Genomic DNA, 57,671 nt, shown 5'->3' with positions numbered 1-57,671 from the left:
GTATTCCTTGCTGAGCACCGGCTGCGCCTTATTTGACAGAGCGCCTGGAAACACTGGGCATCACGCGGAAGGAGGCGCCAGCAACGAATGATAGCGCCCTGCCGCCAAGGTTTGCATGGCAGGCAAGCGGCAATTTACCCACTCGCCAACGTAATAGAACTCAGGTGACCAGTTCAGAGTGGCCGAAACCATTCGAGTAATCGAGCACAGAGATCACTGTTGGCACTACGCGGAAAATGCGGACCTGCTCCGGGTTCGGCATTGGGCCGGGCATCGCGGCTTGCGGCGGATACTTCTCCGGCAACATCTTCAGAACCCTTTCCGCTTCGTCCCGATCCGTGACCAGCTAGGCATGCGCCGCCATTGAAAGTCCGGTGATTTCCATCACTTGTGGCGTATCATGGTCGATAGTGCCTGCGACAGGTAACGGACTGCTTGCCTCGAGACGTAAGGCATGTTGACATAAAGATGTCTTTATGTGTCTACTAGATGAGCATTCGTTACGAGGACAAAGAATGTCGGAAAGTCCGTCCTCACTGGACGATCTGTTTGGTCCGCCCGGCGAGAAGCGAGACGGGTCGGAAGTCCTGGCTACGCTTCAAGCTACTGCGTGCGAACGCATCCTGATCCTCGACGGTGCCATGGGCACCCAGATCCAGGGTCTCGGTTTCGACGAGGACCATTTCCGCGGCGACAGGTTCGTCGGTTGCGCCTGTCACCAAAAGGGCAACAACGATCTTTTGATCCTGAGCCAGCCCAAGGCGATCGAGGACATTCATTATCAGTACGCTATTGCCGGCGCGGACATCATCGAGACCAACACCTTCTCATCAACGTCCATAGTGCAGGCCGATTACGGGATGGAGAATACGGTCTACGACCTCAATCGCGACGGCGCTCGGCTTGTCCGCCGCGCTTTGATGCGGGCACAACAGGAAGACGGCAAGCGGCGGTTTGTCGCCGGCGCTCTCGGGCCGACCAACCGCACCGCCTCGATGTCGCCGGATGTCAACAATTCCGGTTACCGCGCCGTGACGTTCGACAAGTTGCGCAATGCCTATGGCGAGCAGCTGCGCGGGCTCATCGACGGCGGCGCCGACATCATCCTGATCGAGACCATCTTCGACACGCTGAACGCCAAGGCGGCGATCTTCGCCTGCAACGAGATCTTTGTCGAAAAGGGCGTGCATCTGCCGGTCATGATCTCCGGTACGATCACCGACCTGTCCGGCCGCACGCTCTCCGGTCAGACGCCGACGGCTTTCTGGCATTCGGTCCGTCACGCCAGCCCGTTCACGATCGGCCTCAATTGCGCGCTCGGCGCCAGCGCCATGCGCGCGCATCTGGATGAGCTTTCGGGCGTCGCCGGCACCTTTGTCTGCGCCTATCCGAATGCCGGCCTGCCCAATGAATTCGGCCGGTATGACGAGAGCCCGGAATTCATGGCTGAGCAGATCGAGGGTTTTGCACGCGACGGATTGGTCAATGTCGTCGGCGGTTGCTGCGGCTCGACGCCGGACCATATCCGCGCCATCGCGGCGGCAGTGAAGAAATATCCGCCGCGCGCCATCCCGAAGATCGAGCCGAAGATGCGCCTGTCGGGTCTCGAGCCGTTCACGCTGACCGACGAGATTCCGTTCGTCAATGTCGGAGAGCGCACCAATGTCACGGGCTCGGCCAGGTTCAGGAAGCTGATCACGGCGGGCGACTATGTCGCCGCGCTCGATGTCGCGCGCGACCAGGTCGCCAACGGCGCCCAGATCATCGACATCAACATGGACGAGGGCCTGATCGATTCGAAGAAGGCGATGGTCGAATATCTCAACTTGATCGCGGCCGAGCCGGACATTGCCCGCGTTCCCGTGATGATCGACAGTTCCAAGTGGGAGATCATCGAGGCCGGCCTGAAATGCGTCCAGGGCAAGCCGCTGGTCAACTCCATCTCCATGAAGGAAGGCGAGGAAGCGTTCCTGCATCATGCCAGGCTGGTGCGCGCCTATGGCGCTGCGCTGGTCGTCATGGCCTTCGACGAGGACGGCCAGGCCGACACCAGGGCGCGCAAGGTCGAGATCTGCACCCGCGCCTACAAGCTGTTGACCGAGCAGGCCGACTTCCCGCCCGAGGATATCGTCTTCGATCCGAACGTGTTCGCCATCGCCACCGGCATCGACGAACACAACAATTACGGTGTCGACTTCATCGACGCCGCGCGCGAGATCACCGCGACGCTTCCTCATGTCCATATTTCGGGCGGCGTGTCGAACCTCTCCTTTTCGTTCCGCGGCAACGAACCGGTGCGCGAGGCCATGCATGCCGTGTTCCTCTACCACGCCATCCAGGCGGGCATGGACATGGGCATCGTCAATGCCGGGCAGCTTGCCGTCTACGACACCATCGACCCGGAACTGCGCGAAGCCTGCGAGGATGTCGTCAACAACCGCGAGCCGAAGGGCGGCGGCACGGCGACCGAGCGCATGCTGGAACTCGCCGAACGCTTCAAGGGCACGGCGGGCAAGGAGGCGCAGGAATGCGTTCTCGCCTGGCGCGACTGGCCGGTCGAGCAGCGCATTTCGCACGCGCTGGTCAATGGCATCACCGAATTCATCGACGCGGACACGGACGAGGCGCGGCGCGTCGCCGAGCGGCCGCTGCATGTCATCGAAGGCCCGCTGATGGCGGGCATGAACGTCGTCGGCGACCTGTTCGGCGCCGGCAAGATGTTCCTGCCGCAAGTGGTGAAGTCGGCCCGTGTGATGAAGCAGGCGGTGGCCGGCCTGCTGCCCCACATGGAGGCCGAGAAGCTGGCGAACGCCGCCAGCGGGATCGACAATGGCGAGCGCCAGACCGCCGGCAAGATCCTGATGGCGACGGTAAAGGGCGATGTCCACGACATCGGCAAGAACATCGTCGGCGTGGTCCTCGCCTGCAACAATTATGAGATCATCGATCTTGGCGTCATGGTGCCTGCGGCGAAGATCCTGCAGACGGCGCGTGAGCTAAAGGTCGACGTCATCGGCCTATCCGGCCTGATCACGCCCTCGCTCGACGAGATGGCGCATATGGCGGCCGAGATGGAACGTGAAGGCTTCGACATTCCGCTGCTAATCGGCGGCGCGACGACCAGCCGCGTGCATACGGCGGTCAAGATCCATCCGCGCTATGCGAAAGGCCAGACGGTGTATGTCGCCGACGCCAGCCGCGCCGTCGGCGTGGTGTCGGCACTGCTGTCGAATGAGGCCAAGGCCGGCTATGTCGAGAACGTTCGTGCGGAGTACAAGAAGGTTGCAGACGCGCATGCGCGCAGCGAAGCCGACAAGCAGCGGCTGCCGCTCGCCAGCGCGCGGGCCAATGCCCACAAGATCGACTGGGCGGACTACGAGCCGCCAAAGCCGTCCTTCCTTGGCCTGAAGGTCTTCGAAGGCTGGGAGCTGGCCGAACTTTCGCGCTATATCGACTGGACGCCGTTCTTCCAGACCTGGGAGTTGAAGGGGCGGTACCCCAAGATACTCGAGGACGAGGCGCAAGGACCGGCGGCACGGCAATTGTTTGAAGATGCCCAGGCTATGCTGGCGAAGATCATCGCGGAAAAATGGTTCGCGCCCAAGGGCGTGATCGGCTTCTGGCCAGCCAATACCGCCGGCGACGATATCAGACTGTTCACGGATGAGGCCCGCTCGCACGAACTGGCGACATTCTTCACGCTGCGCCAGCAGCTGGCCAAGCGCGACCGCAAGGCCAATGTCGCACTGTCGGATTTCGTCGCGCCTGCGGACAGCGGCAAGGCCGACTATGTGGGCGGCTTCATAGTCACCGCGGGCATCGAGGAAGTGGTGATCGCCGAGCGCTTCGAGCGGGCGAATGACGACTATTCGTCGATCATGGTCAAGGCGCTGGCCGACCGTTTCGCCGAAGCCTTCGCCGAGCGCATGCACGAGAAGGTGCGCAAGGAGTTCTGGGGTTACGCGCCCGATGAGGACCTAGCCCCGGACGATCTGATCGGCGAGGCCTATCGCGGCATCCGCCCCGCGCCCGGCTATCCAGCGCAGCCCGACCACACCGAAAAGGCGACGCTGTTTCGCCTGCTCGACGGCGAGCGCAATGCCGGCGTGAGCCTGACCGAAAGCTTTGCCATGTGGCCGGGCTCCTCGGTGTCGGGGCTCTACCTTTCGCAGCCCGAAAGCTATTATTTTGGCGTCGCTAAGGTCGAGCGCGATCAGGTCGAGGACTATGCGCGGCGCAAGGCCATGCCCCTGGCCGAGGTCGAGCGCTGGCTTGGGCCAATCCTCAACTACGTGCCCGCGCGCTACGCCGAAGCGGCGGAGTAAGTCCGCATTACCAGCCTGTCGTTCTTGCCCTTGACCGATCTCGCATGTGGATCGGTCTGGGCGATCGATGATTTGATCAGGGTGCTTAGCACTACTTTGGCAGGTTTTTAGCGGCGCGGCGTTTTTGGTTTACAACCAGTGCTAGCGATTTTGCAGCTGGCAGAACTATTTTGGGCCGCTCGATGATTAAGTTTGGCACTCCTATCTATCGAGTGCCAACGCGTCTATATGAGGGCGTGGTCGCCTTCACGCCGGCCCCAAAAAGAGCCCTTCATGAAATTCCGGCCACTCCACGACCGCGTCGTTATCAGGTGTACGGAAAGCGACACCAAATCCAAAGGCGGCATCATCATTCCCGACAATGCCAAGGAAAAGCCGCAACAAGGCGCAGTGATCGCCGTCGGCCCAGCCGCGCGCGACGAAAACGGCGCGCTGGTCGGCTCGAGGTCGAGGCGGGCGACTTGATCCTGTTCGGCAAATGGTCGGGCACCGAGGTCAGGATCGACGGGGAGAACTTGCTGATCATGAAAGAAGCCGACATCATGGAGATCATCGACGAGAGCGCGGCCGTCAAGAACGCCGCCTGACATCACTTCCTTCGAACGAACTGGAGAAAATCATGTCCGCCAAGGAAATCAAATTCTCCACCGATGCTCGCGACCGGATGCTGCGCGGCGTCGAGCTTCTCAACAACGCCGTCAAGGTGACGCTAGGCCCCAAGGGCCGCAATGTCGTCATCGACAAGGCCTATGGCGCGCCACGCATCACCAAGGACGGCGTCGCCGTCGCCAAGGAAATCGAGCTCGCCGACAAGTTCGAGAACATGGGCGCGCAGATGGTGCGCGAAGTGGCCTCGAAGACCAACGACCTTGCCGGTGACGGCACAACCACCGCCACGGTTCTGGCCGCCTCGATTCTGCGCGAAGGCGCCAAGCTGGTTGCCGCCGGCATGAACCCGATGGACCTGAAGCGTGGCATCGACCAGGCCGTTACCGCCGTTGTCAAGGAAATCCAGGCGAGGTCCAAGAAGGTGAAATCCTCCGCCGAGATCGCGCAGGTCGGCACCATCGCCGCCAATGGCGATGCCACCGTCGGCGACATGATCGCCAAGGCGATGGACAAGGTCGGCAATGACGGGGTAATCACCGTCGAGGAAGCCAGGACCGCCGAGACCGAACTCGACGTCGTCGAGGGCATGCAGTTCGATCGTGGATATCTCTCGCCCTATTTCGTCACCAATGCCGAGAAGATGCGCGCCGAGCTGGAGGACTCCTACGTCCTCATCCATGAAAAGAAGCTCGGCAACCTGCAGGCATTGCTGCCGATCCTGGAAGCCGTCGTGCAGAGCGGCAAGCCGCTGCTGATCATCGCAGAGGATGTCGAGGGCGAGGCGCTGGCGACGCTTGTGGTCAACAAGCTGCGCGGCGGCCTCAAGGTCGTGGCCGTCAAGGCGCCGGGCTTCGGCGATCGCCGCAAGGCGATGCTGGAAGATATCGCGGTGCTCACCGCCGGCCAGACGATTTCCGAGGATCTCGGCATCAAACTGGAGAGCATTTCCATTGACATGCTCGGCTGCGCCAAGCGCGTGCTAATCGAGAAGGACACGACCACGATCGTGGACGGCGCCGGCACCAAGGCGACCATTCAGGCGCGCATACAGCAGATCAAAAGTCAGATCGAGGAAACCACTTCCGATTACGACAAGGAAAAGCTGCAGGAGCGACTGGCGAAGCTCGCCGGCGGAGTTGCGGTCATTCGCGTCGGCGGCGCCACCGAATCCGAAGTCAAGGAAAAGAAGGACCGCATCGACGATGCGCTGAATGCCACGCGCGCCGCCGTGGAAGAAGGCATCGTCGCAGGTGGTGGCGTGGCGCTGCTGCGCGCCAGGTCGGCGCTTGCCGGCTTGAATGGCGCCAATGCCGATGTGACGGCGGGTATCTCGATCGTGCTGAGCGCGCTGGAGGCGCCGGTCCGCCAGATCGCAGAAAATGCAGGCGTCGAAGGTTCGATCGTCGTCGGCAAGCTCTCCGAGGGCAAGGACTCCAATCAGGGCTTCGACGCCCAGAACGAGATTTATGTCGATATGATCAAGGCTGGCATCGTCGACCCGGCAAAGGTGGTGCGGACCGCACTCCAGGACGCCGGTTCGATCGCCGCCCTGTTGATCACGGCCGAGGCCATGATTGCCGACGTTCCGGCCAAGGATGCTGCGCCACCCCCCGGCGGTGGCATGGGGCATTGACCGACTCCCTGCCGGGAATGCGCTGCGATGCCATCGCGCGAGCGCGAAGCACTGAAGGTCGCCGACAATGAGCGGGTTTTGGCGGAAGCTGCGGCTGCCAAGGCTGAGGAAAGGGCGGAAGCCGAAGCCCGTCAGACAGAAATTGGCAATCGAGTCTCGCGCATCGTGGCCGACGAGGCGGCCCGCAAGGCCCGTCAGGCCTAATACTTCAACACCTGCGCCCGATCCCACGGGCGCGGCCATTGCCCTAGCAGATGATCGCAGGGTGGCGAAAAACGAACTGGTTATAATGAGCGCACATATCTATCCACCCGCTTCACCTGTTGGAGACAATGCCGGAGCGTTGTTGAAGAAGCTGGCGCAATACCGACAGCCGCGTCTAGGGCGTAGCGCCTTCGAACTGTTCATCACTCTTATCCCTTTCGCCATCTTCTGGACCGCTGCTTGTCTTTCGCTGACCAACAGCTTCTGGCCTGGGCTCATCGCGATCCTTCCTGCCAGCGGCTTCCTGCTTAGGCTGTTCATGATCCAGCACGATTGCGGCCACGGCTCGTTCTTCGCCCGCCGCGGACTCGATGACTGGACCGGCCGCCTGCTTGGGGTCCTGACTCTGACCCCATATGATTATTGGAGGCGTGCACACGCCGCCCATCATGCGTCCGCAGGCAATCTCGACGAACGCGGGGTCGGTGACATCACTACGCTGACGATTGCCGAATACCGGGCCCTTTCGCCGATAAGGCGCGTCGGTTACCGGCTGTACCGGCACCCGGTTGTGATGTTCGGGATCGGGCCAGCTTGGCTTTTTCTATTCAAGCAGCGCCTGCCGTTCGGGATGATGAACTCGGGTGCCCTGCCTTGGATTTCGACCATGGTGACGAATATTGCGATCGTCGCACTTGCTGCCTTGATGATATGGACCGTTGGTTTGGCTGCCTTTCTCCTAATCCATCTGCCGGTCGCGCTGCTGGCAGGTGCGGCTGGCGTTTGGCTCTTCTATGTACAGCACCAATTCGAGGAGACGCATTGGTCGGGGGGCGAGGATTGGCGTTTTCCCCAAGCGGCGCTGCATGGCGCCTCGCACTACGATCTTCCGCCGGTGCTGCGGTGGCTCACCGGCAATATCGGCATCCATCACGTGCATCATCTGTCCAGCCGGATTCCCTACTACCGGTTGCCGGAAGTGCTGCTCGACCATCCGCAACTCGCCTGCATTGGCCGTATCACCCTCTGGGACAGCCTCAAATGCGTCAGGCTCGTGCTTTGGGACGACCGGGGCCGGAGGCTCGTTTCATTCCACGACGCCGCTGGTAGGGGCGCTTGCCCCTGAACGGCGCACTGGCAAAGGACGTTGTCAGGCTTGGGGGATTTTCAATAGCTTCTGCTCGTGTGGAATGATCGCTGCCCGCGAGGCGTGCGACCGGCGTGAGCTTGCTATTGCCGGGCCGTTTGGTCGGCCGCTCATCATTTCAGATCCGACTGGCCGAATAGAGTCTGGCCAGACCGCATCGTTCGGGTGCATAGTCATTTCCAGGACTTCGCAGGCGGAATTGCCCGCAGCAATGATATGCCAGGTCCTGTCTCTTGTGCTGCATCCGTCCGCGATCCCGATGGGACCAGGCCACATGGAGGCGACCATGCTGGTAAAGGAAGCGATGACGGGGAAAGTGCGTTGGCACTCCCCCGATACACCGATACGGGAAGTCGCGCGTGTGATGCGCGATGAAGGTATCGGTTGCGTGCCGATCGGCGAGAACGATCGGCTCGTTGGCATGATCACGGATCGCGACATCACGTGCCGCGCCGTGGCCGCCGGCGAGAGCCTCGATAAGTTGACATGCCGCGCGGTGATGTCGCCCGGCATATTCTTCTGTTTCGAGGATCAGACCCTGGAACAGGCGCTTGGGCAAATGCAGGAGCGCCAGGTGCATCACCTTCCGGTGCTCAACCGGCAGAAACGGATGACGGGCCTCATCTCGTTGGGTGATGTCGCGCTGAAGGCCGAAAGTGCAATCCTCGCGCCGCTTGCCAAAATCGCCGCACGCGACGCTGAACGGCACCTCAGAGCCGCCTGAGATTCGGGTAGCTTTGCGAGGGATTGGCTGGGGCGGCATGCGTTAAATGGAAACGGGCATGCCGCCCCAAAATCCTTGTTATCGCATCCGTTTGCAAAAGCTCGGCTTCCGCGCTCTATCCGTGCGTAATGGTATCGTTCCTCATGGTCGTCACTGATAGTCTGTTGGATAAGCGCCGTTGATCCCGCATTCCAGAAAGTGTGAGGCCTGCCATAATGGTTCGCGATCTCCGCATGCAGTATCGGCCAGCCATGCCGCGGGCTGATGTGATGAAAGACGCCGGCGATCGTGCGGCGAACGCGGGAATTGAACCCTTCGACCGAATTGACGTGGACGGAGCTGCGAGGAACACCATGTTCGCTTGCCAGAAAATTTGCCTTGGCGCTTTGCTGCACCGGCGGCAGCCTGCCTCTCGATGACAGGGCATCCGACCGCCGCGGAGTTGGCACTGGGCAACGGGCAAAGCATTCATCTTCTCGCCCGCTTCGACGGGGTCGTCTACTACACGGTCGAGCAAGACGGCTACAATGTCGTCGCGACCTTGGCAACCGGGGCGGAAGGATGACCCATTCGGTTCAGTTCCACACTTCGTTCGGGCCAGCGCTTCGTCATCTCGGTGCCCCAAGCTGCCGGCGAGCCGTCTGTCGATTTGGAAATTATCCGGGATGGCGAAATGGTTCTCGTGGGCCCAATCACAGCCCCGGCGGAAGAAGTAACAACCGCAAGGGTGGCCGACCGGTGAGGGGCGTCGCCGCGTCCGGAATTGAGCTGATCCCTAATTCCGGACGCTGAGATCGTCACACTAGTCTTCCTATCGGCCGCGCCAGCCGTGCGAAAACCGCAAAATCAGGCGGCCTTGAGGTCTTTCAGCACCTTCTCGAAGGCGTCTGTGACCGGCTTGGACACGTCGGCCGCCGCCTTGGCAGTGAGATCCTGAAATTCCTTGGCCTGCTCCACACCCATTTCGATGCGCGTGCGCAGGAAGGTCGTCTGCAACTCAAAAACTTCTGGCAGCGACTTCGCACGGACCAGAGCCTCGACATGCGAGAAATCAGCTTCGGCATTGGCGCGCAATGCGGCGATCATCTTCAGCGACAGCTTGTTACCAACGGACTTCGCGGTTTCGGCGGTCGACTCGAGCGCCTTCCGGGCGTCTTCAGCGCCCGACTGGAATCTTGCAAGAGCTTCTTTCGACTGCTCGACGCCCTTTTCGGCGACTACGCGAAGTTGATCGGTGGCCTTGCCAGGGTCGGCTGTCGGAAATTCGGCGGTTTCGGTGGGTTTGTCGGCGGTCTTGGACATTTCCTTATCCCTTCCGGTTGACGATGTTGTCTCGCCCGCCCCCAGCACAGCGAGGCCAGTATGTGGCAGTATTACCTGCAGTGCAACATTTTGTTGCGGCGCACAATATTTATATTTGAAACTGTGCTAAGTGGACAGATCTCGCTATGACAATCGGCCTGGTCGGTGGTGCAAGCGCACTGGGGCCAGGCGCTATCGTGCATGGTGGCTATCGGGTTGAGCGCCGTCAAATTGACGGAGCCTCATTGAAGCGAACGTCAGGCTAGAGTCGATGATGTTGGGCCAACGACAAGCGCGACGAGGATCGGGACAGTCCCCTCGGGTGCGACAGCGCCGCCCAGCGCGAGCGAATTCGCCGCCGACATGGGTATCCAGACCCACTCGATGTGCATGGCCGCCGAGGGCATGGTCGCAGCCTATGAACACATCGTCGGGGAGAGCTGGAAGCCGTATGAACGGCAGGCCGAAAATCCCGGCCAGACCGTCAGCCGGCAGGCTGCCGACCTCCAGATGGCCGCACTCGGACGGCCGGTACGGGCGGGGCCTCGGCTCCGCCCATTCCTTTGCGATTCTTCGCAGGCCGAACCCGATGGGATGCCGGCCTTTTCTATGTTGCGGCTGACGCCACTGGCGGCTTGCTCTCGACCGCGAACGCCGGAATTGAAACCGCCAGACCGGCGGTGAAAACGAGGACCGCAACGATGGCACGTCTGTCGATCATCAGATTTCCCTTACAAGTCTGGAGAGCCCCACCTTCGGCCGGACTTCGCCCACTTGGTCTTTTCGTTAGCTGCAGGCTCGGTGCCGATGATGGCTACGCTACTATCGTCCGCGGCGAGGGCGCGCCACGCTCGCTATCGCTGCAGGTCTGCCGACCTCATTGGCATATGCCTCAATCGGATAAGGGCGTCCGATCAAATATCCCTGCAGCGCATCGCAGCCCTCTTCACTGAGAAAGTCCAACTGATCGATGGTCTCAACGCCCTCTGCAATGATATGCATCGACAGGCCTCGGCCCAGTCCCACGATCGCGCGAATGATGGCAGCAGATTGCGGGTTCTTCTGAATCATCCAGACAAAGGACTTGTCGATCTTGATCTTGTCGAAGGGAAAAGACTGAAGATAGGAAAGCGAAGAATAGCCTGTCCCGAAGTCGTCCAGGGCGATCTTCACGCCAAGCGATTTCAGCCGCCTGAGGATCGAACTTGCCCGTGAGAAGTCGTCGAACAGCACGCTCTCGGTTACTTCCAGCTCAAGCCGCTTTGGGTCGAGCCCCGTCTCCAGCAGAACCGAATGCACCAGGTCAGGAAGATTGCCCTGTCGAAACTGCACCGGAGACAGGTTGACGCCGACCTGGATCGGTTTCACCCACGAAGCCGCCTCTCGGCACGCCTCCCGCAGCACCCATTCGCCGACGGGTACGATCAGTCCGCTCTCTTCGGCAACCGGAATGAATTCGGCGGGTGGGATCGTCCCTCGTTGCTTGTGGGTCCATCGGATCAGAGCTTCGAAGCCGACGATTTCGCCGGACACGCTCGCCTGCGGCTGGTAGTGCAGGAACAACTGGCCACCTGCCAGCGCAGACCGCAAGTCTTGTTCGAGGGCACGGCGTTCGCGTAGCTTGCGATCCATGTCGGCCTCGAATATCCGGAAAACACCACGGCCGTCGGCCTTGGCGCGATCGAGCGCTGCTTGAGCATTGCTCAAAAGCGCTGTGACGTCAGTAGCATCATCAGGGAAGAAGGCGACACCGATGGTCAGTCCCACGCGCAGGGGGTGGCCTTCGACATCGAAAACGTCGGCGATCGTCGCCAGCAGGCGGTCGGCCAGATCTACGGCCGCCGCAGGATGCTGGCCCTCGCTGACGATTGTGGTGAACCCACTGCCGCCCGTCCGCGCGAGGAAGTGCTTGCCCGTGGCTGCAGCAAGGCGTTTCGCCACCTGGCCAAGTAGAGCGTCCGCGACACCCGGGCCATAGACGTCGTTGACTTCCTTGAACCCGTCGATGTCGATGCGCATGACTGCAAAAGACTCGCGTCCGGATGTCGCCCGCTCAAGCGTGAACTTGAGACGCTCGACGAGCGCCGCCCTGTTGGGAAGATCGGTCAATACGTCATGCGTGGCCATGTGGGCGATTTGCGCGGCATCTCGCTTGCGCTCTGTGATGTCCTCGGCGACGGCAAGCACGTATTTCGACTTGCCGTCGTGGCTCTCGACGGCCAGGCGTCGGGTTACGAGATCGCGCACGCCTTTGTGCCGTGTGGGGATCTTCTCTTCCGTAGCGCCGATCAGCTCCGCCCGAGGGATACCGAGCAGTTCCTCGCCCGCCCGGTTCATCAAGACGTAGCGGTGCTGCCCCGCCTCTTTCGCGAAGAGCATGACCGGAATGTTCTCGATGACCGTGTCCAGGAACTCCCTGGTGCGCCGAAGGTCGTCTTCCGCCCGCTTCCGCTCCGTCACGTCCATGATTGCGACCATGAAAGCCGCGCGGCCGTCATAGTCGATCGGCTTGGAATAGGCGAGGATGTCGATCAGGCTGCCGTCCGCCTTGATGTGACGCCAGCTGCGCCCGGTTTGGTACGAGCCCTGGCCAGTGCCGACGATCCGACGGAACGCCTCGATATCTTCGCGAGGCCTAATGTCGAGTATCGACTTGGAGAGGAATTGCTCTCGCGTGTAGCCATAATGCTCGATGGCGGCCTGGTTGACGTCCAGAAAGCGCAGGCTTCCCAGGTCGAATACCCACATCGGGAGCGGATTCTCCTCGAACAGGAGCTGCAGCGAGGCTTCGTGTTGCTTCAGCTTGGTAATGTCCGTAATACTGCCGACCACAAAACGGGCACCGGTCGGCAGCAACGCGCGCGCCTTGCGCGTCACAGGTGTGCGAATCTCACCGTGCGGCCCCTGGATGATCTCTTCGTTTTCGTTGATTTCGCCGGTGTCCAGCACCAACCGATCGATGCCCCGGAACACATCGGCTTGTTCCTTCGGGACGAAGTCATAGTCTGTCTTGCCGGCCAGCTCCTCGCAGGAATGCCCCATGAACTCGCACATGCTTCGGTTCAGCACGACGAAACGGGATTGGCTGTCCTTGGCGAATATCGGATGCGGGACCGCATCCAGCACCAGCCGCACGGCGTCGGCGTCGTCCCTGGAGAACGACTTGGCCAGCTGGTCGACCGAAAATTCTGAACGCGACATCCTGCATCTCGCGTTTTTTGAAGAGTCCAGCAAGATTTCTATATTCAGAACTCTTACTTGTTCGTAACGATCAAAGATAATTAGTTACCGCTAATGTATCGACCGGCGGTTGGCTGATCTGCTAACTTAGGCGGCCGCAAGTCCCATAAGACTTTCGGAAGCTTCTGCCCACGATCGATCGGTTTGATGCGCGGAAACAACGATGCCAAAAGATCCACAGCGGGCCCGTAAGATACAGGATTTCGTTGTCACCGACGTCCTTGAGGAGGCCGGATATTCCGATCGAAGAATTGTCATCACCTTGGTGGATGTCCAAGGGGGCAGCCTGCGGCTTCACTTAACTGCGGTGACCGGAGAACTGCTTTGCGAGCGCTTCGCCAACGCGCTGGAAGAAAGGTACGGCAAATAGGCAGCTTCGCCAATGAATCTCATTCTGGCGAAGTGTGACCGCCTTGCTCCTTGTTGAGCAGTCTCGCGATCCCCTGGGCCGAGACCGGCTTGCTGAAATGATAGCCCTGCATCTCGTCGCAATTGTTCTTGCGCAGGAACGCCACCTGGTCATCCGTCTCGACGCCTTCGGCGATCACCCTGAGATTGAGCTTCTGGCCAAGCGAGATCACGGCGCTGGCGACGGCCTGGTCGTTCTCGTCGGTAGCGAGATCGTTGATGAAGGATTTGTCGATCTTCAGCCGCGCCACCGGAAAGGTCTTCAGTGCGCTGAGGCTGGAATAGCCGGTGCCGAAATCGTCGATCGAGATCTGCACGCCGAGGCTCTGCAACGCGTTCATCATCGCCACCGCCGTGTCGACATTCTGCATGATCAGGCTTTCGGTCAGCTCAAGCTCGAGATATTTCGCCTCCAGGCCGCTGTCCGTCAGCGCGTCGATCACGTGGCTGATCAGGTTCTTTTCCTTGAACTGCCTTGCCGATACGTTCACGCACACCACCAGCGGCGGCAGGCCTGCGTCCTGCCAGGCCTTGTTCTGTCTGCAGGCTTCGTGCAGCACCCAGTCGCCAATCGGCACGATCAGGCCGGTCTCCTCGGCCATTGGGATAAACTTCATCGGTGCGATCAGTCCGTGGCTCGGATGGTTCCAGCGGATCAATGCCTCGGCAGCAAAGACGTTGCCGGAGCGAAGATCGACCTGCGGCTGGTAGAGCAGTGTGAACTCGGCGCGCGCCAGCGCGTTGCGCAACTCCTCCTGCAGCAGGAATTTCTCCTGGGCCGTCGCGTTGAATTCGGGCGCATAGAACTGAAAATTGTCGCGGCCAAGCTCCTTGGCGCGGTACATCGCGGCATCGGCATTGGCCAGCAACACATCGGCGGTCGCGCCGTCGTCAGGGTAATTGACAACGCCCATGCTGGCCGTTGCCCTGATGTGACGCTCACCCAGACAAACGGGCTCCGCGATCGCCGTCCGGAGCTTCTGCAAGGTCGCGCCAACCAGGTCGACATCCGGATCCTGGTCGAAGAGCACGACGACGAATTCATCGCCGCCCAGCCGCACGACGGTATCGGTCGCCCTGACGCATCTGACCATGCGGCTGGCGAGGGTCTTCAACAGCGCGTCTCCGGCATTGTGGCCGAGCGTATCGTTGACCAGCTTGAAATTGTCCAGATCGATGAACACCACGCTCACCCAGCGGTCGTAGCGCTGCGCATAGAGGATGGCCTGCGAGAGCCTGTCGCCGAGCAGGGCACGGTTGGGCAGCCCGGTCAGCGTGTCGTGGTTGGCCATGAAATGGATGCGGTCTTCGGCAAGCTTGCGCTCGATGGCGATGCCGGCGATGCGGGTGGTGAAATCGATGAGATTGCTCTCGGCCTTTGTCGGCTCGCGCACCGTCTTCGAATACATGGCAAAGACGCCGAGCACCACGCCGGTATGCGACAGGATCGGCGTCGACCAGCAGGAACGGTAGCCATAGGGCCTCACCAGATCGCGAAAATCCTCCCACAGCGGATCGCTCATGATGTCGGTGACGATGACCGGCTCGCGCCGGTAGGCGGCGGTGCCGCAGGAGCCGACCTTGGGACCGATGCGGGTGCCGTCGATGGCGTGAGTGTACTCCTTCGCCAGGCTGGGCGCCGCGCCGTGGTGCAGATGTCCGCCGGCCTTGTCGAGCAGCAGCACCGAGCCGACTATACCGGTCAGTTGCGACTCGATGAGGCGCATCAGACGTTCGAGCACCTCAGGAAGCGGGGCGCTTGTCGCGATCATCTCCAGGATATGCGCCTGTCCATCCCGCAGGTCGTCCGCTTGCTTGCGCGCCGTGATGTCGCGGGCGATGCCAACCAGGCCGAAGATTTCGTCCTCGGCGTTTCGCAGGGGGTACTTTCGTCGACGACAGCCATTTACCGGTGCCCGAAGCATCGACGATGAATTCCTCCTTGTCGACCATCGGCTGGCCGCTGCGCAGCAAGTCCTGCTCGCTGGCGCGGAACTGCCGGGCGAGTTCGGGCGCGTGCAGGTCGAAATCGTTGAGGCCGATCATCTCGCTCGCATCCCGCTTTCCATGGTCGGCGGCGAGCGCCTTGTTGACCACGACGAATCGGCTTTCGGTATCCTTGACCCACAGGTAGTCGGGAACCCAGTCGATCAGCGCCTGCAACGAAACGCGTTCGCTGACCATCACGCGGCTGGCGGCGAGTTCGGTGACGTCCTCATGTGTCGACACCCAGCCCCCGCCGGGAATCGGCTGACGGCCGACCTGGATGATGCGACCGTCCTTGAGTTCGGCGATCCAGGTCCTCGACCCGGTGCTGGAACTGATCGAGCGGGCGAAAGCCAGATAGGCCGGGCCGTCCATCGCGGATGTTCCCGCAGCGAGCAGGTGTTCGACGACGTCGGCAAGTGTAATGCCCGCCTGCAGCTTGTCAGGCGCGATGCCGTATATTTGGGCGTAGCGGCGGTTGCACAGGATCAGCCGCTCATCGACGTCGAAAAAGCAGATGCCTTGCGGGATGTTGTCGATTGCCATCTCGAAGCGTCGTGCCTGGGCTTCGAGCACAGCAATCGCGGCCCTGAGTTCGCGCTCTAGGGTTTCATAGGAGGCAACGGCCAGCTGCGACAGCGCGGCCAGATGGGTCTGACCGGCTGTCTCCACAGTGGCTATTGACGATTCCGCGACCAAGCAGCGTTCTCCAATTCGGCCTGCCGAACAAAACAATATGGCCGGGAATGAGCTAAGATCGTCGCCATGTTAATTGATGTCTACTAATTGTCCGTGAACGTCTTCCTTAGATTGGCCTAGATGTCATCTGGTTGCCCATTTGGTCGATCGGCGGCGGGAAATTGAAGCGATAGTCATCCATAAGACAAACGAATTGTGCTGCAGCAGTTCACCGATATCAGCGTTCGATCAGAAGGTCGACCGTGAGCCTTGCGCGGCGTCTGTTGCCATATGAGACGGACACTTTGCTTCGACACTTCGAGGATTGCGCCGAATTCTGCGAGAGATGGGACCAGTCCAGCTTTGACCCGGACTATTCGATCCTGCCGCTGACATACTTTGCACCGCTGGTAGAGGAGGTGTTCTCTTGCAAGAGCTATGATCCTGCGGTCATCGGGATCGGGAGGCGTGTTCCCATGTCGAATGGCCGGGTCGCGGCGGAGCGGTCAGCACTCTAGTATCTGCCGGCACGAATCGACCCAAGACGGCTAGCGCATGCCTCAACCACGCTCAAGAGTGCCTCATCTTCCAATAGCATCGCAAGCTACTCCGGCGTCAACGGTTCGAGCTATCTAAGCCCGCCATCAGAGGGAGCCGAAGGACGTCGAAGCAGTTCGCGTCGCGACTGGCTGGTCGATCGCTGGGCTTCTGCGGCCGAGCAATGATGTCGAAAACATACTGCTTGGCACTTCGGACGCTGTCTTCCAGCGATGCGCCGAGGGCAAGAGAGGCGGCGATGGCGCTGGCCAGCATGCAACCCGTTCCCCGCATCCCGTGCTGCAGGCGAGGCGCTTCGAACCAAACAGCCGAGCCATCCGGCTGAAGCAGCAGGTCGACGGCCTGGGGTCCCTGCGCATGTCCACCCTTGACGAGCACAGCGGTCCGAAGGGTCCTCGACAGTTCCTCGCCTTGAAGGCAGGCGCTTTTTTCGTCCGGCGCTGAAGCGGATCCGTTGAATGTTGCGAGCTCGATCAAGTTGGGCGTGACGAGCCGACAGACTGGCATCAGGTCGCTGCTCAGCGCGTCTATGGCATCTTCCTCCAGGAGCACCCGTCCCGAAGTTGAGGCCAGGACAGGATCGAGCACCACTGGCACTTGGCGATTGCTCGCCAAAACTAATCTGACCGCCTCGATCGCTGCCGCCGTCCCCAGCATGCCGATCTTGATCGCGGCGACCGGATTGGCAGCAAAGGCTGCATTCATCTGGGCGGCGATGAGCTCCGGCGCTAGCTGCTCGACGTGCTCGACAGCCGCGTGCGTCTGCACAGTGACGGCCGTGAGGGCGAGGCAACTGCGTAGTCCGAACGCCGAAACGGTCTCGACGTCGCGGGCTATTCCGGCGCCGCCGCTGGAATCGGAGCCTGCAACGATAAGCACATGCGGCGTCATCGCCATTGCGCCGTCGCCGCTAGCCATTCCAGCACGCGCGCCTCAGGGCGCGCGTTCCGGGTGATATCAGTCACGACCGCGGCGCTCTCAGCGCCCTGCGCGAAGACACCGGCAATGCGCTCGACGGTGAGCCCGCCGATGGCCACCAGCGGAAGCTCCCCGACGCGCCGCTTCCAGAGGGCGATGCGGTCCAGTCCCTGCGGTGCCCATTTCATCGCCTTGAGGATGGTCGGGTAAATCGGGCCGAGCGCGACATAGTCAGGCTCTGCTTCGAGCGCGGTTTCGAGTTCGGCGTCGTCGTGGGTGCTGAGGCCGAGCCTCAGGCCTGCCTTGCGGATCGCCTTCACATCGGCCTCGACCAGGTCTTCCTGGCCTAGATGGACGAAATCGCAATCCTCCTCGATCGAGAGGCGCCAATAGTCGTTGACGATGAGCTGGCAGCCGTGACGGTCACACACTGCCTTCGAAGCACGAATCTGTCGGCGCAGCGAAGCTTCGTCCTGGTCCTTGATGCGCAACTGCACCAGCTTCACCCCCAGCGGCACCAGACGCTCGATCCATGCGGCGGAATCGACGATCAGGTAGAACGGATCGAGTTTCATGAGAATGCCGCCATGCCGATGAGGGGGGTCGAGGGGACAGCCATGTCGCGCGGCTCGAGCAGGCCGGCGTAATGGCCCTGGCGGCCCGCCTCGACAGCCTTGCCGAAGGCAACGGCCATGGTGACGGGATCGCCTGCCTTGGCTATCGCTGTGTTGAGCAGCACTGCGTCGTAACCGAGCTCCATCACGGCCGCGGCATGGGACGGGCGGCCGATGCCGGCATCGACGATCAGCGGCACGCCGGGGAAATGGCCGCGCAGGCTTCGCAGCGCATCGAGGTTCTGCGGCCCGCGCGCCGAGCCGATCGGAGCGCACCAGGGCATCAAAAGCCGGCAGCCGACATCAAGCAGGCGTTCGGCTACGACGAGGTCGTCGGTCGTGTAGGGAAAGACCTCGAAGCCTTCCGAGGCAAGGATCCTTGCCGCTTCGACCAATCCGAAGACGTCGGGCTGCAGCGTATCGTGATTGCCGATCACTTCGAGCTTGATCCAATTTGTGCCGAATACCTCGCGCGCCATCCGCGCCGTCATTACCGCTTCGCTCACCGAATGGCAGCCGGCGGTGTTGGGCAGGACGCGAACGCCGAGCGACTGGACCAGAGACCAGAACTGACCGCCGGATTTGCCGCCGGAGGATTCGCGGCGCAGCGATACGGTGACGATCTGCGTGCCGGATGCCTTGACCGCCTCGGCCATGACTGCGGGCGAGGGATAAAGCGCTGTCCCAAGCAGAAGGCGGGACGAGAGTTTCTGTCCGTAGAGTTCGAGCATACGATCAGCCTCCCTTCATCGGCGACAGGATTTCGATGCGGTCGCCTTCGGTGAGCCGGCAGCGGTCGCGCTCCTTAGCCGGCACGACGTCGCCGTTCAGTGCGGTGGCGAGCCAGCCGCCCTGGAAGTCGAGTTCGCTGAGCAACGTGGCGAGCGTTTCGGCAGCGACGTCATGGCTCTGACCGTTAACGATGAGCTTCAAGAGCAACCTCCTTTGCGGCGGGATTTCCCAGGATGATGTCGGCTGCCTGCCGCGCCATGGCCGGCGCAAGTAGAAAGCCGTGGCGGTAGAGCCCATTGATGCGAATGTTCCTCCCGTCGCGCTCGACGCGCGGCAGGTTGTCGGCAAAGGCGGGGCGCACGCCCACGCCTGTTTCGACCAGCTCAGCTTCGCCGAAGGCTGGATGCAGGGCGCAGGCGGCGCTGAGCAGCTCCATGGCCGAGCGCGCGGTGATCGGGCCTTCGGCATCGCACTCGATCATCGTCGCGCCGACCATGAACAGGTTTTCGCCGCGCGGCACGACATAGACCGGGATGCGCGGATGAAGCAGGCGCACGGGCCGGGCCAGCGAGATCTCGCCTGTTCGCAAGATGAGCATCTCGCCGCGCACGCCGCGCAGTTCCGGTTGCATGTCGGCGATACCGGTGCAGTCAACCTCGACATCCGGGATGGCCGACACGGTGCTGCGGCCGAACTCGAGGCGAACGCCCATGCCGAGCAGCTGGTCGCCAAGTGCAAGCAAAGCCTTGCGCGGATCGAGGTGCGCTTCATCGGCAAAGAACAGCCCACGCGCGAACCGGCCAGCAAGGGCAGGTTCGAGCTCTGCGATATCGCCGGCGCCGAGCTGCGTGAAGCCACATGTGCGGCGGCCGAACTGGTGCAGTTCGCCAACGTCGCGAGCAGGCGCCACCACCAATGTGCCGCTACGCGAGACATGACCGGGCAATGCTGCGTCCCACCAGTCGGCCGCGCCCCGCCCGAGCGTCAGCACCGCCTCCTCGGCGCTTTCGCGCTCGCACCAGGGCGCGAGCATGCCGCCGGCCTGCCAGGAGGCACTGCCGGCGATCTCGATGCGCTTCTCGACCACGGTCACGTCGGTGCCGGGCGTCGCCAGCTCGTGCGCGAGCGTCAATCCGGCGACGCCAGCGCCGCGAATGAGCACCTTCATGGCTTGGGCGTGCTGCCCGGGGCGCCGTCGACGGGCATATAGAGGTCGCCGCCGTCACGGTACTTCGCCGCCATGGCCGCGAACCCTTCCTTCTGGGCTTCAGCACGGATGTCGTGCGAGATCCGCATGGAGCAGAATTTGGGGCCGCACATGGAACAGAAATGCGCCACCTTGTGCGCCTCCTTCGGCAGCGTCTTGTCGTGGAAGGCGCGCGCCGTCTCGGGATCGAGCGAGAGGTTGAACTGGTCCTCCCACCTGAACTCGAAGCGCGCCCGCGACAGCGCGTCGTCCCTGACCTTGGCGGCCGGATGGCCCTTGGCCAGATCGGCGGCGTGCGCGGCTATTTTGTAGGTGATGACGCCGGTCTTGACGTCGTCGCGATCAGGCAGGCCGAGATGTTCCTTCGGCGTGACGTAGCAAAGCATTGCGGTCCCCAACCAGCCGATCATCGCCGCTCCAATGCCAGAGGTAATGTGGTCGTAGCCGGGTGCGATGTCCGTCGTCAGCGGGCCGAGCGTATAGAACGGCGCTTCGCCGCAGACCGCGAGCTGCTTGTCCATGTTCTCCTTGATCTTGTGCATCGGCACGTGGCCGGGGCCTTCGATCATCACCTGACAGTCCTTGGCCCAGGCGATTTTGGTCAGCTCTCCAAGCGTTTCCAGTTCGGCGAACTGGGCTGCGTCATTGGCATCGGCGATCGAGCCGGGGCGAAGGCCGTCGCCGAGGGAGAAGGAGACGTCATAGGCTCTGGCGATGTCGCAGATGTCCTCGAAATGCTCGTAGAGGAAGCTCTCTTTGTGGTGGTGCAGGCACCACTTGGCCATGATCGAACCGCCGCGCGACACGATGCCGGTGACGCGGTCGACGGTCAGCGGGATGTAGGGCAGGCGCACGCCGGCATGGATGGTGAAATAGTCGACGCCCTGTTCGGCCTGTTCGATCAGCGTGTCGCGGTAGACCTCCCAGGTCAGATCCTCGGCGATGCCGCCGACCTTTTCGAGCGCCTGGTAAAGCGGCACCGTGCCGATCGGCACCGGCGCGTTGCGCACGATCCAGTCGCGGATGTTGTGGATGTTGCGGCCGGTCGAGAGGTCCATCACCGTGTCGGCGCCCCAGCGGATCGCCCAGACCATTTTTTCGACCTCTTCGGCCATCGACGATGTGACGGCGGAGTTGCCGATATTGGCGTTGATCTTGACCAGGAAATTGCGGCCGATGATCATCGGCTCGCTCTCGGGATGATTGATGTTGGCAGGAATGATTGCGCGTCCGCGAGCCACCTCGTCGCACACGAATTCCGGTGTGACGAAGTCGGGGATCGCGGCGCCGAAGGACTCGCCGTCGCGCTCAAGTTTGCCACGCAGGATCTCGCGGCCGAGGTTCTCGCGGATGGCGACGAACTCCATTTCGGGCGTGATGATGCCGGCGCGGGCATAGGCAAGCTGGGTAACGGCCTTGCCCTGCTTGGCCTTGAGCGGCCGGGTGCGAATGGGAAATTCCGGCGTCAGGCGCTCGCCGGTCGCAAAGCCGTTGTCTTCCGGCAGCACATGACGGCCGTCATAGGCTTCCACATCGCCGCGCGCCATAATCCATCGGTGGCGATGCCGGGCAAGGCCGTTCTCTATGTTCGTTTCGACGGTGGGATCGGTGTAAGGGCCGGAAGGATCGTAGACGATAACCGGCCGCTCGCCGGCTGTCGGATGGACGGAGATTTCGCGCATTGGCACCCTGATCTGCGGGTGCATGGCGCCGAGCTTATAGATTTTCCGCGAGGCGGGCAGCGGTCCCGTCGACACGGCGGGGGTCAAGGCATTCATTTGAGGCTCCTTTGCTCATTTGCATTGGAGACCCAGTTCTGTGCCGGAAGGATGAAAAGACGCTTTGGTCGACCTGGTCGAAACAGGTCCTCGGGCATGAACTGCCGCAAAGCGCTCGCACCGTCCCTACGCCAGTATGAACTGGATCAGGTTCAACGGGTCACTGCGCCGCAAAAGCCAGCAGTATCTCAGCCCCTTGCCGGGACTCCCCTGGTGAATGAGTCGAATTGAACGGGCTGTCGCCACTTTGTCAAGCGCATTTGGCCCGAGGCGGCGACCGGCGGTCGCTCAACTTGCGCCTGGAAATCGTCACGTAAGGGTCACGCGCCGGAGACCAGGGCAGGAATGGCCAAAGGCATATTCGCCTCGTCAAGAATGGAGAAACTGTATCGTCCACGTAAATCAAGCTCGACCGAGTAGCTCAGGCGGTCGCGTATGTGATTGCCCGGGTCGAAAGTGAGGATCCGCGGTTTCAGCAAGGTGATTTCGGTTTCGTCCAAATAGACGGAATTGCAGACGATAATCTGGTCGCCGGGCCGGCAGGTGCGGGCGGCGGCGCCGTTGAGGATGCAGCATCGCGAGCCGCGTTCGCCAAGAATGACATAGGTCGAAATTCGGGCGCCGGAATTCTTGTTCCAAATCTCCACGAATTCCATGGGCAGTATCCCTGCTGCCTCGCAGTGGTCGGGGTCCAGAGTTATCGATCCGTGGTAATTCAGGTTCGCTTCGGTGACGTGAATGCCATGAAGTTTGCCGGCTACTATCTTTCGCATGAGCCCTCTTTGTCCTTCTTATCTCTATCCGTCAGGTCGTCAGTGGAGCGTGGTCCGCTAGATTCCAACCACAAGCGCGCCGCCGCTTAAGCCGGCGCCCGCCGCCGCCAGAAGTATTGTTTCGCCAGACCGAAACGGCTCCGTCTGGTTGGCCAGCGACAGCGACAGAGGGATCGTCGCGGCGGAGGAATTGCCGTATTCAGCGATCGTCTTGACGACGGCCCGATCGGCAACGCCGAGGTTGCGCCCAACAGCATCAAAAATGCGGGCATTGGCCTGATGCGGCACGAACCGATCGATGTCCTGCGGCCGCATCCGAGCAGCAGTGAGCGCGTCCTGCGAGCAGGCAGTCATCATCTCCACTGCCTTGGCGAACACTTCGCGACCGTCGGTGATCGTCATCCGGGTCTGCTCTAGGTCGAGGTCGCCATGGAACGGGGTGTTGCTTCCGCCGGCGGGAATCTGGATCAGCCCGTAGCGCGAGCCTTCGGAATCCACCGAAGCACCGAGAATGCCTCGATCCGCGTCATCGCACGGACCGATCACAATGGCGCCGGCGGCATCGGCAAACAGGACGGCGCTGGCGCGCTCGGCCGGATTGATGCGGCGGCTGAGGATGTTGGCGGCAATGACAAGGGTGGATTTGCCGTGCAGGCGGGTGAAGCCATCGGCGAACATCAGCGCATAGATGAAGCCGGCGCAGGCGCCGGCCAGATCGACTGCGCCCGCCCGGCCGAGCCCGAGTCGATGCGCAACCAGCGGCGCGCTGGGCGGCAGAAGGTGATCCGGTGTCGAGGTGGCAAGCAAGAGCAGACCGACGTCGCCACGGTCGATGCCAGCATTCGCCAGCGCCATGTCGCCGGCATGCGTGGCAAGGCCTGACAGCGTGTCTTCGTCTGTTGCCCAGAAGCGTGACCGAATTCCGGTGCGCCGCTCGATCCAGCCGGGTTCGAGCCCGAGATTGTTCTCGATCTCGGCATTCGCCACCTTGCGTCCAGGCACATGGTGGCCAAATCCGAGAAGGCGCGACGACCTGCTCATGGTCTCGAACCGAAGCGTTCGCCGGCCTCCTCGACGGCGTCATAAAGCCCGTCGAGCTCGTCGCCGGTGACGCAGTAGGGCGGCAGAAGATAGACGACGTTGCCGAGCGGACGCACAAGTAGCCCCTTGTCGAGGAAGAACGCACGCAGCTTCGGCCCGATCTCGGCGAGATAGCCGGCGGAGCCGGTGCGCAAATCGAGTGCGGCGATCGTGCCGGTCGCCCGGCTGTCGGTGAAGAAGGGATTGTTGCCAAAGCGGCGAAGCCCGGCAGCCTGCTTCGCACTCAAGGCCGTGATCCGCTCGGCCAACGGCTCGTTCTGCCAGATCTCGACATTGGCGAGCGCGGCCGCGCAGGCAATCGGATTGGCGGTGTAGGAGCTTGAATGGAAAAAGGTCTTCTTGCGGTCCTCGGAATAATGAGCCTGGAAGATCGCATCGGTGGCGAGCGTGGCGGCCAGCGGGATCGCGCCGCCGGTCAGGCCCTTCGAGGTGCACAATATATCCGGAGAGATCGACGCCTGCTCGCAGGCGAACATCGTTCCCGTGCGTCCCCAGCCAGTCATCACCTCATCGGCGATGAGCAGCGTGCCGGAGGCCTCGGCGATCTTCCTCAGTTCGGTGAGAACCCAGGCCGGATACATCAGCATGCCGCCGGCGCCAAGCACCAGCGGCTCGACGATCAGCGCGGCGGCGCGCCGATCGCCGACGACTGCCTCGAACCGATCCAGTGTTTCCTGTTCCCGTCCAGCGGCCGGGAATGGGAGGGTGTCGACCTCGAACAGCAGCGGCTCGTAGGCGGCGTTGAAGACGCCGCGAGCGCCGACACTCATCGTGCCGATGGTATCGCCATGGTAACTGTGTTCCATGACGACGATCCGCGAACGCGGCGCGCCGATGTTGCGGAAATAGCCGAGCGCCATCTTCAGTGCGACTTCGACCGAGGTCGAGCCGCTGTCGGAATAGAACACCCAGTCGAGCCCGGACGGCGCGAGGCTGACCAGCGCCTCGGCCAGCCGTTCTGCCGGCTCATGGGTGAAGCCAGCGAAGATGATCTGGTCGAGGGTCGAGGCGGTCGTCTCGATCGCCTTCATGATGCGGGGATGGCGGTGGCCATGGGTGACGACCCACCATGAGGAAATGGCGTCCAGGATGCGCGTGCCGTCGGCCTTGTGGAGATAAGCGCCTTCGGTCAGGACGATTTCAGGCATCGCCGGCTCAAGCGCATGCTGCGTGAACGGATGCCAGACTTGAGACTGCGACATCATTCACCCCCGGTAATCAGCGCGAGGTCGAAGCTGGCGATCATCGCGTCGCTCAGCGTTGCGGATGTCAGCGGATCAAGGTGCGGCAGCCTGCCGAGCTGCCGCACATTGCCGAATTCCACGATTGTCTTTTGCGTATCGGCCATCTCATCACCGATGAAGGCGACGCCGATGAGCGGGATGGAGCGAGCCCGCAGCGCCTCGATCGATAGCAGCGTGTGGTTGATGGTGCCGAGCGCTGTTCGGGCGCACAGGATGACCGGCAGCCGCCATTGCTGGAATATGTCGATGAACCTTGTCTGCCGGTTGAGCGGCACCATCAACCCGCCAGCGCCTTCGATGACGAGTGGACCCGGCAAGGCTGGCAGCGAGAGCTTTGTCGCTTCGATCGCGACGCCGTCGATTTCGGCTGAACGATGCGGCGACAGCGGCCGCCTCAGGCGGTAGACTTCCGGCAGCACGCGCCCCGGCGGCAGACCGGCAAGCCGCTCGACGACCTCGCTGTCGGTCTCCTCCTCAAGGCCCGATTGCACCGGCTTCCAGTAGAAGCCGTCGAGAAGGCCGGCGAGCCCGGCCGAAAACACCGTCTTGCCGATGCCGGTGTCTGTTCCGGTGATGACGATGCTTTTGCTCATGCCGTGGCCAACACCTCGACGAGCGCCTCGACCATGGCGGAAATGTCGGCTTCGTCGACGTTGAGCGTCAGCGAAATGCGCAGGCGCGACGTTCCTTCCGGCACGGTCGGCGGGCGAATGCCGCGTATGTCGAAGCCTCGCGCCTGCAGTGCCGCCGCCACCGCCATGGTGCGCGTTACGTCGCCGATGACTGCGAGCCGCTGGGCACCACCCCACACCGCTCTGCCAACAGGCGGCCTGCGAAGGCAACGATTTCCTGCAGCCGGACACAGCGCACAGGCTCTTCGGGCAGCATGGTGAGCGCCTCGCGCACAGCCACGGCCATCAGGGGCGATGGCGCGGTGGCGTAGATGAATGGCCGGCAACGGTTGACGAGATAGTCGCATAGTGTTCCCGGCCCGGTCACGAGGGCGCCGGAGGCGCCAAGCGCCTTGCCGCATGTGTGGAGCGCGACGATGTTGTCGCGGCCCTCGAACGCCGCGGCGAGGCCACGGCCGCCGGGTCCGCAGACACCGGTGGCATGCGCCTCGTCGACGACGATGAATGCCTCATACCGATCGGCAAGCGCGACTAGGCTCTCCATCGGCGCGCGGTCGCCGTCCATACTGTAGAGGCTTTCGATCGCGATCCAGATCCGCCCCATGCCGCCTTCGGCACGCCAGCGCTTTGTTGCATCCTCGACAGCATCGACATCGTTGTGCGCGGCCAGCACGAACTCAGCGCGTCCGGCCCGTGCACCTTCATGCATGCTGGCATGCGCGAGCTGGTCAAGGATGAGCAGATCGCCTTTCTGCGGCAGCGCGGTCAGTAGGGCGAAGTTGGCGATATAGCCGCCGCCGAAGAACAGCGCGCGCTCGGCCCCGAAGAATGCCGCCGCATCCTCCTCCAGTTCCTCATGCTCCGGCGCGTTGCCGCGCAGCAACCGCGATCCTGTGGCACCAACCGGCGTGCCGCGGGCAATGGCCGCCGCAACAGCGTCGCCAAGCCTTTTGGAGGCGGCGAGACCGAGGTAATCGTTCGAAGAGAAGTCGAGCCCGGCGCGCGGCGACAGCGTCCGCAGCCGGTCCTTGCGCGCCAGTGCCTGCAAGGTCGCGTCATAGCGGGCAAGAGGTGCCTCGTTCATTGCGCATCGAGTTCCATCGGCTCGATGCCGAGACGCCGGAACAGAAGGATATCCTTGTCCTCGCCGGGATTGTCGGCCGTCAGCAGAGTGTCGCCGACGAAGATCGAATTGGCGCCGGCAAAAAAGCACAGCGCCTGCATCTCGTTGCTCATGGCGGTGCGACCGGCGGACAGACGGACGTGCGATTTCGGCATCATGATGCGTGCCAGCGCGATCACGCGCACGAATTCGATCGGCTCGATCGGCTTTTCTTCGGCAAGCGGTGTGCCGGCGATCGGGATCAGCATGTTGATCGGAACGCTTTGCGGATGTTCCGGCAGATTGGCCAGCGTCACCAGCATGTCGATCCGGTCCACCGTCTCTTCGCCCATGCCGACAATGCCGCCGCAGCAGACCTTGATGCCGGATTGGCGAACATGCTCGAGCGTATCGAGCCGCTCCGCGAAGCTGCGCGTGCTGATGATCTCGCTGTAATAGCGCTCCGACGTATCGATATTGTGGTTGTAGTAGTCGAGACCAGCCTGCTTCAAACGAGCGGCCTGCTCAAAGTCGAGCATGCCGAGGGTCATGCAGGTCTCCATGCCGAGCGCCTTGACGCCTTCGACCATGGCCACGACCGCCTCCATGTCGCGCGCCTTGGGATTTCGCCAAGCCGCACCCATGCAATAGCGGGTGGCGCCGGCGTCGCGCGCCTTGGTCGCCTCGGTGATGACGCGCTTGACCTCCATCAGTTTCGATGCCTTCAGGCCGGTTTCGTGATGCGCCGACTGGCTGCAATAGCCGCAGTCTTCCGGGCAGCCGCCTGTCTTGATGCTGAGAAGGCGGCTGAGTTGGACCTTGTTGGGATCGAAATTCTGGCGGTGAACGGTTTGCGCTTGAAACAGCAGGTCGTTGAAAGGCGCGTCATGGAGTCCCCGAGCCTCTTCCAGCGTCCACATCCGGCGGTCGTCGAAGGATTGAGTTTTAGGCATGGTCTTTTCCGAGGTCCCTGCGTGCATTCCACCCTGTTCCTTGTGTTGTGGTGATACGGGCGCCCTTGAAGCTGGCGAACTGTGTCGGGAAGAGACTACTGTCGATGGTTCAGGCCTGCCCATCAAGTTCACGGTAGTCGAGACCGATATCGAGGATCGGCGCGCTATGAGTCAACCAGCCGATGGAAATCAGGTCAACACCGGTCCCGGCGATGGCTGGTGCCGTCGTCGCGGTGATCCTGCCTGACGCCTCGGTGGTCGCCCGGCCGGCGACCATGGACACCGCCTGGCGTAACTCGTCAACCGACATGTTGTCGAGCAGGACAGCGTCGGGGCTAAGCGCCAAGGCCTCGTCCAACTGGGTCAGTGTATCGACCTCGACTTCGATCTTGACGAGATGGCCAACGCAGCTACGCGCCCGCTCAATCGCGGGGCGGATTCCGCCGGCGATGGCGATGTGATTGTCCTTGATCAGGATCGCATCGTCGAGGCCGAAGCGGTGATTGCAGCCGCCGCCAGCACGCACGGCGTATTTCTCGATCGTCCGCAATCCGGGCGTCGTCTTGCGCGTGCAGACGATCTTGGCGTTGTGACCGCGGACCGCCGCGACGATCGATGCCGTCGCCGTTGCAATACCGCTAAGGTGACAAAGGAAATTGAGCGCGGTCCGTTCCGCTGTAAGAATGGCTCGGGCAGGGCCGCTGACCGAGGCAATGACCTCGCCTTGCGCGATGTCGCTGCCATCCGCGCGACGCACCGTTATGTCGACATCCTGGTCAATCAGCCGGAAAGCCAGCATCGCCAGATCGAGCCCGGCGATGGTTCCTTTCTGGCGCGGCGAAAGCACGGTTGTAGCGTGGTGGTCCTTCGGCACGACCGCATCCGTGGTCAGGTCGCCGGCCCTACCGAGATCCTCGAGAAGAGCAGCTCGTACCAGCGGCTCGAGCATGATCGCGGGAAGTGGCGTGAGGATCATCAAAAGACGCTTTCCAGCATTGGGGAGGATGCAAGTTCGCGCACAGCAGCCAAGGCTGCGTCGAGGATGATTTCGGAGCGGCGGGCGATGGCTGCATGATCGGGAAAGTCCGTCCGGAAATGAGCGCCTCGGCTTTCCCGGCGCTGCAAGGCCGCGACTGCGATCATTAACCCGACAGCGGCCGGATCTGACGCCGCATCGTACCGTTGCGCCAATGGCAGCAGGGCGCGTGCCGCGCCTTTCAGGCCTTCACCATCGCGGGTGACACCGAGGGCACGAGACAGGTGAGGACGCAGAGGCGCCGGATCGGGCCCAGGCAACTCCCTCACGATCGCTCGCACGATGCGGCAGCTCTTGGAACCGGCAACGCTTTCGGCAACCCAGCGCGCGCAGACGACCGCCTCGGTCAACGAGTTGCTGGCCAGCCGGTTGGCGCCGTGCAGACCGGTCGAAGCGATTTCCCCGCAAGCCCAAAGCCCCGGAATTGAGGTGCGCCCGGCCAGGTCTACGGCAACACCACCCATGTGGTAATGCTGGGCCGGCCGGATCGGAATGAGGTCGTGCGCCGGGTCGATGCCAATGCTGCGGCAGGCCGCCGCGATCGCTGGAAAATGCCGCGCGAATGTCGCACCCGGCTTTTCACGCATGTCGAGGAAGGCGCGATGGCCGTCGCCAAGATGTCGCCAGACGGCGCGCGCGACGATGTCTCGCGGCGCCAGTTCCGCACCTTGCACGCAATCGAGAAAACGCCGGCCCGTCTCGTCGACGATTCGTGCGCCTTCGCCGCGAACCGCCTCGCTGATCAGCGGCATCGGACGACCGGGCCCGTCAAGCGCGGTCGGGTGGAACTGGATGAACTCCAGGTCGGCAAGCACAGCACCCGCGCGCGCTGCGAGCGCCAGGCCCTGTCCGCAACTGCCAGGCGGGTTTGTCGTGTCGTGGAACAGACCGCCGATCCCGCCGGTGGCTAGAACGACCCGTCCCGTGGCAAAGAACACCGGACCTGTCGAGCAACTCGCCAGCACGCCGGTGACCCTGCCATCCTCGACCCCAAGGCGGCGCGCTTCGATCCCCTCGAAGACTTCTATTGTTGGCGTGGAGCGCACGGCGGCGACAAGGGCGCGCATGACCTCGCGTCCGCTGCCGTCACCTCCGGCATGAACGATGCGCCGGCGACCATGAGCGGCTTCCAGCCCGAGGTGCAGCGCTCCGTCAGGTGCCCGATCGAAGCGAACTCCGAGACGTGCCAGTTCTTCGATCGCGGCGGGCGCGGCGTACAGGATGCGCCTCGCGGCTTCCGGATCGCAAAGGCCGTCGCCGGCGGCGAGCGTGTCGGCAAGGTGCAGTGCCGGCTCATCATCGTCGCCCAGGCTGGCGGCAAGCCCGCCTTGCGCCCACGCGCTCGAAGCATCAGCCCCGAGGGGCGATCGCGACAGAAGAACCACCGGCTCGGGCGCAAGATGCAGTGCCACCATCAGCCCGGCTATGCCGCCGCCGATGATGACCGGCCGGTCGGCGAGATTGCGGACGTCCATGCTCATACCGCCAGCATCCGCTCGACGGCCAGACGCGCACGCCCGGCAATCTCGGGTTCGATGGTCACGACATGGCGGTTCTGCTCCAGCGCCTGACGGATATTGGCGAGCGTTATCCGCTTCATATGCGGGCACAAATTGCAGGGCCGGATGAACTCGACCTCGGGATGATCGACCGCGACATTGTCGCTCATCGAGCATTCTGTCATCAGCACGACGCGGGGCGGCTTTTGCCTTCCAACATAATCGGACATGGCAGCGGTCGAGCCGGAAAAATCAGCTTCGGCCACCACGTCGGGCGGACATTCGGGATGCGCCAGCACCGTCACGCCTGGATGATCCTCGCGCAACTGGCGGATATCGTCGGGCGTGAAGCGCTCATGCACCTCGCAATGACCTTTCCAGGCGATGATCTCCACGTCGGTCTGGGCGGCAATGTTCCGCGCCAGATACTCGTCCGGCAGCATGATCACCTTGGGAACACCGAGGGACTCGACAACGGCCTTCGCGTTGCCCGAGGTGCAGCAGATGTCCGATTCTGCCTTTACCTTGGCCGACGTGTTGACATAGGTGACGACTGGCACGTCCGGATAGCTTTGCCGAAGCAGGCGGATGTCCTCGGCGGTGATCGAGTCCGCCAGCGAACAGCCCGCCCGCAGGTCGGGGATGAGCACCGTCTTTTGCGGATTGAGCAGCTTGGCCGTCTCGGCCATGAAATGCACGCCGGCGAGCACGATGACATCGGCTTCGGTCGACATCGCCTTACGGGCAAGCGCCAGGCTGTCGCCGACGATGTCGGCGACACAGTGGAAGATTTCCGGCGTCTGATAATTATGCGCCAGGACGACGGCATTTCGCTGCCGTTTCAGGTCAAGAATGGCGTCGACATCGTCGGCGAACACCGGCCATTCGATGGCCGGAATGACGCGCCGCACGCGGTCATAGAGAGCGGAACTTCGTGCCTGCATATGAGCGATCGCGATCCCATATATGCTCGAAATGAGTATATATCCAGGATATACTTATATGGAGTATAAAGAGAGTCAAGCACGCGAAACGGGCAATTTCGTCCCGGCCACGGCGCGCTCGGCCAGGACGTCATGACGGAAGCGAAAGAGTTTGGCGGGGCGTCCGCGCATGTCGGCGGTCATCGTCCCGGTCTCTTCGACCAGTTCCTGCTGCTCGATCAGCCGCCGGAAATTTGGCTTGTGCACGAGCCGGCCGGCTAGTGCCTCGACGCTGCGCTGGAGCTGAAGCAGTGTGAATACCGGCGGCATCAATTCAAAGACGACGGGACGATACTTGATCTTGGCGCGCAACCTGGCGATGCCAGTTGCCAGGATGCGCCGGTGATCTCCCGCCATGGCCGGGCCGATCAGCGTGAGGTCCTTGGCCCGGCTGCGATGCGCCTCCTCAACAAGGGCCGCTTCATAGAGCAGTTCATAACGTTGCAGCACCAGCTCCTCATTCCAGCCATGGCCATCGAGGCCGAAGGCAATCGCGGTTCGCTGCTGGCGCTCACTGCGCATCGAGGTGTTGTCCGCGGCTTTCGCCCAGGCGTTCAGTCCGGGAACGATCACGCCAGGTAATGCAGGCGGAACGCCGTCGCGATGATCTTCCCAGGGAAAATAGTTGTACCAGTTGCGCCATGTCGCCTCGTCGGCGGGCGCTGCCTGCTCCTCGCGGGCCAGAGCGAGGTAACTGATCGAAATCACCCGCTGCGCTTCGTCGCCTGCTCGGTCTCGATCGGCAAAGGTGTAAAGCTGTTCTATGTAGCCCAAAGGATGGCGCGTCTGCTGCTCGACCCAGTCCCTGAGGCCGGATTGCAGCGAACGATGCCCAAGCTCGAATGGACCAGAGGGTAGGGCTTTACCGTTTTCGACGGTCATGACGCGCGGCTGACCGGTCGTTACCGCCACCAGCACCGCAATCAGCTCTGCGGTAATGGAATGTCGCTGATCGGCTTTCGGGGGCTGCTTCAAGATGTTTTCCGTTCTACTCGCCGACCGTCGGGCAAGGTAACCGCAACGCGTCTCAGAATCTCTCCGCTATTTCGGCAGGTCTTTTCACGTCCCAACACGACGAACCGCTGCGATGACGCTTTTCCTATTCCCTATCCTTCTTCGGACATTGTTTATTCGTTCCCGATTCCTGATTCGAGAGCAATGATGCCGGCGACCAAAAATATTGTGGGGTCGGATACTCGCTGCTTTCACGGTCGTGCTCAGGACCACCTGGGGAGCGACACAATGGATGGCGTGTTCATTGGACGCGATTCTGATGCATGCGTCCAGCGTCGGCCAATGGCCGGCGCCAAAAGAGAAAATGCAGCGTATAAGGCGTAGCCTCCTGACGACCGGAACAGGGACCTTGCCAGGAGGGAGCCGAAGCAAATTCGCGGCCCCGAGATCGGTCAGCAAAGGTGGTCTAAGGAGGTTAGTCTAGCGCCGCCAACGGCGGGAAGCGGGGCTGTCCACATCCGACGAGGGGACCGTATGAAACGCCGTATTCGGCGTGTTCCTCCGCGCAATAAAATTTGGCGCTTAGAAGCCCGTACAGCGCGATTCTCGGATCACTGTGGATCCGAGATCGCCAGAAAATGCCACCATCCGCTCGGGAAAGAAGCAGCCGGACCTCCGCCAAGACGTCGGAAAAGAGTTGCCGCCGCTTTGACGGCGGCGCCCGACAATATATTTATTTCAATGCCTTACGGAAGTTCCATAAGATAGATCACAAGGCTCGAGGCCGACCCGCTGATTCGGAGCGCTAGAGAATACCACGTCTGACCGAAAGCTGAATGGCGCAAGATCACATGCGTCAGACATGGAGAATCCGTAATGTTTTCTTTCTATGAAGATATGACAGCCAAGGCATTGCTTGTGGCTGACGCGGTGCGGGAACTCGGCACCGAACACTGTGAGACCGGAAGCGCTGCCGATCGTATCGGACGCGAGATGCAGGACGCGGCGGCGCGGTTGATGGACATCGGCACGCAGTTGCGAACTTCTGCACTCACCCCCTAAAGGTAGTTGCGGCTGTCGGTCTATCGATGAGTTCAGCTTATACTTTGGGCTTGCCCAAGCCTGAGAAGTTCCCAATCGCTGGGCATTTGGCCAAACCGGTTGAGTTGATAGATTTGAGCGTTGTGGAAATACGTCTCGAATCCGATGCCGCGATACGTAATGCAGTAAATCAAAAACTTTTCCGGGGTTTCGGGCTCGCCCTCGAACAACACCGGCCTGATGTTGCCCCCCTTTTTCGGCCTTGCGTCCTTGACGAGAGTCTGGATCGTGTAGTCTGTGTGGATGGGGTCATTCGGGTAGATGATATTCCCGTCTTTAAGGTGCTTCTTGCGCTGAAAAATCTCGTCGAGAAATACTTTGATTGCGGAGGTTCTAGCGTATGAGAAATCGGCCTGAATGATCTTCGTATGCTCAGCCATATCGATTGCCGGCCTCTCCCCTATGTCTTCGATCGTGGCTCTGACCTCAAGGACAACTTGGGAACGCGTAAGCCCATGCTCATCAAATTTCCCGTTCGGAACGCAATCGAATTTAATCCAAGGCCTCTTATCCTCGCGAGCCAGATCATTGGAGACAATGGCGGCATGAAGAGTATTGCGGACGAGGATCACGCCAAAGACGGCGGCTATAAGCGAAAACAGGCCGAGAGCAGAACTGATAATGAGAAGAGAAAGGGTCCAGGTAGCCACTTCCCGCTGGGCTTGCAGATCTTCTTCAGCGCGCTGAGGTTCGCGTGCGGTCTCTACGGCATTGTTAAAGCATGCGATAATTTCTTGTGGGCGGTAAGGACAGAACAGCGGCGCTCGAATTCTGTTTTGGCCTCTGTATATGCTTGGTTGGTGGCATACTCTTCGTACACGCTATTGTAATTCAGTCGATATCCCAGCCAGACTGAGGACGGGATTATAATGACTATGCCGACGGCCACCGTAATCCATATGGCTGCGCTGTTGTACCAGTCGCGAAAAGACTTAAGCATCTAGTCGCCCCCAATTTTCCCCGTGGACAACTATCACGTACAACGCGCGTTACGGCAACAGGAGACGCAAAGATCGACGAGATAGGTCTGCGCTCAACCGACGCTGACCGCGACATTCATTGCGAACCCGTCGCGGGTAGCCGTGAGATCGCACGCCAAAGCATGCTATCGTCTTCCCCCTTACCTGACTCGATACGAGGGTAAACCGGGCGCGGGATGGACGATCACCAAGAGGCAAGGAAGTCTTACGGCTCCGATCGTGCACAGCTTGTTTATGGGCTGAGGCCGGACGGCACCTTGGCGCACATCAGCGAGGTTCAGCGCGGCATTGCTTGCGGCTGCAATTGCCCTGCCTGTGGCGGTCGGTTGGTGGCCCGGAAGGGTGATGAAAACGTGCCGCACTTCGGCCACGACGATGGCGAAGCCTGCGGCGGCGGTCCTGAAACGGTTCTGCACCTACTCGCCAAGGAAGTGTTCCAAACCAACCCGACGATGCTCCTGCCGGAACGTCTTGGGCTCGCTAAGGGGAACGTCGTGATGAAGCCGGGTCAGCAGGTGACGACGCAATTCCTTCGAACCGAGTTCACCGACCCGAAGACGATCATCCCGGACCTCTATGTTCGGGCGCTAGGCTATGACCTTTTTGTTGAAGTCGCGGTCACTCATGCGAGCGACGAAGGCAAGATTCAGCGTCTTCGGGAACACGGCGTCATGGCCGTCGAAATCGACCTGTCAAAGTTGCCCCGAGACTCGATACGCGAGCAGATCACGGATGCGGTGCTTCAATCTGCGCCACGGTGTTGGCTCTATCATCCCGATATCGATAGAGCGCTGGCGAAGAGCCGCGCCGACGAAGAGAAATGGCAGGCTGCACAGGAAAAGCGGTTCGCCGACTTTCAGGCTAGGCATGAGAACCGGGTTGGCGAACTTGCGCGCGCCTATGTCGACGCGTCGAGACAATTGGCCGGAAAGAAGATTGTCGTTCCGCGTGATGCTGAACTTCAAGCGGTCGGACTGGCCCCACATGTCGGCATCAAGGTGGCAGGGTATGCCTGCTTCACTGTCCCGCCCGCAGTTTGGCAGGCCGTCATTTTAACAGAGGTCTTCCACGACAAGTGCCTTGGTGACGAGATACCAAAGGCGGTGCCGATCACCAAGCATCTGGAAAAGCGTAATCTTATACGGCCACTTTTCCGGCGCGTGTCGCGCGAGGTGGCGGACGATACGGCTTTAGCCGAACCGCGCTTCGCTCCAGCATGGAAAGCGATAGACAGTTACTTGCAGCATTTGCTCGGCAAGGAGGTGTTGGCTCACCAAGGCTATGGCGTGATGCTGGAGAAGCATCTAGCCGACAAGTGGACGGCTCGCACGCTAGCCCTGAAACAGAGAACCGCTGCCATGCATGCGGCCGTGCAGAAAGTCGATTGGATTTTGGCCGAGCTTCCCGACAGAGAGCGCGGGAACATGACCGGCGAGTCGTGGCTTGATTCCGTCCACACCGAGTCCGGCATGACATACCGGGCTGCGATCCGGTCCGACATCGAAGCGCCGAAGATCACTTCCGAGATTGATGCCGTTTTCGCCATGCTCAGAGGAAACGGCCGACTTCCATATGCGACCGCTGGACTGCCTGTTGAGGGGGCAATCGAGCGCCGCAAGGCTCAGATAGCAAAACAAGCCCGAGACCTACGTGAGAAACAGATTCAGGAAGCCAACCGACTTCGGCAATCACGTCGGGACCGGCTTTGCGTTGACGCTGAAACGGAACTGACTGGCCCTGATCTTGGGGCGTTCCTGAACACGAAACGCGACGAACTAAACGCCATGACGCCGTTGGAAGCGGCAGAGGATAGTGAGCCAGGGCTGACCAAGGCCCGCGACCAACTTTCCGCCTTGGTCAGGCAGCGCCGGGAGCAGGCGGAGGCCGATGCCGAGCGCAAGCTATATCAGGAGAAAATCATTGCTGACGCCAAGCAGGCTTTGTCAGCGAAGGATGTCGAAACTTTCCTGAACGGCCGGGATGACGACTTAGGCCGGACAACGCCGCTCTTGTACGTCAGGGATGACCCCACCTATCGGAAGGCACAAGGCAAGCTTGCTGAATGGCAGAGGGGGTTCGGCGGGCCGTTTTGACCGTATACCACCGCAAAATCATGGTCGGGAGCAGTCCGCCCCTTGTTTATGCGCCTGTGGTCATTGACCGGCGCTAGGATTGGGCCGCCCCTTCGTGCTCACTTTTGTGCTCACTTAGTCGTCGTAAACTGCCGTAAAGCGGCGTAAACTAGCGTCAGCGGCGTGACCTGTATCACGCCGCTTTTCAGGGTACACCGTATTGATTTCATTGAAGAATTTGGTGGTAGCGGGAGACCGCTACTTCCCCAAACCCACTATCGAGGAAGCGATCTTTTCCTATCGGCGACGGTCAAAGTAAACGTCGCAAAGTGCTAATCTTCTTAAGGACGGAAGGAACCCTAACGCTTATGCGGGAAAGCTCCTCATTCTAAGTTGAGTTTTTGTAGGATCGAAGATCTAATATCTGGCGGTAGAAGAGCAGGTGTTGGGGGCTGCGTAGAATGAACACCCGCCTATGTCGTATTCCGGTTTTGATCGCGCTCTGGATGGCGACAATTTCGATTGCCACCGCCCAGGATTTCAAGGCGCCAAAGGGCGAGCATTGGGTGGCGGTAGCGAGCGCTCAAGACATTAACAACGCAATTGGCATAGCGCGATTCTTCGGTCGTGACGCGCGGGCGGTGCGAACAAGAAATGGATGGTTCGCCGTCGTTCTTGAACCGCGAAAGGGCACGATCCAGGAGATCAGAAAGAATCAGGCGTGGCCGCAACTCCCCGGTGATGCATTCCTTGCGGATGGAAAATTCATCACCGAAATTGTGTGGGCGCCGCGAGATGCGGTTCTTGCCCAAACCACGTTGACAAGTGAACGACCGGCGGTGGTGACCTCGGGCCAGTTGACGGTGGTAGCCCAGCGCAGGATGGATCACGATGGATGGACAGCGCACCTGATCGGCCAGATCGACGGCAGGCCGGCCTTTGACCTAAGCCGTACGTTCGAGACGGCCGCGGACTATCCCTCCACGCTCCAACTCGTCCATTTGAACAAGGACAATAAGTTCCCCGATGTGGTGTTCGACGCAAACACCGGGGGAGCTCATTGCTGCGTACAAACGATGGCGGTCACGCCGGATCCGGCTGGCCACTGGGCGGTCGTCGATTTGGAAACGCTCGACGCCGGAGGTCCTGGCTTCGAAGATGTCGATGGCGATGGGGTCGCTGAAATCGTTCATGGCGACAATGGGTTCCTGTACCTCTTCGCACCGTACGTGGAATCGTTTCAGCCAATACTCATCAAGAAGCTGGTTGGCGGTAGCCTCCGAGACGTTTCGCTGGAAACTGGGTCGCGCCCGCGATTGATTCAAGACACCAGGGGTCTGGAGTTTATGGCGAAGCTGGATTCGTCGCTCTGGAACAAGAACGGCTTTCTGGCTGCCTGGGTAGCCGACAAGATTAGAATAGACGAAGGAGTCGACGCATGGAACAAAATGCTCCAGGCATACCAGCGTGACACGGACTTCGGAGTGAGCAAGTGCGAGATCGGTGAGCCGATCACCAAGTGTCCGTTGGACAAACAGCGAATGCTTCCGTTTCCTGAAGGTCTATCGCAACATCTCCAAGAAGCTGCGTACACACATGCCTATGTAGAAAACACCCCCGCGCCAGCTCCGGCTAGTGCCCCAAGCACGCCTAGTCCGCCACAGGGCGGCGAAACGGCGGCGACCGGAACCTCGGGGACGGGTTTCTTTGTTTCAGGCGACCAACTGTTGACCAACGCCCATGTAGTCAAAGGGTGTGACGACGTCGATACTTCCATCGGTGGGATACGATCCCCCGGAAAGGTCATGGCGAGGGACCCAATCAATGATCTGGCCGTAGTGAAGGTGAACACCGCCGGCGCGGCAGTCGCACAATTGAGGGGAGGCGCCAGACTGGGTGAAGACATAGCCGTGTTCGGCTTCCCTCTCAGGGGCATTTTGGCAAGCTCTGGCAACTTTACCAGGGGCACGATTACGGCCTTGGCCGGATTGGGCGATGACTCCCGATATTTCCAAATCTCGGCTCCGGTTCAGCCCGGCAATAGCGGAGGCCCCCTTGTTGACCGAAACGGCAACGTTGTTGGGATAGTGGTGTCGAAGATCGATGCGCTAAAGCTTGCTTCGATCACGGATGACATCGCCCAGAACGTGAATTTCGCCGTCAAGGCTTCGATTGTTGAGAGTTTCCTCCAGGCAAGTGGAGTCCAATTATCCTCGGATCCCGCTCACCAAGAACTGGCTCCGGAGGATTTGGCTGCAAAGGCCCAAGCCATTTCCGTTCCGATCGAATGCCGGCCTTCGATGCAGTGATCGAAGCGAGTTGATCACTGGAAGCGTGTCCGCTAATGGCAGCGCCCGCCGAACATGCTGGTGAAAACGACAGTCATTGCCCAACCATCTTGAGTGTGCTGGGCGCGCACCCCGCGGTGCCCTGCCGAAACCGGATTCCGGCCGACGGCAAACTCTCAAAACCCACCGGGCCTAGCAGAAGAGATCACTCCTGTCCCCGCAACTCGTCATGTGCCATGCGGGGCACGTTGGCGCGGTAGGAGGCGCGCAGCCAGTAGACGACGCTCCGGCTCATTGCTTCTATCAGCGCGATCAGATTGCCACTGTAAGCAGCCTAAATCCCGGCGTTCGGCCGGAAGGGGGGCGAAGCACCTTTTTCGTTGCGCTTCGCCATTTGGCGGCTTTGCAAGCTCGACATCCCGACCTCAGCGTCTCGGCGATCTCACGATCGTCAGACGTATGTGTTTTTGAGAAGTTCCCAGAGGTTAAGCGTGATCAAGCGGTGACGGTCGTGTCTGTGTCGGATGCGGGACTATCTGCTGGCTCCTCCAGAATGGCAACTCTGCCTGCCCGCTTACTAGCCGGTACCTAGCTCGCGATGCCATCCTCACCGAAGCAACTGTGACGTACACAGCTATGATAAGCGCGACCTCCAAAAAGATCGGGACCAGTATCAAACCGTCTCCTAGAGGTCCCGGCTCCTCAAAATCTTCAATCGGATTGGTGTGTATCCAAATAAATATGAGCGAGAATACCGAAAGAACTACTAGCAAGAGCGCGACCGCATGAGATAAATACTTGCGCCGCTTTGATTTGTATTTCATTGCCGATGCGGCCGTTGGCGCAATTAAATTAACGGCCAAGCAGGCAAAAAACCCGTAATTTAGGAGATACGGAGGTAGGCTAAACATACGCGTGACTGCCATCACACACCCGCTTCGACTACCTTATCCGCCAACGGCACCGTTGCTGCCCGCGTCGCGAGCGGCACTATCGGCCGGCGCCGACGGCTTGGCAACACCCGCGTCCGTGACAAACCGTTCCAGCTAAAGAACGGTTTGGAAGAACCAGTGCGGGTCTATTTGGCCCGAGCTGCGGGTCCCCGCAACCACTTTCATCATAAATCAATAACCGTCCCGGTCTAACCGAGGCGATTTTTTGCGTTTGAGAGGAACGCCGATGGGCGTCCACTTTGTCTGGGGGTTCCTGGAAACTTTTCGAGCTTTCTGGGTCGCGCCTCAGCCCGAAGATTGGGAGATTCGGGCTTTAGGAGAAATTTGACGAGCGACCGCGCAGCCCTGATCGTAAACGATCAGCACGAAAGCGCCCTAAACTTCCATGTGCTGAAGGGCGACAGAAGCCACGTTCAATTAGGGTTTCAGGCGCGGACTTGGCGAACAATTAATGGCCGTGCGCATATTTCTGCCAGATGATCGTCGGCCGACGCTTTTTTATTGCCTATGCGACCCTGACCGCAGTAGCTGCCTTGATGGTTGCAGGGTCGCCGCTAACGATCCTTGTCGGCATTCTGACCCTTGGCCTCGGAGTACTGATCCAATGCAGCCGAGCGAGCCCTGCTCTCGGAAGAAAGTCCTGGCTGTTCTGCGGTTCCGATCGCGGCGGACAGCGCGCTGCCGTTCTCTACAGCCTGATCGTCAGCGCCAAGTTGAATGACGTCGACCTCAGGCCTGGCTCGCCGATATCCTGGCGCGCATCGCAGCCCACCCAGCACAGCGGATCGATGATTTGCTGCCGTGGAATTGGAGATCCGCAAAACTGCGGACCCAACCAGCGGCGGCCTGATCATGCAGCGCAATAAGGTGCATCACGTCTTCACCGTCGAACGTGTCGCCAGGGACCTCGGCGTCAGCGAAGCGCTCATCCAGGACCTGACCCTCGGTCTCGAGCCCGAGGACGGCGTCATCTGGGTGTGCGGCGCCAACGATGACGACGGGATCTTGGCCTTCACCGATGAAGGCATCGAGGAAGTCAAACTCCTCCTCGAAGAATATCATCGCGTCTCCCCATCGAAAGCTTGACCCCAGCACCGCGGTGCTCAGGTGCTCATGGCCGCCGGATACGCACGCCTGCGGTCTTCACCGGATGGGTACGAAAAGACAGCTTTGCGCCTTAATCACGGACGTTCAGGAAAAATTTGCCTGCACCCAGAAGCGAACGTTCGCGCTCGTTTCGACGAACAACAGCAACGCACCCCCAAAGCTGCCATTAACTTGGTCCGGGCGTTGAAAGCTGACTACCGTTCATCGGAAATGCTCTCGATCACTTGCCCGCGGTGGTTTCCAATTTTCACGGAATCACGTTCACCAGGCGCGCGCAGACTCAAAGCTCATGGAAGACTCCTGTAAAGCCGCGCACACCGGAATCAGCTAAGGCTAAGCATAGCCGTTGTCTCGCGATACCAATGCCGTTTGGCGCGCCGGCCAGAGATCAGCTTGTTGGGAACAGGTCTGCGCAGCCGGTGCGGTTGTGCGGCGCTGAGTCTCATTCGTCGCCCGGCGATTTGCGGACGACCACGCGCCGGAGCTTCGAGCCGCGCACCTTGTTGAATCGGACCGCGAACTGCCGCTCGGCAAAGACGATCAACCGATCGTCGCCGCCGATCGCCTCGATGATCCGAAGCGGATCCTCCCAGCCGCATAGCGGCGCCGGATCGCCGAATTCGATGGCATATTCCATCGTCTTGAGCGAGCGGGCTTCTCGGAACTGCGCCACCGCGGCTTCCACCTGCCGCCAGTGCCTCCAGCTGTGGTAGAGCTCGCGGCGGACTTCATTGTCTGTTTCGGCTTCGATCAGCGGTAACAGCCCGTGGGACTGGCCTGCGGTCCAACCCAGTGCCGAACAGAGCGCCACGCGCTCTGCCGCACTCGCACCGTCGAACTTCTTCAGCAGCAACGGCCAGGCGCGATCGCGTGCCCGGCGCAGTTCGACGCAGATAGCGCGATAGGTCTGGGTAGGTTGGCCGACACGAAACTCTTCGCCGAGGGTCGCGATCATCGCGTAGAACGCGCTGTCCTCCAGTCTGCGGACGCTTTCGGCCAGATGCTGGCGGCGCCGGGGATGATCGTTCCACGACTGGACGAACGCCTGTGTTGCGAGCGGCCTGTCCACCTTCGCAAGCAGCTTGATGGCGTCGGGCTGCGCGTTGACGAACGTCGCCGGCGCTGCGAACGCTTGGTCGAGCAGAACGTCCATCGCGCGTGGCCGGTCATGGTCGAGGACCACGTCGAGGAAGCGATCTCCAGAAAACCAGGTGCCGTGCATCATGCGGAAGCCGGCGCGCCACAGTTCTGGCGATGCGCCACCCTGACTGAGGCGAATTGCCAGCGCCTGGCTGTCGTGCGACTTCCACGATTTTGCAGTCTCGAGCGGCGCGAGATAGGCGTCTAAGGCGGTCCGGGCGGCCTCGGAGCGGTCATTGAGCAGCACGTTGAGACAGGTCGTGCTCGCGTCGCCGCTCTCGGCGGCCTGTATCTCTTCCAACGCGCGCGCCACCATTGCCTCGGCCGGGTCGCCGATTTCGATCGCGACCTGCATTGCCCGCGCCGTAACCGCGTTGCCGGGTGCGCTGGTCTCGAAGCAGGCGAGAACCGCCGCTTCGTCGCCCTTCGCGGCGAACTCCGGAATCAAACGGAGGCCGAGCATGATAGACCTCTGGTCGTCGCTCAGGAGCAACGCCAACAGGCGGGGGCGCCAAGTCGCCGGATCGATCGCTAGTAGCATGCGCCAGAGATCGAGCAGGGCGTCGTCGTTCCCATCGGGAGTAACCCCGACTTCCACGAGTTTCTCGAGCCGCGCGACCACCGTATCGGTGGGACAAAAGATGCTGCTAGTGATCCCGCTATGCGCCCTGCCGAGGTCTTCGGGCGATAGGGCATGAATCACTAGCCGCTCATACTCAGCGCCGCCGATTCGCCGCAATAATCGACGGACCGCGACATCGTCATCGTCATGCGTACCGTCGAAATGCGCAATCGCCCGCTTGGCGATCGCGGCGGAAAGCGCCGTGTTGCGGCGCGCTTCGAACAGGGAATCGTGGACGGGGTCGAGCGTCAGGCTGCCGAGTACCGTCAGCAGGTCGCGGCGCGGATCGCGCCCTTGCTTGGGCGTCGGTACCTCGATCAGCGCTTCGAGCCTGTCGAGCAGCAAGACGATCGTGTCTGGGTCGATGCGGCCCTCGATACCATGCCAGAGCGACGCGAGCTTTCCGCCGCTCGGGTCGCCGGCGATGAGCCAATCACGAAGCGCTGCGGCGGTGCGGCCAGGATCGTGATCGAGCAGCCGATCGAGCCAATAGCGGCTATAGGGCAACGATGGCTGTGGCGGCTTCTGCTCGATCGCGCGCAGCGCGGCGTCCACATCGATCTCGGCCAATGCCTCCATTGCGTAGGATGCGCTTCGATCGCCCGCTTTTATCTTCCGCTCGAGCATTTCCCGATCGCTCGCATCGCCGAAGCGGGCGAGACATTCCATCACCACGGCCTGGCGATCGTCGGGGATGATCTGCAGCATCTTCTCGCGCACTTGGTGCCAGATCGGCGAGCCCACCGCGGTTTCGAGCGACTTCAGCAGAAGGGCGGCCAGCCGCAGTTCCTCCTGACCGTCTTCCGCTTCGATCAGACGGCCGAGCCAGGCGGGGTCGGCGCGGACGAGCAGCTTGAGCGCGGCTTCCATCCGCTCGAACAGATCATAGTCGAAGCGCTTGGCCTCGCGATCGCGGTTGAGATCACAATAGTTTTGCCAGAGGTCGTCGCGTTGGGCAGTGAGAGGCCAGCGGGCTCCCAGCGAAATCGCGATCGAGCGGCCGGCTTTGTCACCGCTCCACAATCGCGCAAGCAGCGGCTCTCGTGCTTCGGACACCAGGGGCAGTGCAAGAAACGCTTCGGTCAGATAGGTTTTGATGGGAACGTCGCCAGTGGTCACTCGGGCGGCGCGCTCCTCGAGCACGCCAACGATCCGGCTGCCGGCGGTCGGCAGCAACTCGGCATAGAGCGTATGGGCGCCCGTTCGGTACTCACTTTCGAACTGTTCGACAAAATCGACGGCGTCCTTTGTGCGGCCGCTCAGCCCCGAGATCAGCCACACCACGTCCATGAGCAGAAAGCCCAGGCCGGAGAGCTTCGTCTTGTCGGCATCGTCGCGCTTGTCGAGCGCGCTGACCTCGCCGGCGAGGGTCGCGGCATCGATGACGCCATTCTCGAAATCGCCGGCAAGTGCTATGGCGATTGCCCAAGTTAGCAAGCGATCATGCGCGAACGACCAACGATCGCCAACATTGCTGAGCCATCCCGCCGCGATCAGCAGGTCGAGCTCTGTCTCAGAAAAGCCGAGAGCCACGATTTCGTCGTCGGTGAGCGCACTGCGGCGTTTTGCGACGAGGCTCTTCGCCAAAGCCTTTAGCCGCGTGCCGGCGAGCTTACCGGCCCGATGCTTGGCGCGGTCCCAAAAATCCTCGAGCACGCGATACTCGGTTTGCGGATCCCAATGTTCGAGCTCGAGCGCCAGCGTGGCGTAGATGCCGCACAGCACAGGCAAACGCAGCATGCGGCGGATCTCGCGAGGCACATGTCCGGCCGACACGCCGCGCTTGTCGAGCGCCTCGAACAACTGGGTTGGGCTGAACTCGCCCACCCGATGGATCGGCACCTGAGCGAACTCCTCAAGGCGAGCTTCTTGCGCCACTGGAAACTCGGCGACGAGGGGCAGGCCGGGGCCTAGACCACCAGCAAGACGAATGGATTCGAGGACCGCAGCGTCCCGGCAGCCTTCCCACAAAATCGGGATCGTCGCGTCGGGCGCATCCTGCATCCGCCGCCAGGTCTGGCCGAGCACCGACGCTTCGAGCGGCTGCTCCAGCGCTAGGGCACCGGCGCCGATCGTCAGGCGGAGCTGCCGTTCCAGCTCCTCGCGATCGGCTGCACGGATGAGGACGGTTGGCTTCCCCGACTCGGCAAGCGCGGCGGCGAGCCGGTACAACACCCATGACTTGCCGCACCCGGAATTGCCCGAGACGAGCGTCAGCGGATCGGTCGGCGCCATGAGGATCGGCGCGCGGATGTCGAACACCGGATCGAACTTGCGCGCAGTCAGTGCACCCGCGAGCGCGGTTGCGAGCCGCGCGCTGGCGGCGTCGCTATGACCCGCATGGGCGCCGGGCAACCCGAGACGGGACAAGAGATTGTCTACCGAGATACGGGCGTCGTTCCGGCGAGCCTTGTCCGCTAGATGGCCGACCAGCGTATCCAGCACCTGCTCGCCTTTTTCGGCGTAAGGCACGCGCTTGTTGAGGAAGCGGATCGCCTCAGCGCGCGCCTGCTCGGCGTCCATCCGCGGGGCGACCGTAAAGCGGCTGATGAAGGTCGAGAAGCTAATATCGAATGCAGCGAGTTCGGCGCCTGATGCCGCGTAGATCTCGCGCAACCGCGCTAGCGCGCCCTTCACATGTTCGTTGATCGCGATCTTCTTGCGCGCGGTAGCATCGCCGCTCGCGTAAGCCTTCAGCGATTGGATCAGCGCGAGCGTCGGCTTGCTGACGCCGTTAGTCGTGTTCAGCGTGTATTCCGCGGCTTCGCGGTCCAGATGCGCGCGGTACAGGTCGGGCAGAACCTTGCCACCGACGTCGCTGATCGAAACGGACTTGGCGCGGTGCTTGAACTGAATGACCTTGCGCGCGGCGGCTTCGAGGCTGAGGTCGCCGCCGGCCGATGGTTCGAGGATGGCGATGATAGTGTTGGGGTCGGTTTTCGCGCCGATGGAGCCGAATTGTGCGCGAACGAGCTGACCGATCGACGCCAAGATCTGATGCACGAAGCCATAGATGGCGGCAGCGCCACCCACACTGGACCCGCCGGCGCCGACGGCGGGAAAGTTGCGCCCTGATTCGGGATTTTCGCCCATGCTGTGAGTTTTAGAGCAATACCAGACACATCGGAAAGCCCCCTACGCCATGCTGGATGAACCAGCCATAACAGCGTGATTCAAACGAAACGGCCTCCCGGCAAAATCCGGGACGGGAGACCATCGGCGACCGTGCAGGCTCATCATTGATACGTCTCTTGGTGAATTAGCCACGACGCCGCTGTTGATAATGCTGAAAGCGGCGATCGAGGACCCTGGAGTCAATTCCGTTTCAACATAGAGTGCACCTCGTCCTCAATTCGCCGCGTTGATACCCCTTTGTACTGTGTTGAGCGCGTATTCCTTGGCTTGTTCAACTTGCTCGGTCGTATACCAGGACTTTGCTGGGGCGGCACGACGGACAAAACACTTCCTCGTCTCGGACGATATCTCGCCAGTCGTCGCCGTGAATCTTGAACGAAAACATACATTCCGTGGCAGGGCATTCCCTGTCGTAATACCCCCCGGCGTCCGACTCGATGGGGACGCTTACCGCGGTCGTCTTCGAAAGGCGCTCAATTTCACGCTGCAAATTTTCAAACTTGGGTTTCCTCCAAGCTTGAACATAGCATGAACAACAAACTTGGAAGATTGGGACCCGCGTAGCCGACGGCACGCCTCGCCGGGGGCGCTCCGCCCCGCGTCGGTAGATGGCCAATCGCGAGAGCCGCTCGGCCTGGAAGGACTTCTTCGTGGCGCTGAAGGGGCGCGGCCTCAGGGGGGGCGAACTGGTCGTGTCCGACGACCATGCCGGCCTGGTCGCGGCGGCCAGCGCAGCTCCTGCAGGCAGTCGTCGGCATGCTTCCTCGGCAGATGATCGAGCGCGTTCCTGAGGAAGTGCACGTAGCAGCGCTGCCAGGCCGCCTCCGGGATCACCTCGCCGATCGGCTGACGCGGCAGGCAAAGAAGGTCAGTGTGCACTCGATGGTCTCTTCCACCCCAGGCCGTCAGCCACCACAAGCACCTGAGGTCCACCAACATGCTGGAGCGCCTCAACGAAGAGATCAGGCGCCGCACCTATGTCGTGCGCATCTTCCCCAACGCCGAAAGCCTGCGCCTGGTCAGGGCGTTCGCCGTCGAAACCAACGAGAACTGGATGGAGGCTGACCGCTACATCAATATGGACGACCTGCGCGAGCACAAGAAGCTCGCCCTACGCCAAGCCGCTTGACCAGTTTCATGGCCGCCCCTTTTTGCAGAACTTGACGCACACAACCCCCGCGTCCCGCCTCCGGCGGCGCTATGCTGACGCTCCTTAGGGCGACCAGGCGGCTAGCTTGCATGAAAGGATCAATGACCCTGACACGCCCAATTTGCATGGGTTTCGAGACGCTTTGCGAAGTTCGTTCCTCGGCCTCAAACCGAATTTCGTCAGCTCTATGTAGCCCCACGAGGCTGTCGAACCTGAGCGCTCTTGCAGCCTCATGCTCGGATTGAAAGCTTGTAGGATGAGAGCCGATCCACGACTCGGCCACCGAACTCGGCACACATCTTCAACATTGGTTGATTGGAATCATCCACAAGCATTAGGACATCCCTATATCCGTGCTCTTTTATCGCCGATAACGCTGCCTCTATCAGATATCTGCCAATTCTGAGATCTCGCCAACCGGCCTTTACAATAACCAGTTCAACCGTAGCGGTACGCCCCCTTACCGTTTCGCGGTCGACCACCTGGATGAATGCAACCGCATCATCATCCGCAGTGATCACGAAGGAGCACAGTGGGAGCATGTCGGGATCGGAAAACTCCCCGATGATAAATGAACTAGAGATATCTCCCGTCGGGAGGCACACAGGCACATCCTTAAACCCGCTACGATATAAGCCACATAGCGATTCTACGAGTGCGGGGCGCACAAGCGCTTTTTGGAAATCGACAGCAACCAGATCGCTTCGGAAAGAACGCTCGACGGATTCATATAGGGTCATAGGTATACTGATAAATTGTTCAGACAAACATTTACAAAATCCGATCCTCTCAATATCTGCGCTTTTTATTTTGTCTGAGTCAGCCAATTCTATGAACAATTCGTCCAACCCCATAACTTTAGCCTTGTCGATAGCATGCTCTGCCAGGCGGTTAAAGTTATCGGGATTGGTTGATCCGTAAAATCGCAGATACTGAGATTTGGCGTTCATCGCCAATGGTGTCATTGAGATCAGATAGCCGAAGAATCTGCCATCCTCGTCCTTAAAAAAATAATGCTGCGATGAAGATCCAACCAAAGCGGATCTTACAATACGCCTCGTAAAATAATCTGCGTCATCGGTCGGAGGCGTTGTGTTTTGAAGATCACGAAGGAATTCGCCTGCCGACGAGGTATCTTTTGCGCTAAATATATGTGCAGCCTGCGGGGTCACGTTCACTCCGAGAGAAAAGGGTAGCTCATTGCTATAGCGCCTCAATAGGCGATGCCGGGCGCTACTATGAAAGTGCGGGTATTAATTGCTGCACATGAAGCATTCCTTCTTACTCACATTATCTGCGCGTCAGGTTCCGCCAACCGGCGCCAGAGGTCCTGTGAACGCCGCGCAACCAGCGAAAATTTATTATCGATCTTTTCAAGGACTTCCGATTGCCGAGTCTTATCATACTTCAACGACAGATAGGCCAGTTCCCTCCAAGAGGCGATGAGCGCATCTAGGTCATCCCGGCACGACTTTTGATACCCGCCGGTCAACAAAGCGCGCCTTACGTGGAGAAGGCTCGGAACTACAAAATACGTATTAATGTGACCGAATAGCCTTTTACCCGCAGCAACGCCGGTTTTGTCCACCAAGTCAAACCGCTCCATGCATGACGCATGAAATAGAGGTATAGCATCTCGGTACATCATCTCGTTCATTACCGCCTGAGCTTGCCGAGACACCTCACGGCCAATATCTCCTGAAAATCTGATTGGCTGTTCTGCTTTGACCCCATACAGAGTACCCAATTCCGGTGCCATCTCTCGCCCGCTGGCATAGTCGAACAGGGCCCTATCCAAGCTCGCACTTGGTATATAAGTGTGGCAGCAGACGGGATATCGATCCACGATCAAAGGATCGAAAATAGCAAAGCAGTCTCCTTCCGAGACATATTCCTTTATAACAAACGCATGTATATAGCTCTCGCGGGTGTTATATACGGAGGAGTGATTCAAATGACTGGAATTTACCCAGGCTACCAGCGGCCCAATATCATTCAATAACTCCTTAATGTAGCTGGCTCCCAGCGCCTCTGAAGCATGCCGCCGTACCAATTCACCATCAAACCGGCTTAACGACTCTTCGCACGACAATATGACGTCGAAGACTAATTCTGGAAATCCGTATTCATCGTAGCCACTCTTAAGCAAAAAACCAGAGCCATAGAGCAAAAGCTCGAACTCACGATATTCAAAGTCCGTCAAACGATTTAGAATATACGCTACGCCGTTTGAGAAGCAGCTCACCGCATCTGTGCGCACGAAATCGACTTTGCTCATCGGCCGAACCCTCGGGTAACCCGCTTCATTGCTGGTTTTCACCACTAATGCTCAGCGATCGCGCTCAATTTGATCGAATTGCCCGTTGGATCGAAAAGGCGGCGAAACGTAAAGGAGAAAGGGCTATCGGAGTTATCTACCAGATGCTCAAGGCGACGGGCTCCTTCACTCCAGGTCGGCCACTCGGTACACCACCACATGGCATAACCGGGGAACGTCATGGGGCTAAACCAAGCTGCCTTGCGTCTGATTGCACGGAGATGCAAACCGGCGTAGACAAAGCTATGCAAAGCCTTGATATCTCGCCAAACAGACAGGGCAGACGCTTCGAAGACAGAGTCAATCCCCCTTCCTCCGACATAATAGTGAGGAACCGTGAATGGACCCCATCTCCCCCAATCGCGCTCGAAGAATGAAAGATCTGTCCTTTCGTCGACGGGAAACGCACTCGCCACATGTCCTTCGGTCTTCGCCGCCTGGGCGTACACCGCAGGCGTGATAGCTACGAAACCTCGCATTGGCTCCGAGCGCATATGGTCGACAGTCTGAGCGAAATTGACCGTGGCAAGATACTGCATCGTAGCTCTCAACAGTTACATGGAACGAAAGATTGAAACGGAATTGCTGCCGCCAAACCCAAATGAGTTATTTTGTACATAGACTGGATTGTTGCCGCGAGCCGTCAATTCACCGGGAGCATTGATGTTATATTCCAGTTCTGAGTTCGTGATATTGTTTGGTGGCAATTTTCTATATTTGGCTGAAAGACAGGATGACACTGTTCCGAGCGCGCCCGCCACTCCCATCAGGTGGCCTACGGTTCCCTTAATTGCGGAGATTGCGCTGTTGGAATAGCTGCTCTCGAAAATCGAAGCCTCTACCTGATCATTGGCGCGACTACCGGTCCCGTGCGCAAATATGAAGTCAACCTCTTCCCGCGGTACGGGGGATTTCGCAAACAATTTGGCCAGACATTCTTCGATGCCCTTCTGGGATGGGTTGGTGGCGTGATGAGCGTCATTGGAACTCGCGGTTGCGACGAGTTTTGCATATGGGCTTGCTTCGACAACATGCTCGCCCTGGAGCACCGCGATTGCTGCCCCTTCCGATATTGTAATAAATCGGCGATCCTTTGAAAATGGCCGACACCGCTCAGAGCCTAATACCCCCAATGCGCTGAAACCGGCGAAGATCCTTTCCGAAAATGCGTCAGCCGCACCAACGATGGCGGTATCAATCACGCCGCGCCTTATCAACCTGTCGGCGAACTCCAAGGCCGCATTGCCTGATGCGCAGGTGTTGTGGACCACAAAGCGAAGAACGGACTGACCGCACAGCTTTTCAATTTGATTACAAAGATCGATCGAGGGAAATGTCTGATAGCGATCGGTTGCCACAACGCGTTCCATCATCGCGATAGAATCAAAGGGACGAGAATTGGGCTCAAGATTCCCGACGATAATAGCAATACGCTGAGTAGCACCGCTTCCGGGCGTGAGGCCTGCATCATCAGTCGCGCGAAGCGCAGCGTACAGACCATACAGAGATGCGATTTCGATTTCGGGTGGCAACAAACCTCTGCAGCGTAAAACCTCAGCCATGTATCTCGTATCCTCGATGGAGATCTGGCCAACGATGCATGGCTTCGCCGAGACGGAATACGCGCCCGATCGGAGACTAAAACGGTCAGACCGGCTGCAAATAGCTTGCCAATAGCCATCTAGCGTACAAGATACCGGGGTAACGACGCCCAACCCTGTCACAAAAGTTTCCATGCGATTCCCAGTCAGGTTAGCCGACGGAAGTAACGCCCTTCCACGCGACCATTAATTGTTAGATACACGGGCGCGCTTTCGACGCTATTCACAATCATCTCGATGAACTGATGCTCGGTCTCGCAGATGATCCCGTCGGCTGGTATGTCCATCCGTTGCTGACCTGGAATGGCCAAGCTTAGCTCAGCCCCTACAGCCCGTTCCACACGTAGGTATGTCAAAACGGTGTCCCCAGAGGACGACGTAGCTCCATGTTCCCAAAAAACATGGGCCGTAGCTGAATGGTGCTCATCCAGAAACAACCCTGCGGCGAGCAGAGCAACATGGAGTGTCTGATCGCCTCCATTTATGGTGAGATTGCCACCTCTTGCGCTATGAGCAATATTGACAGAGGTGGCGGCAGCACTGGTGGTTGCCTGAGAAAAGTGTATGGCCGACGGAGTTCGATGAGGCGAACGACACTCGCGTTCAAACTCGTCCAGTGCCTCCGTGTTCCCCAACTGCGATGCAACAACTATATAATCGGAATAACTAATTGCCGCATACGACGCGAGATAAAGGCAAGCGCGCGTAAAGTTATCTCTAAATGTATCACCCTTCCTGCTTACTCGCTCGTAGTAATCCTTAGGAAGGCTTATTCGATCACCGGAAGTAAATCTGGTAGAAAGATCCTTTGACAAAGTGAGGCAAATGGGAAACATAAGATAAGATTCCCTCAGCGTCCGGCAAGCGCTCTCTGTATTACGTCAAAAAGTTCTTGGACAGTCGTCACCTCGACCATCTCCGCCTCATCAAACACGACGTCAAAGTGCTTTTCGATTAAGACGACTAGATCAATGCGCGCCAGCGAGTCTATGCCGAGATCCTCGGCTATGTTTGATCCACCTGCGACCACAACGTCATCATCTAGTTCGCCGATTCGACGAATATAACCGGCTACCGGTGTTGTAATATCCAGTATTGAATAGTCCGACATGCATCAACTCCGAATGCTGTTAGGCAAGGCCGCCATGAATCTCGAGATGGCAACCGGTTACATATGATGAATTCTGGAGCACTGAAACACAGAATGAACCAATCTCATCAGATGTGGCGATACGCTTCGAGTCGATGAGAGTTGCTATCCGGGCTCGCTTTGACTGATCGAGATTTCTAATCAAACCTCCGTCTATAAACCCCGGCATGATGGTATATGCTCGCACCCCTGACTTGGCGTATTCCTTGGAGACGCCCATCGCGAGAGCGTTTAGCGCTGCCTTGGAGGAAGCATAGGCAGACGTCCCGATATTGCTTCGAGTCGCGAGTCCGGATGATATATACTGGAAAATACCGGACCCACTTCTCAAAAAGTGTGGTAGTAAAAGTCTCGTAAGCCGGAGCGCACCAAAATAATTTACATCAAACACTTCTTTCCAGCGTTGTATATCTGCCTGGCCGACCAATTGAGGATGATCAATTGCGCTGCAATAGATCATCGCGTCCACACCGCCTAGTGCATCGTATGCAGCGGCGACCGCGGTTGCGGCGCTTTCTTCGCTCCTAACGTCCAATTGTATCCCACTGCCGGGAATTGGGCGGCTCCAATATGTGGCGGCCACTTGATGGCCGGAAGCTTCCGCGACCGTGTGGATCGCCTTACCGAGATCGCTTGACGCGCCTACCAGCAGGACTCTCAAGCACAGACTCGAACTGAACTGGCGTTGCCATTCGTGTTGGCGCAGGTCAGCAGACAGCACACGATCATGCCTTGGACTCCAATTGCGATTTCGTCACACCATCGTTTAACCGCGCAATTGATAAGTCAAGTCTCGACATCCACTGCTCGCGAAAAATTTTGTAAGTCGGAAATCGCCCTGCTTAAATATTAGGCACACATAATAAATCGTCATTCCATTCATCGCCCCGAGTTTGTCTATTGACATTTCCAAGGAGGTAGGCCTGTGTTGTAATATTCTTGTCATGCCGCGAATGATACCATATGGCGGCCGGAGGTGTGCGAGGGTGGAGCGGTGTCGATATCGTGTTGAAGAATGATCACCCTTCGCCAGGCGGCCTGCGTTTTAGCGAGCCATCAATACCAGGTAGCTGGCTGTAGCTCATTTCCAGCGTGGGCCTCGCCTATGCGAGCCGTGGCGCTGGTTTCCGGAACAGTCGAGGCCGATGTCCCACCCTCGAGAAGTAATGGCAGCTTTTTGGTTATGGCTACCTGCGGAAGGGTGACCCTACTAGCCGGTCACACGGCCAGAATCGAGTGGCAGGACACTGTCGCGGTCACAGTGCGGCAAGTTACGGAGTGTCGTTGACAAAGAGTAAGTCATCCCATCAGCTCAGAGACGTCCTGCGTATATCATTCCCGTTGATGATATCGATGTCGGGATACACGGTCATGACGATTGTGGATCGTGTTTGCCTCGCGGCGTACTCCGAGAACACGTTGGCTGCTTCGGGCGCCGCCGTGTTGATCTCAATGGTCATTGTCAATTTTTTTGCCGGGTTCGTATTTTCTTGCCAGCCGAGATTGGCGGCGTCATTGTCCGAGAACGATGAAGGTGGGGCCTTTTCAAGGGAGATTGTAAACACGCTTGTTCTGTCCGTGGCGTGTGTTCTGTTGCTGGTTGCGATCTGCCCCATTCTTGTACTTCTGTCACAGTTCAGCGGCAGGGCGCCGGAGGTTGTCCGACTTGAGTCCATATACATATCTTGGTCGGGAGCCTTCGGACCGGTTATCACATTCAACACCGCGCTAACGTGTGTGTTCACTGTCCTGGGCAAGACAAGAACTGTGCTTGCGATAAACACGATCGGGCAGGCCGCGACGATCATACTTACATACTGCCTCGTCTTTGGCGCATGGGGGTTCCCGGAACTGGGGATGGCGGGGTCTGCAGTCAGTCTGCTAGTTGGGTCGCTATTGATCCTGGCGTCATACTGTGTGTGGTTGCCGTCGAAGGTTTGGCAAGGCGCTACCGCTGCCGCTCGGTCGATATTGTTACCTCGAGATGCCGTTAGAGCGAGGATTGCCGACGGGTTCGCCGTCGGGGCTAACGATGGCGCTGACGAAGTCGGGAATACAGCTATTATATGGGCCATTGGTTTGCTAGGGCCCGCCTCGCTAGCAGCCAATAACTTTAACATAATACTCAATTATATCAGTATTATCCCCATTTTTGGACTTGGAAACGGTGCCAACGCCCTCGTAGCCAAGGCCATGGCGGACGGTGATCTAAGAAAGGTGCGTGGGATCGTCTTAGCAACGATAATGATAGGTGCGGTTTACTGCTCCGGAGTGACGGCCGCGTTGTTCTTTTTCGGTCGATGCGTTACCGAAGTGGTCGGGATCGGTAAGTATAGCTTGCCTATATTGGAGCACTCAATAGCGGTAACGCACGTTATATGGCTATTTGCGTTGGCATTTCTTCTGTCTTTCATTGGGGCGCGGACATTGCAAGCCCTGTCCCAGAACAGTTACGTATTGAAGGTGAGGCTGTGGGTGATGTGGGGCGTTAGCGTGCCTGTTGCGTTCGTGATAGCGACGACATCGCCCGCCGACGTTAACACGTTGCCATGGATGTGGGTTGCCTTGTCATCCTTCGAGTTGATTATCGGGATCATTTACATGATCAAGATTTTCTCCGTCGAGCGTACGTCGAGTATACAGGTAAAGGCCGCCGGCCTGACCATCCAGACTAAACTACAAAACTAGGAGGATAAGCATGGCGCCAAGCATGCAGATTTTCGATACGGCCGCGGTTGCCCGATACAATGATGTCGGGGTGTATCACGCGCGTGGGCTAATCTCTAATGAGTGGGTAGCTAGACTTCGGGCGGTCATTGATAGCGAATTGAGCATCAAGAAGTCCAAGCACTTCGCGTTCCAAGAAGGGGAGACGGGGCGATTTCTGGGCAGTCAGGATCTTTGGCGAACGGACGAGACATGCAGAGAGTTCTGCACCAATTCGACGCTGCCGCGAGCTGCTGCTGAGATGCTTGGGTCGGATGAAGTCAATCTCTTTTTTGATCATCTGTTCGTTAAGGAACCCGGAGCGAGCTTCGATACAAGTTGGCACAACGACGTGCCGTATTGGCCAATCAAGGGGTCGCAGATCCTGAGTATTTGGATTGCCCTGGATCGCGTCACGCGTGAAAATGGAGCGCTCTCTTTTATCAATGGATCTCACCGCTGGAATGCCAAAGTGCAGCCGGCAACGTTCGGTGAGAAAGCCGATCAGCGACGGTCCATGATGGAACTCAGCGGCCAGATCCCCGCAGAGCTGGGTGACTATAGCTCCCTCGATATCGATACATTTGAGATGGAGGCGGGAGACGCGCTGATTTTCGATGGGAAGACTATTCATCAGGCTGGTGGAAACCACTCCACTAACATGAGAAGGCGCGGCTATGTCGTTCGGTATACGGGTGATGATGTGTTGTACGACCCGCGTCCAGGCGTCCACAAAATGATGTTAGAGCGGTCGCTCGCTCCAAACGATAGGATTACCTGTGAGCGGTTTCCGCTTGTGTGGTCCTAGTATCGTCAGAACCGTCCTGGCCAACCATCACTGCTGGTGTGGCAGACCGACAATGTCTGTGAGCTGACGAACGCCTAGTGGCTGGCCCTGAGGGTTCGTCTCACGAAAACCACGAGGAATCTTGCTTTGGAACTCCCACAGTTTACAGCAGCAGATGTTCGCAGATGGGCAGCGTTCTCGGGCGACTGGAATCCCATACATTTCGATCGGCGCGCAGCGAATGCTGTCGGTGCCGAAGAGCCATTTGCCCATGGCATGTTTGTTATGCTCCCGTTGAAGCAATCCACTACGAACCTCATTAAAGATCGCCCACGCTTAGCGGAATGGATCCAATTGGATTATCGGTTCAGGCTACCAACACCGCTTGGCCGCAGGCTGGAATTTGTGTGGGCGGGGCAAGCGAGTAACTCTCGTCGCGCAGAACTCAAAGGTATCGATAACGGTGTAGAATACATTCTAGCAAGTATGACCGAGGCGGATCGTATACCCACCGCGCCAGCGGAGTTATGCGTGCACACGATGACTTGTCCAATAAGCCCTGATGACTGGGCATTCCCTTACGACGCCGGGTGGATAGCCGCAGAGGCGATAGCTTTTCGCCAGGCAATGAAATTCTACCTTCCCGGGGGTATGATTGGAGATGTATCCAGCGCGTTTGATGAGTATATATCTGCGGGTGTTGGCAAGCCGCTTTTGATGCACGCCCGACATACGAGCTATATAAGTAATGAAGTACTCGACAAGGATATAATGTTTTTCGATATGATGGAGATAAAACACTGCTTGCGAAGGACACGTAGTGATGCATCTGGGTCGCAATTCTCACTTGATATTACGATAAGTCATGATGGTAGAGAATTGTTAAAATCCACACTGGGGCTGTTCGTCCGACAAAGTGGAGGGGGTTAAAGTACGGCTTCACGTAACGAACAATGAGAATCGAGCGGGCGGCGGAATTGTTATCCTAACAGAGGTAATGGTGTATGAAACTCCGGACGGTGCAACGTATTGATTCGTACAATGCGGGATCGTTTGAGAAGCTTATTGGAAACGAGGAGCCGTTTATCTTTCCTATCGGGTGGCGCGCGCTTGAGAAATGGTCGACCGATTACCTTATGAGTGTCGCAGGAGACGCTATCGTAAATGTATCGGCGGCCATTGACGAATCGTCTTCGCCAACCAGCAAGGTAAAAGCTAAGTTCCGTGATTATATAATTTACTTGGTTAATAAATACGCTAACAATAATGATTCCGATAAGAAGCCCCCTTATCTAAAGCAATTTGAGATATTTAAGCATTATCCGGAATTAAAAGCGGACGTTGATTTCTCATTCTTGCCCGGAGTGAAGGAGATGGCCTTCTGGTTGGGGGCGCGAGGATCTGTGACGGGATTGCATTGCGATCCTAATCACGGCGTCTTGGGGCAGGTACTGGGAAAGAAGGAGTTGTACCTTTTCCCTTATAGCCAGAGAGCTTATCTGTATCCAAATTCCAAGTATGATCCTGCAACAGAGTGCTGCGACCCTGATGTTAGGTATCCCGATTATACCGTGTATCCTCGGCTGAGTGGAGCGGAAGGCCTGTTTGCTGAATTAGAGGCTGGTGAGGCTATATTCATGCCGAAGAAATGGTATCATCAGGTCGTCGGAAAAAGTATAAATATAAGTGTGAATTGCTTCTTCTATTCCTATACGCATGCGATCACGACAAACATTGTTGCCTATAGACTTCCGAAAATGCTACACAATGCGGGTTTATACAGAACCGGTTATTGTGTTTGTCACCCAAACGATTAATCTCAGGCGACGGTGGGCGCCGTGCCGAGACCTGCGGCACGGTCGGACGCAGACGGCATGGCGGCGTGATAGAGCTTGAGATTCGCCGCATCGCTATGCTGATTGGCCTGGGGATTGACACCTGAGCGGTTGCAGGGGAGGGCAATCGTGCACTGGGAGTCACGTTGTGGTCGCGCCGACGGGCTTCAGCGCTGATGTCGCGCATCCCTGGTAGGCGTCAAGCAACACGAAGATTTCCGCATTTGGCAACCGGAGTTTTCCGCCGTTTGGACTGGCGTCGATATCACAGACGGTCCGCCCGCCGGAGCGATCCGTTGGCGCGGGGGCTGCTGGCGCACGGCGGTGGAGGGTCAAGGGCGCACGTTGATTTGGGCAAGAGTCGCTGCGCGTGCATGAGGGGGCCGG

The 57,671-nt window shown here is 59.6% G+C and carries 38 protein-coding genes, 11 pseudogenes and 1 riboswitch; of the genes and pseudogenes, 20 read left to right on the top strand and 29 right to left on the bottom strand.

Going from position 1 to position 57,671, the window contains the following annotated elements:
* Positions 1-515 precede the first annotated feature (515 nt).
* The 6 genes and pseudogenes from metH (at position 516) to RFM68_RS15680 (ending at position 8,642) form a co-directional block, all read left to right on the top strand.
* A complete protein-coding gene (gene metH, locus RFM68_RS15705; protein WP_320233878.1) occupies positions 516-4,325 on the top strand; it encodes a methionine synthase in 3,810 nt (1,269 codons plus the stop codon).
* Between the two features lie 273 nt (positions 4,326-4,598).
* A pseudogene (locus tag RFM68_RS15700) lies at positions 4,599-4,912 on the top strand (co-chaperone GroES).
* 32 nt (positions 4,913-4,944) lie between these two features.
* The gene (gene groL / locus RFM68_RS15695; RefSeq protein ID WP_320233877.1) at positions 4,945-6,567 is read left to right on the top strand and encodes a chaperonin GroEL; all 1,623 of its coding nucleotides are present in this window, start codon (positions 4,945-4,947) and stop codon (positions 6,565-6,567) included.
* 39 nt (positions 6,568-6,606) lie between these two features.
* A pseudogene (locus RFM68_RS15690) lies at positions 6,607-6,771 on the top strand (DUF6481 family protein); the annotation flags it as partial.
* An 85-nt stretch (positions 6,772-6,856) separates the two neighbouring features.
* A complete protein-coding gene (locus RFM68_RS15685) occupies positions 6,857-7,897 on the top strand; it encodes a fatty acid desaturase (RefSeq protein ID WP_320233876.1) in 1,041 nt (346 codons plus the stop codon).
* A 307-nt stretch (positions 7,898-8,204) separates the two neighbouring features.
* Positions 8,205-8,642 carry a CBS domain-containing protein gene (locus RFM68_RS15680; protein ID WP_320233945.1) on the top strand — a complete coding sequence of 146 codons (438 nt, stop codon included), beginning with the start codon at positions 8,205-8,207 and terminating at the stop codon, positions 8,640-8,642.
* Positions 8,643-8,893: 251 nt separating this feature from the next.
* Here the strand turns inward: RFM68_RS15680 and RFM68_RS33630 are convergent.
* A pseudogene (locus tag RFM68_RS33630) lies at positions 8,894-8,986 on the bottom strand (transposase); the annotation flags it as partial.
* Positions 8,987-9,057: 71 nt separating this feature from the next.
* Here RFM68_RS33630 and RFM68_RS15670 point away from each other — a divergent pair.
* Positions 9,058-9,207 (top strand): hypothetical protein, encoded by a 150-nt coding sequence (locus RFM68_RS15670; protein ID WP_320233950.1) that lies wholly within the window; start codon positions 9,058-9,060, stop codon positions 9,205-9,207.
* Positions 9,208-9,488: 281 nt separating this feature from the next.
* Here the strand turns inward: RFM68_RS15670 and RFM68_RS15665 are convergent, their stop codons facing one another.
* Positions 9,489-9,944 carry a phasin gene (locus RFM68_RS15665; RefSeq protein WP_320233875.1) on the bottom strand — a complete coding sequence of 152 codons (456 nt, stop codon included), beginning with the start codon at positions 9,942-9,944 and terminating at the stop codon, positions 9,489-9,491.
* Between the two features lie 281 nt (positions 9,945-10,225).
* On the opposite strand from RFM68_RS15665, the pseudogene RFM68_RS15660 reads away from it, so the two are divergent.
* Positions 10,226-10,469: pseudogene (locus RFM68_RS15660) on the top strand (hypothetical protein); the annotation flags it as partial.
* Between the two features lie 297 nt (positions 10,470-10,766).
* Here RFM68_RS15660 and RFM68_RS15655 read toward each other — a convergent pair.
* Positions 10,767-13,145 (bottom strand): sensor domain-containing protein, encoded by a 2,379-nt coding sequence (locus RFM68_RS15655; RefSeq protein ID WP_320233874.1) that lies wholly within the window; start codon positions 13,143-13,145, stop codon positions 10,767-10,769.
* A 202-nt stretch (positions 13,146-13,347) separates the two neighbouring features.
* On the opposite strand from RFM68_RS15655, the gene RFM68_RS15650 reads away from it, so the two are divergent.
* Positions 13,348-13,554 (top strand): hypothetical protein, encoded by a 207-nt coding sequence (locus RFM68_RS15650; RefSeq protein WP_320233873.1) that lies wholly within the window; start codon positions 13,348-13,350, stop codon positions 13,552-13,554.
* Positions 13,555-13,573: 19 nt separating this feature from the next.
* Here RFM68_RS15650 and RFM68_RS33625 read toward each other — a convergent pair.
* The 17 genes and pseudogenes from RFM68_RS33625 to RFM68_RS15555 all read right to left on the bottom strand — a co-directional run bounded on the left by RFM68_RS33625 (position 13,574) and on the right by RFM68_RS15555 (position 32,364).
* Positions 13,574-16,277: pseudogene (locus RFM68_RS33625) on the bottom strand (EAL domain-containing protein).
* Between the two features lie 594 nt (positions 16,278-16,871).
* Complete coding sequence (locus RFM68_RS15630) at positions 16,872-17,711, bottom strand: hydroxymethylpyrimidine/phosphomethylpyrimidine kinase (protein ID WP_320233870.1); 840 nt, start codon at positions 17,709-17,711, stop codon at positions 16,872-16,874.
* On the bottom strand, positions 17,702-18,307 hold the full coding sequence (locus RFM68_RS15625; protein WP_320233869.1) for a thiamine phosphate synthase: 606 nt from the start codon (positions 18,305-18,307) through the stop codon (positions 17,702-17,704). The genes RFM68_RS15630 and RFM68_RS15625 overlap by 10 nt, the downstream gene beginning before the upstream one ends.
* The gene (locus RFM68_RS15620) at positions 18,304-19,077 is read right to left on the bottom strand and encodes a thiazole synthase (protein WP_320233868.1); all 774 of its coding nucleotides are present in this window, start codon (positions 19,075-19,077) and stop codon (positions 18,304-18,306) included. Before RFM68_RS15620 ends, RFM68_RS15625 begins: the two co-directional genes overlap by 4 nt.
* A gap of 4 nt (positions 19,078-19,081) precedes the next feature.
* Positions 19,082-19,279 carry a sulfur carrier protein ThiS gene (thiS, locus tag RFM68_RS15615; protein ID WP_320233867.1) on the bottom strand — a complete coding sequence of 66 codons (198 nt, stop codon included), beginning with the start codon at positions 19,277-19,279 and terminating at the stop codon, positions 19,082-19,084.
* Entirely contained in the window at positions 19,263-20,246 is a 984-nt protein-coding gene (locus tag RFM68_RS15610) for an FAD-dependent oxidoreductase (RefSeq protein ID WP_320233866.1), read from the bottom strand. The genes thiS and RFM68_RS15610 overlap by 17 nt, the downstream gene beginning before the upstream one ends.
* The gene (thiC, locus tag RFM68_RS15605; RefSeq protein ID WP_320233865.1) at positions 20,243-22,063 is read right to left on the bottom strand and encodes a phosphomethylpyrimidine synthase ThiC; all 1,821 of its coding nucleotides are present in this window, start codon (positions 22,061-22,063) and stop codon (positions 20,243-20,245) included. The genes RFM68_RS15610 and thiC overlap by 4 nt, the downstream gene beginning before the upstream one ends.
* Positions 22,064-22,168: 105 nt before the next feature.
* Positions 22,169-22,285: riboswitch (TPP riboswitch) on the bottom strand.
* A gap of 98 nt (positions 22,286-22,383) precedes the next feature.
* Positions 22,384-22,836 carry an aspartate 1-decarboxylase gene (panD, locus tag RFM68_RS15600; RefSeq protein WP_320233864.1) on the bottom strand — a complete coding sequence of 151 codons (453 nt, stop codon included), beginning with the start codon at positions 22,834-22,836 and terminating at the stop codon, positions 22,384-22,386.
* Positions 22,837-22,893: 57 nt separating this feature from the next.
* Positions 22,894-23,877, bottom strand: a complete 984-nt coding sequence (gene bioZ, locus RFM68_RS15595) for a 3-oxopimeloyl-[acyl-carrier-protein] synthase BioZ (protein WP_320233863.1) — start codon at positions 23,875-23,877, stop codon at positions 22,894-22,896.
* Complete coding sequence (locus tag RFM68_RS15590; RefSeq protein WP_320233862.1) at positions 23,874-25,139, bottom strand: adenosylmethionine--8-amino-7-oxononanoate transaminase; 1,266 nt, start codon at positions 25,137-25,139, stop codon at positions 23,874-23,876. Before RFM68_RS15590 ends, bioZ begins: the two co-directional genes overlap by 4 nt.
* Positions 25,139-25,774: a dethiobiotin synthase gene (bioD, locus tag RFM68_RS15585; RefSeq protein WP_320233861.1), complete on the bottom strand. Its 636-nt coding sequence runs from the start codon at positions 25,772-25,774 to the stop codon at positions 25,139-25,141. Before bioD ends, RFM68_RS15590 begins: the two co-directional genes overlap by 1 nt.
* Positions 25,771-26,897: pseudogene (locus RFM68_RS15580) on the bottom strand (8-amino-7-oxononanoate synthase). Before RFM68_RS15580 ends, bioD begins: the two are co-directional and overlap by 4 nt.
* On the bottom strand, positions 26,894-27,835 hold the full coding sequence (gene bioB / locus RFM68_RS15575; RefSeq protein ID WP_430694867.1) for a biotin synthase BioB: 942 nt from the start codon (positions 27,833-27,835) through the stop codon (positions 26,894-26,896). Before bioB ends, RFM68_RS15580 begins: the two are co-directional and overlap by 4 nt.
* A 142-nt stretch (positions 27,836-27,977) precedes the next feature.
* Positions 27,978-28,844, bottom strand: a complete 867-nt coding sequence (gene nadC / locus RFM68_RS15570; RefSeq protein ID WP_320233859.1) for a carboxylating nicotinate-nucleotide diphosphorylase — start codon at positions 28,842-28,844, stop codon at positions 27,978-27,980.
* On the bottom strand, positions 28,844-30,385 hold the full coding sequence (locus tag RFM68_RS15565; RefSeq protein ID WP_320233858.1) for an L-aspartate oxidase: 1,542 nt from the start codon (positions 30,383-30,385) through the stop codon (positions 28,844-28,846). The genes nadC and RFM68_RS15565 overlap by 1 nt, the downstream gene beginning before the upstream one ends.
* Positions 30,382-31,347: a quinolinate synthase NadA gene (gene nadA, locus RFM68_RS15560; RefSeq protein ID WP_320233857.1), complete on the bottom strand. Its 966-nt coding sequence runs from the start codon at positions 31,345-31,347 to the stop codon at positions 30,382-30,384. The genes RFM68_RS15565 and nadA overlap by 4 nt, the downstream gene beginning before the upstream one ends.
* 75 nt (positions 31,348-31,422) lie before the next feature.
* Positions 31,423-32,364 (bottom strand): NUDIX hydrolase, encoded by a 942-nt coding sequence (locus RFM68_RS15555; RefSeq protein ID WP_430694866.1) that lies wholly within the window; start codon positions 32,362-32,364, stop codon positions 31,423-31,425.
* An 852-nt stretch (positions 32,365-33,216) separates the two neighbouring features.
* Here RFM68_RS15555 and RFM68_RS15550 point away from each other — a divergent pair.
* Positions 33,217-33,402 carry a hypothetical protein gene (locus tag RFM68_RS15550; RefSeq protein WP_320233855.1) on the top strand — a complete coding sequence of 62 codons (186 nt, stop codon included), beginning with the start codon at positions 33,217-33,219 and terminating at the stop codon, positions 33,400-33,402.
* A 32-nt stretch (positions 33,403-33,434) separates the two neighbouring features.
* Here RFM68_RS15550 and RFM68_RS15545 read toward each other — a convergent pair whose 3' ends face one another.
* Complete coding sequence (locus RFM68_RS15545; protein WP_320233854.1) at positions 33,435-34,091, bottom strand: hypothetical protein; 657 nt, start codon at positions 34,089-34,091, stop codon at positions 33,435-33,437.
* Between the two features lie 506 nt (positions 34,092-34,597).
* On the opposite strand from RFM68_RS15545, the pseudogene RFM68_RS33620 reads away from it, so the two are divergent.
* The 4 genes and pseudogenes from RFM68_RS33620 to RFM68_RS15525 all read left to right on the top strand — a co-directional run.
* Positions 34,598-34,798, top strand: a pseudogene (locus RFM68_RS33620) (competence protein CoiA family protein); the annotation flags it as partial.
* Positions 34,799-36,954: 2,156 nt separating this feature from the next.
* Positions 36,955-38,802, top strand: coding sequence for a S1 family peptidase (locus tag RFM68_RS15535; RefSeq protein WP_320233852.1), 1,848 nt, complete (start codon positions 36,955-36,957; stop codon positions 38,800-38,802).
* Positions 38,803-40,357: 1,555 nt separating this feature from the next.
* Positions 40,358-40,584 (top strand): annotated as a pseudogene (locus RFM68_RS15530) (transposase domain-containing protein); the annotation flags it as partial.
* A 2-nt stretch (positions 40,585-40,586) separates the two neighbouring features.
* Entirely contained in the window at positions 40,587-40,820 is a 234-nt protein-coding gene (locus RFM68_RS15525; RefSeq protein WP_320233851.1) for a hypothetical protein, read from the top strand.
* Positions 40,821-41,283: 463 nt separating this feature from the next.
* Here RFM68_RS15525 and RFM68_RS15520 read toward each other — a convergent pair whose 3' ends face one another.
* A complete protein-coding gene (locus RFM68_RS15520; RefSeq protein ID WP_320233850.1) occupies positions 41,284-45,696 on the bottom strand; it encodes a hypothetical protein in 4,413 nt (1,470 codons plus the stop codon).
* Between the two features lie 650 nt (positions 45,697-46,346).
* On the opposite strand from RFM68_RS15520, the pseudogene RFM68_RS15515 reads away from it, so the two are divergent.
* A pseudogene (locus RFM68_RS15515) lies at positions 46,347-46,463 on the top strand (transposase); the annotation flags it as partial.
* A gap of 1 nt (position 46,464) precedes the next feature.
* On the opposite strand, the pseudogene RFM68_RS15510 reads toward RFM68_RS15515, so the two are convergent.
* Positions 46,465-46,581: pseudogene (locus tag RFM68_RS15510) on the bottom strand (transposase); the annotation flags it as partial.
* 57 nt (positions 46,582-46,638) lie between these two features.
* On the opposite strand from RFM68_RS15510, the pseudogene RFM68_RS15505 reads away from it, so the two are divergent.
* Positions 46,639-46,867, top strand: a pseudogene (locus RFM68_RS15505) (transposase); the annotation flags it as partial.
* Positions 46,868-47,118: 251 nt separating this feature from the next.
* Here the strand turns inward: RFM68_RS15505 and RFM68_RS15500 are convergent.
* From RFM68_RS15500 to RFM68_RS15475, 6 genes are all read right to left on the bottom strand, one after another.
* Positions 47,119-48,060, bottom strand: coding sequence for a GNAT family N-acetyltransferase (locus RFM68_RS15500; RefSeq protein ID WP_320233849.1), 942 nt, complete (start codon positions 48,058-48,060; stop codon positions 47,119-47,121).
* A gap of 113 nt (positions 48,061-48,173) precedes the next feature.
* Entirely contained in the window at positions 48,174-49,166 is a 993-nt protein-coding gene (locus RFM68_RS15495; protein ID WP_320233848.1) for a hypothetical protein, read from the bottom strand.
* Between the two features lie 44 nt (positions 49,167-49,210).
* Complete coding sequence (locus RFM68_RS15490; protein WP_320233847.1) at positions 49,211-49,744, bottom strand: DUF3291 domain-containing protein; 534 nt, start codon at positions 49,742-49,744, stop codon at positions 49,211-49,213.
* 15 nt (positions 49,745-49,759) lie between these two features.
* A complete protein-coding gene (locus RFM68_RS15485; RefSeq protein WP_320233846.1) occupies positions 49,760-50,941 on the bottom strand; it encodes a beta-ketoacyl synthase N-terminal-like domain-containing protein in 1,182 nt (393 codons plus the stop codon).
* A gap of 715 nt (positions 50,942-51,656) precedes the next feature.
* Positions 51,657-51,917, bottom strand: a complete 261-nt coding sequence (locus tag RFM68_RS15480; RefSeq protein ID WP_320233845.1) for an acyl carrier protein — start codon at positions 51,915-51,917, stop codon at positions 51,657-51,659.
* 19 nt (positions 51,918-51,936) lie between these two features.
* Positions 51,937-52,617: an SDR family NAD(P)-dependent oxidoreductase gene (locus tag RFM68_RS15475; RefSeq protein ID WP_320233844.1), complete on the bottom strand. Its 681-nt coding sequence runs from the start codon at positions 52,615-52,617 to the stop codon at positions 51,937-51,939.
* 623 nt (positions 52,618-53,240) lie between these two features.
* On the opposite strand from RFM68_RS15475, the gene RFM68_RS15470 reads away from it, so the two are divergent.
* The 4 genes from RFM68_RS15470 to RFM68_RS15455 all read left to right on the top strand — a co-directional run bounded on the left by RFM68_RS15470 (position 53,241) and on the right by RFM68_RS15455 (position 57,266).
* Positions 53,241-54,644 carry an MATE family efflux transporter gene (locus RFM68_RS15470; RefSeq protein WP_320233843.1) on the top strand — a complete coding sequence of 468 codons (1,404 nt, stop codon included), beginning with the start codon at positions 53,241-53,243 and terminating at the stop codon, positions 54,642-54,644.
* A 22-nt stretch (positions 54,645-54,666) separates the two neighbouring features.
* On the top strand, positions 54,667-55,470 hold the full coding sequence (locus RFM68_RS15465) for a phytanoyl-CoA dioxygenase family protein (protein WP_320233842.1): 804 nt from the start codon (positions 54,667-54,669) through the stop codon (positions 55,468-55,470).
* A 126-nt stretch (positions 55,471-55,596) separates the two neighbouring features.
* Positions 55,597-56,379 carry a MaoC/PaaZ C-terminal domain-containing protein gene (locus RFM68_RS15460; protein ID WP_320233841.1) on the top strand — a complete coding sequence of 261 codons (783 nt, stop codon included), beginning with the start codon at positions 55,597-55,599 and terminating at the stop codon, positions 56,377-56,379.
* Positions 56,380-56,453: 74 nt separating this feature from the next.
* A complete protein-coding gene (locus RFM68_RS15455; protein ID WP_320233840.1) occupies positions 56,454-57,266 on the top strand; it encodes a cupin-like domain-containing protein in 813 nt (270 codons plus the stop codon).
* Positions 57,267-57,671 lie beyond the last annotated feature (405 nt).

Source organism: Mesorhizobium montanum, assembly GCF_033977145.1.
Lineage (GTDB): Bacteria > Pseudomonadota > Alphaproteobacteria > Rhizobiales > Rhizobiaceae > Mesorhizobium > Mesorhizobium montanum.
The sequence above is the reverse complement of the archived record's forward strand: the minus strand, read 5'-3'. Positions and strand labels throughout refer to the sequence as shown.

Excerpts from the sequence above, each read along its gene's own strand:
- metH (WP_320233878.1), top strand. The coding sequence starts at position 516 with ATGTCGGAAAGTCCGTCCTCACTGGACGATCTGTTTGGTCCGCCCGGC.
- groL (WP_320233877.1), top strand. The coding sequence starts at position 4,945 with ATGTCCGCCAAGGAAATCAAATTCTCCACCGATGCTCGCGACCGGATG.
- RFM68_RS15685 (WP_320233876.1), top strand. The coding sequence starts at position 6,857 with ATGAGCGCACATATCTATCCACCCGCTTCACCTGTTGGAGACAATGCC.
- RFM68_RS15680 (WP_320233945.1), top strand. The coding sequence starts at position 8,205 with ATGCTGGTAAAGGAAGCGATGACGGGGAAAGTGCGTTGGCACTCCCCC.
- RFM68_RS15670 (WP_320233950.1), top strand. The coding sequence starts at position 9,058 with ATGACAGGGCATCCGACCGCCGCGGAGTTGGCACTGGGCAACGGGCAA.
- RFM68_RS15665 (WP_320233875.1), bottom strand. The coding sequence starts at position 9,944 with ATGTCCAAGACCGCCGACAAACCCACCGAAACCGCCGAATTTCCGACA.
- RFM68_RS15655 (WP_320233874.1), bottom strand. The coding sequence starts at position 13,145 with ATGTCGCGTTCAGAATTTTCGGTCGACCAGCTGGCCAAGTCGTTCTCC.
- RFM68_RS15650 (WP_320233873.1), top strand. The coding sequence starts at position 13,348 with ATGCCAAAAGATCCACAGCGGGCCCGTAAGATACAGGATTTCGTTGTC.
- RFM68_RS15630 (WP_320233870.1), bottom strand. The coding sequence starts at position 17,711 with ATGGCGATGACGCCGCATGTGCTTATCGTTGCAGGCTCCGATTCCAGC.
- RFM68_RS15625 (WP_320233869.1), bottom strand. The coding sequence starts at position 18,307 with ATGAAACTCGATCCGTTCTACCTGATCGTCGATTCCGCCGCATGGATC.
- RFM68_RS15620 (WP_320233868.1), bottom strand. The coding sequence starts at position 19,077 with ATGCTCGAACTCTACGGACAGAAACTCTCGTCCCGCCTTCTGCTTGGG.
- RFM68_RS15610 (WP_320233866.1), bottom strand. The coding sequence starts at position 20,246 with ATGAAGGTGCTCATTCGCGGCGCTGGCGTCGCCGGATTGACGCTCGCG.
- thiC (WP_320233865.1), bottom strand. The coding sequence starts at position 22,063 with ATGAATGCCTTGACCCCCGCCGTGTCGACGGGACCGCTGCCCGCCTCG.
- panD (WP_320233864.1), bottom strand. The coding sequence starts at position 22,836 with ATGCGAAAGATAGTAGCCGGCAAACTTCATGGCATTCACGTCACCGAA.
- bioZ (WP_320233863.1), bottom strand. The coding sequence starts at position 23,877 with ATGAGCAGGTCGTCGCGCCTTCTCGGATTTGGCCACCATGTGCCTGGA.
- RFM68_RS15590 (WP_320233862.1), bottom strand. The coding sequence starts at position 25,139 with ATGTCGCAGTCTCAAGTCTGGCATCCGTTCACGCAGCATGCGCTTGAG.
- bioD (WP_320233861.1), bottom strand. The coding sequence starts at position 25,774 with ATGAGCAAAAGCATCGTCATCACCGGAACAGACACCGGCATCGGCAAG.
- bioB (WP_430694867.1), bottom strand. The coding sequence starts at position 27,835 with ATGTGGACGCTGGAAGAGGCTCGGGGACTCCATGACGCGCCTTTCAAC.
- nadC (WP_320233859.1), bottom strand. The coding sequence starts at position 28,844 with ATGATCCTCACGCCACTTCCCGCGATCATGCTCGAGCCGCTGGTACGA.
- RFM68_RS15565 (WP_320233858.1), bottom strand. The coding sequence starts at position 30,385 with ATGAGCATGGACGTCCGCAATCTCGCCGACCGGCCGGTCATCATCGGC.
- nadA (WP_320233857.1), bottom strand. The coding sequence starts at position 31,347 with ATGCAGGCACGAAGTTCCGCTCTCTATGACCGCGTGCGGCGCGTCATT.
- RFM68_RS15550 (WP_320233855.1), top strand. The coding sequence starts at position 33,217 with ATGTTTTCTTTCTATGAAGATATGACAGCCAAGGCATTGCTTGTGGCT.
- RFM68_RS15535 (WP_320233852.1), top strand. The coding sequence starts at position 36,955 with ATGAACACCCGCCTATGTCGTATTCCGGTTTTGATCGCGCTCTGGATG.
- RFM68_RS15525 (WP_320233851.1), top strand. The coding sequence starts at position 40,587 with ATGCAGCGCAATAAGGTGCATCACGTCTTCACCGTCGAACGTGTCGCC.
- RFM68_RS15520 (WP_320233850.1), bottom strand. The coding sequence starts at position 45,696 with ATGGGCGAAAATCCCGAATCAGGGCGCAACTTTCCCGCCGTCGGCGCC.
- RFM68_RS15495 (WP_320233848.1), bottom strand. The coding sequence starts at position 49,166 with ATGAGCAAAGTCGATTTCGTGCGCACAGATGCGGTGAGCTGCTTCTCA.
- RFM68_RS15490 (WP_320233847.1), bottom strand. The coding sequence starts at position 49,744 with ATGCAGTATCTTGCCACGGTCAATTTCGCTCAGACTGTCGACCATATG.
- RFM68_RS15485 (WP_320233846.1), bottom strand. The coding sequence starts at position 50,941 with ATGGAAACTTTTGTGACAGGGTTGGGCGTCGTTACCCCGGTATCTTGT.
- RFM68_RS15480 (WP_320233845.1), bottom strand. The coding sequence starts at position 51,917 with ATGTCGGACTATTCAATACTGGATATTACAACACCGGTAGCCGGTTAT.
- RFM68_RS15465 (WP_320233842.1), top strand. The coding sequence starts at position 54,667 with ATGCAGATTTTCGATACGGCCGCGGTTGCCCGATACAATGATGTCGGG.
- RFM68_RS15455 (WP_320233840.1), top strand. The coding sequence starts at position 56,454 with ATGAAACTCCGGACGGTGCAACGTATTGATTCGTACAATGCGGGATCG.